Source organism: Planococcus salinarum (genome assembly GCF_007004625.1).
GTDB lineage: Bacteria > Bacillota > Bacilli > Bacillales_A > Planococcaceae > Planococcus > Planococcus salinarum.
On sequence record NZ_VIFV01000009.1, the window covers coordinates 1 to 56,940 of the forward strand.

Below are 56,940 nucleotides of genomic sequence, written 5' to 3' on the forward strand. Positions count from 1 at the left end.
GGGCTCAAAAGTCTGGTAGCACGTTATGAAACTTTGCGTTATGCATCTTAATTGAACCGCCGTATACCGAACGGTACGTACGGTGGTGTGAGAGGTCGGGAGTTAATCGCTCCCTCCTACTCGATTTCGGAGAAGTGTACTTTTACAAACGGTTTTATTGTTAGTATAAGAGGTGCTTAAGTGATGGGAATTAATGTTAATATAAGTATATGAAATTTTTGAAGATTTAAATGTAAGAAAAGTGCAGTTAAATTAAATCCATAAACTTGAATTTATTTAATAAACGTACTTATCACTGAAAAGAGAGAAGGGAAAAGCCCAATGGCGAGAGAAACAGAGATTGTCTTAGTGGGAACATATCACTTTGCTTACCAAGAGGACGTCCTACAGGATAAGCAGGCTGAAATTTTAGAACTGGTTGATTTTCTCGCAGGTTTTGAACCGAGCAAAGTTGCTGTGGAGTGGGAAAGAAGTGAGCAGGAAGAGTTAAACAAGGGGTACACCAAGAGCGAAGAAAATTATGTAATGAATGAAATCGAACAAGTAGGATTCAGACTAGCAACTAAACTGGATCATAAAAAAGTTTTTGCGGTCAATTGGGCTGGGCCATTAACTCAAGAGGAAATGATGGCACTTAATCAATCGATTCAAGAAAATTATCCTGGTGTTTTACAAGGTGTAGAGGCATTCAGCGAAAAAAGTGCTGCACTTAGTCCTGAAAAGACGTTACTTGAATCTTATCGCAACCTCAATAACCAAGAATTGACCAAGGAATTGGAACAAATGTATCTTTCCTTTTCAGCTGTTGAAAAAAACGGTCTGAATATCGGTGTATCTTTCTTAAGCAAGTGGATTGAAAGGGAATTGGTCATTGTAAAAAACATTAGTGAGATTTTAGAAAAACCAAAAGAACGGATTTTATTGGTAGTGGGTGGAGATCATCTTTGGATGCTAAAAAAACTATTTGAAGGAAAAGGATGGAGAGTAATCAATCCATTTGAGAAATGAATTTAGTATCAGTTGAAAGTAACTTATTGGTAAGTAAGTTACATTCAGAATACTAATTACAACGAACTTTGAAGAGCGACGAGAGAAAGGGGATTTTCTAGAAAAAATTATACATTCAATAGGCTATTCCGTATGGTTTTAAACTGAGATTTTGAATGGATAGTCTAAAGGTAAGGGGGCAAATCTTATGATGTGGGAAAGAAACCTGATTACCACTGTTCGTGGAGAATTTGAAGTGTTTGCAAAAGGGGAGGGAACTCCCTTGTGCGTCACTCATCATTATTCGGAGTTCAATGAAACAGGGGATTACTTTGCAGAGTCTTTTACCCAGAGAAACCGAGTATATCTAGTCAATTTAAGAGAAGCTGGAAGTTCTGAGAAGGCGGTTCATCCTTATCAATTAAGCATGCTGGAGACCATTCTGGACTTGGAAGCGATTCGTGAATCCTTAGCCCTGGATCAATGGGGATTTGCTGGACATTCAACCGGCGGCATGCTGGGGGTTATTTATGGCATTTATTTTTCAGACAAGCTTAGCTTCAACGTGATCGTTGGCGCAGCAGCACGGGAATATATGACTTTTTCGAATGATTGCATCTACAATCCGGAACATCCCCACTTTTCTAGAATGCAGGAACTGATGGACAGCTTAAAACACCCCAATTTGTCGGTAGAGAAAAAAAGAGACTTGAAGGTGCAAAGGACCAAACTGTCTTTATACTACCCAGACAAGTATGAAGAGTACTTTTCACTGGATATCAGTAAAGGGATGTCGGCTATCCGGCTAAATTTCTTCAGCAGAGAAGTACATATTTTTGACGTAACCAAGAAACTGCCGATGATCACCACCCCTACCCTGGTTATTTGCGGAAGGCACGATGTGCAATGCCCTATCGAATATTCGAAAGAAATGGGAGAATCGATTCCCAATGCAACGTTGGCCATCTTTGATCGAAGCAATCATTATCCTTTTTTAGAGGAAGCTGACCAATTTTATGCGACCTATCTTTCATTTGTAGAAGGTTTAGCAAAATGAAAGCAGTTAGTTTACATATCATGATGTTAACAGTAGCTGGCACAAATCTTGCACATAATAATAAGAACCCAGAAATCCTAGTATAAAAGGTTGCTGGATTCTTAAAAGTTATGCGTAAAATAAAGCTCGAAATTGATGCAAGTTTTTTTAAAAAGTAACACGCTTTTACACGGACGAAAAAACCAAGGTAGATTGGTAAAATTGGACTTCTAATCAGACAGCAAAGAAAAGCCGAAGCGATAGTATCGCCTCGGCTTTTCTTATGCGCCTGTACTCCGGTCGCCTACAATAATCGTAGAATCTTGTTTTATTTTTACCTCCTGCTTACTTAAAAGCAAGGCTGAAATCAATGCAGTAATCGGAATGGCAAGAACGAGACCAATGCTCCCGGCAAGTGTCCTCAGTATCTCAACCCCAAAGAACTCCATCTGGATCAATTCTCCGTAAGGATATTCATAGGCATACATTAATAAAAGAATTGGGAGGGAAGCACCCACATAAGCTAAAATCAGGGTATTCGCCATTGTGCCCATTATGTCCCCGCCTATGTTCATTCCGGATTTAAACAGCTCTTTAAATGACGCCTTTTTGTGATTACGTTTTACTTCCTCAAGCGATGAAGCGATCGAAATAGCAACATCCATTACAGCGCCCAGTGCTCCGATAATAATCCCGGCAAGCAGCAGGCCGGAAAGGTCAATCGGACTTTCCTGCTCCAACATACTAAGCATCACCTCTTCTTCACCATGAAAACCGGACAGGTTCATCAGCATCATGAAAACAACGGAAATAAGAGCTGCCGAGCCCAATCCGCCCACCGTTCCGATAATAGCAGCAAGCGTTTTACGGGAAAAACCGCTAACAATCAAAAAGGTTAAAGCCGTTACAATCGCTCCGGTAACGAGTGCAAGCAAAACAGGATTATGTCCTTCCAGTAAATAAGGAATCATAAATTTAAAGAGAATGAATATGGTCAGTCCTAAAGTTATAACGGATTTGACACCTTTCATCTTTCCGAAGAGGATTAAAAGTGCAATGAAAAGCCCGACAAGGATATAGGACGGATAATCCCGGGCGTAATCTACGGGAGAGGCAAAGGCTATTTCCCCATTTTCAACCTGAAACCGGACGGTAATCCTGTCACCTTCTTCAAACCAGAAGTTGCTGGTTGCGTAGTAGGTGTCTGCGTAATTGTAGCCTGTGACTTCTATCTCCCGGCCTTTAAATTCTCCTGATAAAATCTCTACATTTAAATGTTGAAATTCTCTTTCCGCTTGAGTCATTTCATCCAGTTCTGTTCCTTCTTCTATGATTTCAAGGACACGGGCGGTTGTGCTGACCGAATCCGGAATGTTTTCCTGCATCATTTCCTCATCGCCAGGGTTCGCCGGCGGGGGCGTAACGGTTGCAAGAGCAGTAGAAGGGATTGTAAGAAAGGTGAATAAAATGAGCGTGAGTAGTCTAAGCATTAGGTCTATGCGCTCCTTTGTGCGTGTTAGTCGTTTGGTGCGCTCTTATTATAGCAAAGGATTGGGGGCACTAGTCCAGTAAATTTAAAAGGGGATATAAGGAAGAGGTATTTGTTATCTTCTTCCTTTATTAATCTGATAAAATGTATGGTTTATAGTTGGATAACTACAAGTATAGTGAAGTGAAAAAAGAGAATATGAATATCAGAAAAGGATTGCACCTATCTTCTTGAACATTTCAGGAATAGACACTTATGGTTGCCTATATATTTACTGACGGGTGCGAGTGTTCATTCAAAGCAATTTTCTCTTTTATTCCTCATATTCTTTCTATAGAATTAGAAATTAATCGGAGGGTATACTTAATGTTTTTGGCTCTATTGGGAATAAGTATCGGGATTGGTTTAGCTATGCAGACAGCTGTCAACTCCCAGTTAAGAAAGTTTGTTGAATCACCATTTGAAGCATCCATGATTTCATTCATCGTTGGAACGGCATTCTTGGCCGTTGCCATGGTGTTCAGCAGTACGCCACTCGGGATTCCGCTGGATACTATTGCCGATCTGCCGGTGTGGATTTGGTTTGGAGGGGTTTTTGGGGTCATTGGCTTAACAACCAGTATTTTATTGTTCGCCAAAATAGGAAGTATACAAGCATCCGTCATGCCTATACTGGGTATGATTGTGATGGGGATGCTGATAGATAATTTTGGATGGTTTAACTCATTGGAACAGCCGTTTACACCCAATCGATTGATCGGCGTTATTTTACTTGTAATCGGAATTTTTCTAACTGTTGCGCTACCAGCAATAATTTCCAGACGGCATAATAACGTGACTGAACAGGTGTTGGCTAAAGAACGCAGTGAAGGACAATGGCATTGGCGTTTGCTCGGAGTTGGAGCGGGAATGCTTATGGCCACTCAGGCAGCGGTCAATGGACAGTTGGGGACTGTACTGGGCTCACCGATTCATGCAGCGTTTGTTTCATTTTTTACGGGCGCTTCAATATTAATCCTCATTGTCGGATTTAAATATCGATCATTTTCAAGCATTAAAAAACCAGTTGAGCAAAAAGCGCCCTGGTGGATTTGGTCCGGTGGTTTGCTCGGAGGAACATACATATTGATGAATGTTTATCTCGTTGGCCAAATAGGTACCGGTCCAACGGTTATATTGGCCTTGTTCGGGCAACTGACCGGCAGTCTTTTAGTGGAACGTTTTGGTCTGCTGGGGTCTAACAGAGGCGAGATTACGACGCTTCATGTTTTGGGTTTAGTCATTATGCTGGCCGGGATCATTTTTATACAGCTGTTATAAGAAATGAAAAAACGGACGCTCCCGCTAAAGGGGCGTCCGTTGACGTTATTTTCCGGCTTTTTCCGGTTCCCAAACTGCATTCAGAAACTCATCTCTTCCGGAATTGGCGCGGTCTTCTTCGTAATGATCCGCGCTTTTTTTATAATAATCCTGGTGGTAATCTTCTGCCGCATAAAACGGAGTGGCGTCAAGAATTTCCGTATTCACCGGTTTTGTATAGCGTCCGCTGGCATCCAGCGCCTCCTTTGACTGCTCAGCCAGTGTGCGCTGCTGCTCATTATGAACGAAAATTGCCGGTTTGTACTGCTCACCGCGGTCCTGGAATTGCCCTTCATTGTCTGTCGGATCGATTTGCTGCCAGTAAATATCCAGCAGCTGTTCATATGGAAAAAGCGCTGGGTCAAACGTAATTTCCACCACTTCCAAATGTCCGGTTGTGCCGGTTTTTACCTGTTCATAGCTCGGATTTTCCACATGGCCGCCTGTGTAACCGGAAACCACTCCTTCGATTCCTTCAAACTGATCGAAAGGCTTTACCATGCACCAGAAGCAGCCGCCTGCGAATGTCGCTTTCTCCATCATACTATCTCCTCCTGTCACTCATAAAAGAAATAGTACCACTGCAACTGTTTACAGACAATAAAATTGTTTATACTGTAAGAAGATAAGTAATATTTCTTCTTTCATCGATATTCCGCAAAACAGCTTGCTTGCCAAAACCCGTGCTCCTGCATCGCTGCGCTAGCTTCGTCGCAAAGAGCCGGCCTTGCAGGCTACGGCCAACTCTTGGCTCGCGCCGAGCTAACTCGGTCTCGTTTCACTTCGCCCGAGTGGATCTCGCCCTTCGTCGGCATCCGCCTGCTCCCCATGGCGTCTGCGCTGTTTTACTCCATATCTAAGATACTCTCTTAATCAAAGCTACTTTCTCAGCGCCGGCGCGTTCCAGGACTGGGCGAAGCAATAAGACGAGTGCTCTTCTCGGCTTATTGCGGGAGCCTTGTCCAGAGCGCCGAAGCGATTTATAAATCTAAATCTAAGAATACCACCAGAAACTTCTGCAAAGTCCATGCGTCTTCTTTTTGCATGGTCAATAGAAAGGAATGTGTCAAAAATGGAAGAAGAACGACAACTTAGAGGAAAGCGCCGCAAAAAAAGACGGTTCAGAAAAAGGGGGATTCTGCTTCTGCTGCTGATCGTGATGCTTGCCATCGGCGCGTATTTTTTCGTGCAATACCAGAGTGGCAAGAAATTGGCTGAAGAGTCGGATCTGCCGGAAGTGGAATTCAATAATGACGAAGCAAATGAAGGCTATGAAAATATCCTGGTGCTGGGTGTCGATTCGCGCGGTGAAGAAAAGTCACGTACGGATACGATGATGCTCGTTGCGCACAACAAGGAAACAAACGATGTAAAAGTTGTATCGTTCATGCGGGATATCTATGCAGATATACCGGGTTACCAATCCTATAAACTGAATACCGCCTTTTATCTTGGGGGCGCCGATCTGCTTGCGGACACGCTGCGCAATATGTTCGGGGTGGAAATTCATCATTACGCATTAGTCGATTTTTCAAGCTTTGAAAAACTGGTCGATATTGCCGCACCAAACGGCGTGGAAATCGATGTTGAAAAGGACATGTCCGAACTGATCGGTGTTTCACTTACGCAGGGCCAACAGCGCCTGAACGGCAAGGAATTACTGGGCTATGCGCGCTTCCGGGCTGACAGCGAAGGGGATTTTGGCCGTGTTCGCAGGCAGCAGCAAGTAATCGCAGCGCTGAAGGATGAACTGGTCAGCGTTTCCACCATCCCGAAATTCCCGAAATTGGCCGGTGCAGCACAGGGCTATGTCCAAACGGATATGCCGCTGCTCGATCAGGTGAAATTGGCGACGAATATGGCCAGCGGTGGAACGGAAGGAATTGAGAGGCTTACGATTCCTGTGGAGAACAGTTACAGTAATGCCAGCTATCCGCAGGCCGGCTCGGTGCTGGAAATTGATATCGAGCAGAACCGCCAGGCGTTAAGTGAATTTCTGGAACAGCCTTTACAATAAAAAATTCTGAAAATATGATAAAATAGAGTGGAATAGCCTAAAGGGAAAGTAGGTCGCGCCATGGAACCAGAACAAAAGCCATCCTTTTTTGAAACGAATTATATAAGGTTTCTTGGGGGCAGAAATACATTATTCACCTTAATCGCTTTAGTGTTGATCGGCGCAGTCATCTTTTTATTCAGGGAAGTTTCCTTCATATTCAATCCGCTGAGCGTATTCATGAAGACAGTCGTGCTTCCCGTCACTTTGGCGATGATCTTTTATTATCTGCTAAGGCCTGTTCTGCGGCTGCTTGAACGATTTCGCATCAAGAGAATATGGGGCATCCTCATCATTTTCCTGGGTGTCATCGGATTAATTACGCTGGTCACATTTCTGATCCTGCCTTTTTTAAGGGAGCAGTTCCAAATGTTGATCGACGAATTTCCGCAGTATTTCAACCAATTATTGATGGACGTCGATGTATTTCTCCGTTCCTCATTTTTGGGCAGTTATTATACGGGTTCCAACTTTGATATCGATCAATTGATGGATACCCTGCCAGCCAATTTGGCCGGCATTCTGCAGGACACGATCACCAGCATCGTTACCGGTATTACAGGATTCCTGTCGACGATTACGAGTTTTATCCTGTCGATCGTCATCGTTCCATTCATTCTGTTTTATTTGCTGAAGGATGGGGAAAAGCTTCCTGAATATATACTGAAGCTGTTGCCGCCCCGTTTCCGTGATGAAACAAGGGAGGTATTCGGGGAAGCGGACCAGCAACTGAGCGCATACATCCAAGGACAGTTGATTGTCGCGTTTCTGATTGGGGTAATGGTATATATCGGCTTCCTGATTATCGGAATGGACTATGCGCTGCTTCTGGGCGTACTGGCGATGTTCACCAGCGTGGTGCCGTACATCGGCCCTGCAATCGCCATTACTCCAGCCGTCATCATTGCACTGGTCACTTCACCGTTCATGCTGGTGAAGCTGGCGATTGTCTGGACGGTGGTCCAGGTGGTGGAAGGAAACGTCATTTCTCCGCAGGTCATGGGGAAAACGCTGTATATCCATCCAGTCACCATCATTTTTGTGCTCCTGACCGCCGGTTCGTTATTCGGTGTGGCGGGGGTTATCCTCGGGATTCCGGCGTACGCCATCCTGCGTGTTCTGGTGACCCATATATTCAAATTGTTCAAACGGAGATACAATCGACATGAACCAACACTCGACAATCATTATGATTATACGGAATTGCATTAATCGTTTATAGTAAAGTAATAAGAGTGAATATTTTAATATAAATTTTGGAGGTTTCCGAGTTATGAAATTCAAAGACTTTTTATCATCAATCGGCTTTGGTTCAATGAAAGTCGAAACAGTTGTGGAGCGACCGCATCTTGAAGAAGGAGAAACCTTGAATGGCACCATTTATTTCGAAGGGGGAGACTCTGATCAGGAAGTAGACTATGTGGAATTGCATGTCATCAAATTGATCGATGATTACCGGGAAGACAGTGACTTCGACATTATCGAAACTGTCATTTCAAAACAGTCGCTGGAATTTGCCGGATCCGTTAAATCGAAGGACACGGTCATGCAGCAATTTGAGATTGTGCCGGATGAGCGCTGGCTGGTGGAAAACGAAAATGCACGCCTGATTTTGCGTACGATTGTTCATATCCGTGAGGGTGTGGATGTAAGGGATGAAGACGAGATTACATATGGGAAACTTGAGAGCTGATTTTTCAGCTCTTTTTTTTTCTGTTTAAAATCATTATTTAAGTTGAACTAATAAACTGTAGTAGCCGATATTCCGCAAAGCAGCTAAGCTTGCCGCGGGCTTGCGTCGAGCTAACTCGGGCTATTCGCCCGAGTGGATCTCGCCACTTCGCTGGTCCCGCAGGCGTCTACGCTGTTTTGCTCCATATCTCTAGAGAGTTCTCTTAGCGCCGGCGCGGCTTAGAAGCAGACGAAGGCCGATGGAGCAAAAGACGAGTGCTCTTCTCGGCTTATTGCGGGAACATATTCTTTGCCTTGCCAATAGTGCCGAAGAGATATCTAGAGAGAAGATCTTTAGTACAACTTATACAGTGTTCTGTTTTAGGTTTAAAAAAAGGGGGAATAAGGAATAAATCTAGCAAACGTTAAAATTGCTGGTTGTTAGGAGAACCATCTCCTTCAATTCCACCGGCAACGAGAAACGCAGGCTCTGCGACAAAGCTTTAAGCTATTACCCTTCAGGAATCGCTAATTCTCCAGTGAATTAGCGGTTTTTTAGATTTTCCCACGCCATATGTGAGGATGTGATGCTTCGTGGTTGAATGGTTTATCAGCGTATCTCCTGTCATGCAGGCTCTGCTCGCATCGCTTTTTACGTGGGGCGTTACTGCGATTGGAGCTGCAACAGTTTTTCTCGTGAAAACCATCAATTTGAAAATTATGGATGCCATGCTGGGCTTTGCCGGAGGGGTCATGATCGCCGCCAGCTTCTGGTCACTTCTGTCTCCGGCGATTGCAATGGCGGAAAATTCGCATTCCCAGCCTGCATGGCTCATCAGTGCTGCCGGTTTCATGGCGGGTGGATTATTCATATTCCTGTTAAACAGGTACATTCCGCATCAACATCCGTCCGATAAAAATATCACACCAAGAGCGAATCGCAGCCGGCTTTTAGTGCTCGCAATAACACTGCATAACATTCCGGAAGGGCTCGCTGTAGGCGTCGCCTTCGGGGCGGTAGCGGCTGGCTATGAAGAAGCTTCACTGGCGGGCGCCGTCGCTTTGGCAATCGGCATCGGATTACAGAACTTTCCTGAAGGGGTTGCAGTTGCGATGCCAATTCGCCTTGAAGGAAAATCCCGCCAGAAAAGCTTTCTGTACGGACAGTCTTCGGCGCTCGTCGAGCCGGTTGCAGCGGTGGTGGGCGCTGCAGCCGTCGGCATGACGGAGCCGTTGCTTCCTTATGCCTTAAGTTTCGCTGCCGGGGCAATGATTTTCGTGGTCGCAGAAGAAGTGATTCCAGGTTCACGGGAAAATGGCAACCATGGACTTGCGGCCAATAGTCTGCTGATCGGCTTTACGATCATGATGATTCTAGATGTCGCATTGAGCTGAAAACATGTTTTTATTTCCGGGGAGTGGCGTAATTCACAAAATTTTGCATGCAAAAAGACAGATCGGATAATTCATATCCGGTCTGTCTTTTGTCGGGCCATAAAACCCATACTGCTTTAATTATCTTTATCTTTGTCTTTTTTCGCTTTGCGCTCTTCTTCTGCATCGGCTTTATCCTGCTCGCGCTGAGCTTCGGCGGCCGCTTTTTCAGCTGCACGCTTGGCTTCAGCCTCGGCTTTGTCCTGTTCGCGCTGAGCTTCAGCGGCGGCCTTTTCAGCTGCACGCTTGGCTTCTGCATTCGCTTTGTCCTGTTCACGCTGCGCTTCAGCAGCAGCTTTCTCAGCATTGTGCTGTGCTTTCGCAGCAGCTTTTTCTTCGGCTTTCACAGCTTTTACCGCTGCTTTTCCTCCGCTTTCACTGCTTTCGCAGCAGCCTGCTGTTCGTCAGTTACTTCATCTGCAGAATCGGTTTCCTCAGAAGTGGGGGAAACAGTGCTTGCTTCTTCCGTATCTTCTTCTGGAAGTTCGGCAGGTTCTGCAGGTTCTTCAATGTCCTCTTCGGCGCTCTCTTCAGGGGATTCCGGTTCTTCAACAGAATTTTCCTCAACAGCATCCTCTTCGGCAGCAGTTTCTTCTTCGATCGGCTCTTCAGCTTCTTCGTCGGATTCCTCTAATTTGGCGAGTTCCTTTTCCATCTTGCGTTCCAGGCGCTCCATCGCTTTGGCGACATTTTTAGCCAGCGATTCTTTTGCCTGTGGATTCGTCACTTTTTCCATTGCTGCCTGCAGCGCCAGAAGGCTTGAGCTGAATTTGGCTTCCAATGCAGCGCGCGCATCTTCTTCCGTTAACTCTTCATCCGTTTCCGAAACTTCTTCGGCAGGGGCTTCTTCTTCAATTTCTTCCTCTGGAAGCTCTTCGCCGTCTGTGTCTTCATCAGGCGTTTCTACGTTTTCTTCAGGTTCTTCAGTTTCTCCAGGTTCTTCAATTTCTCCAGGTTCTTCCGTTCCTTCAGTTACTTCAGGTTCTTCCACGTCCCCATCAATCAACTGTTCAAGACCTTGTTCGAACATCGCCAATGCTTTTTCAAGCGTTTCAACTGCCAGTTCTTCGTCGCCGGTTGCCATCAATGCTTCCGCTTCAAGAATGCGTTGTTCTGCATAGTCAGCAAATAGTTCCGCTTCAGCTGCCTAGTCAAACGTAAAGGCCAATTGAACCTGTTCCTGCAATTGCTTCAGGAAATAAAAGAAATCGCCCGGCACAAGTGCAGGTTCTTCCGCTTCTTCAAGTTCTTCAGCCGCTTCCGGCGTGCCAATTGCTTCCTGCTCTTCAGCCGGTGAATTTTCATCTGCGAGAACAGCCACGGCATTCAATGACAGCATACCCGCTGAGGCAATTACCCCAACTGCAAAATAGCGTTTGATCTGTTTGGAAACTTGTTCTTTTTTGTTGTTTGACAACATCTCATTACCTCCGAGTTCATTTTTAAATCGAAGGAATATTGAACTCTACTATTATAGAGAAGTATCATTCGCCATTCCCGGCAGCCCAGCCGCCATAGCCGAAGCCACAGGCCTGAAACTTTGCGTCGCAGCCTTTCAACTGCTTTGCCTTTATCAAGACGCGAATAAACATTCTGCTTAGCTTTTGGTAAGAAGGCAGAATATTACTGCTAGTTCAGTTTAAATGAAGGAAATATAAGTAGATAGGGTATTTAGGACTTATTAATTGTATTAATTTACAAAAATAGGTTTTGTGAATTTTCGAATTGTTGCAAGATCTAATTATGCTGACAACATAGCGCCGGCGATGGAAGACGCAATAACCAGTGTCAATATTGCAGATGCCAGCCCAAAATCTTTTAATTTTAACGAAACGGGCTGGTAATATTCCTTTCGCGGCTCGCCGGTAAACCCGCGGGCTTCCATCGCAAACGCGGCGCGTTCCGCTTTGCGGACAGCACCGGCAAGCATCGGGATGATGATCCGCCGAACGCCAAGCAGGCGCTGCCACCAATACTTTTCGACAGCGGCACCGCGCAGACGGTGGGCCTGCTGGATCTGGAAAAATTCATCTTTCAACACGGGCAGGAACTGATAGCCGACAAGGACGCCGTAGGCAAGCTTTGGCGACAGCTTCAGCTGCTGCATGAGGCTCATGACAAAACGGACCGGGTCCGTCGTCAAGGCGAACAGAAGCGACAGGGATGAAAATGCCAGCACGCGGAACGACAGCGACAAGGCCAGCGCCCATTGCTCATCGGTCACATCGAAACCGAATGCGGACCATATAACGGTGCCGCCGGTTTCCGCAGCGAAGACAATTGTCGTCCACAGGTAGCCGAACGCGCCAAACGCAAACGGCAGCATGAACAGCGACCAGATTTTCCAGTCCATCCGGCTGCAGCACAATTGGAGGACGATGATGCTGAAAAAGAACAGCAGGGGCGTCCAGGGATTGAAGAAAAAGGCCAATCCCAGCATTGCGATGGTCACCGTGATGAATTTGATGGAAGGGTTCATATCATGCAGGAGATTCCGCATGCTGCATCGCTCCTTTCGGAGGGAGCAGATGATGGACCGCGAGCAACGCTGGGTCTTCCCAGACCCGTTTGGCCGGGAACATGCCCGTCATTCGTCCATCCTTCAGCAACAGCACTCCATCCGCAATGGCTGCGGCAAATTCCATGTCATGGGTGACAATAAAAACGGTATCACCCTTTTCCAACCGGCTGTCGATCAGATCGAACAGTTCCAGCAGGGCTCCCCGGTCCTGGCCCGAAGTCGGTTCGTCGAGAAACAGCACATGCCGTTTGTCCGCCAGCATGGCGCCAATCGCGACCCGCCGCTTTTGGCCGTGGCTGACCGCGAACGGGTTGTGTGCGGCAATGTGCGTTAACCGCAGAGAATCCATCAACTCCTGAAGCTGAAGCAGGGAAGACGTGCCGGAAAAAGCGAGCTCGTTCCGCACTGTCGGGGTCAGAAACAGAAATTCCGGTGATTGCGGCACATAGCCGCAGGGATTCGATGTGACAGTGCCCGAACTTTTTTTATGGATTCCGCACAGGGCTTTCACCAGTGTGGATTTGCCGCTGCCGTTCGGTCCGGCGATGACGATGCATTCGCCCCTCCTGGCCTGGAGAGACAGGGGATGGAGCAGAGTCTTTCCGCCCATTTTCACGGACAGGCCAGTCGCTGAGATGGCCGGCTCATCCAACACCTCATTCAGCCGGAGCGGGTAGTGGAACGGTTGGTGCGGGATGAATTTCCGGTCCGCTTCAATCGCTCCGTCGGCATCGATTAAAATTTCACGATCAAAAAAAGATCCCCAGCTGTCCAGCCGGTGTTCAACGGCAATGACCGTAATGCCGAATGTTTTCTGCAGCCGGTCCAGCCAACCGATGAACTCTTTCGCGGTTTTGGGGTCAAGATGCGAAATCGGTTCATCGAGCAGCAGCACTTCCGGATCCATCACCAGGGCACAGGCAGTGGCGACGCGTTGTTTCATGCCGCCGGAAAGCGTTTGGATCTTGGCGTTCCGCAGATGGGCAAGCCCGGTGGATTCCAGAACACGCCGGATCTGTTCCGTCATTTCGGCGGCAGGGGTATTCAAATTCTCAAGCGTGAACGCGAGTTCTTCCTCAACCGTCGGCATGCAGAACTGCGAATCGGGGTCCTGGAACACGGTGGCAACGCGGTGGTTGATCTCACCGGGTGCATACGATTCTGCCCGTTTGCCGAACAAATGGATGTCACCTTCCACAATGCCGTCGCAATTCATGGGATAGAGCCGGTTCAGTAAATACAATAGGGTCGATTTTCCCGAGCCGCTCGGTCCGGAAATGGCGACCCGTTCGCCGGTAACGATGGAAAAGGACAGGGACGAGAGGGTGTTGCGAACATCATCCGGGAAGCGAAAGCTGACGTCTTTCATTGAAAAGATGCTGTCAGGCATTGGCATCACGCGCCGCGGGTTTGGCAATGGCGTAACCGCGCAGCGATCCTGTCGCAAGGAGCGCATCGCCGATGTATTTGCCGCCGATGCCCGCAATGATGGCGCCGCTCAGTACGCGCAGCGTAAACATCAGCGCAACGAAGGACGGGTCAAGTGCCGCATAGCCGGATACAAAATAGCCGTAGATGAAACTGAATACAGCCGCACCGATGCCTGCCAGCATAAAGACAAAAATATTGAAATGGCGGTAGCGTGTCACGGCAAAGGCGGCTTCCGCACCAAGTCCCTGGATGACGCCGGACAGGATGAGACGGGGACCGACGGCATTGCCGAGCATCACTTCGATGATTGCCGCCAGTGTTTCGGGCAGGAACGCGGCACCCGGCTTGCGGATGATATGCATGCAGATGATCGACACGATAAACCAGATGCCGAACATCCATTCATAGGCAATGGGGCCGATCAGACCGGCCCAGATATTGCCGAGGTGGATGAACAGTAAATAGATGATGCCGAACACGACACCGAACAGCGACATCAGGACGATTTCCTTCAGTTTCCATGAGTTAAGCATTCACGTTACCTCCATCAGTTTTTTTGTGAGACGGACTGTTGATGCTCATCGATACCGTCATGACGAGATGGCGATGCTCCTCCGAGCGGGCATGGGTGAAAGATTCCTCATAGAAGTTGGAGACATCGTGGATATCGCCGTGGATGCCGCTGGCGTAATGCATCGAATCGTTCCAGACGCCGTGTTCTTTGGCACGGTCAACTTCACGGTAGATGACGCTCATATAATCCGGATTATTCATCGGATACAGCGCGAACTGGGAAGAAACGTATTGCGGCGTGTCATCCGTATTCAACAACACATCGTCTTTATCAAGATAGACATCCCCCGATGTGTCTCCCGGACAGCCGATCGAGAAGGTGCCGTTCAATGCCACATGCTCGCCGGTTTTAGCTGCATGCAACGTCAATGCTTTCGCCACGTTGAAGACGTGATTCTGCTTGCCGCGGATGACGGTAGAGACGTCATCCGTGTGCATCCAGACGTTCGAGGTGTCGGTTTCGTTCAACGCCCCCTTGATGATAGGGATGAAGTCGCCGGACATCGGATTGAGCGTAAAGCGAAATCCGACGATCGGGCTTGTGCCGCATTGCAATGGTTCCATAACAATATTCCTCCTTAAAAATGTACACAAAAAGGGCCGCATCCGTGAAGATGCAGCCACTGTTCCATGCAAGTTAAAAGGAGTATTAAGCTCCTGAAAAGTTCGTTTTGCGGAAAGTCACCGCACTTCCTCACGCAGGTCCTAACCTGTTCGAGTCATAAGGGATCGGAGCTTTCGCTCGCATCTCAGCTAAAATAAGCACCCCCAGTGCAGAAAACGGTATGCGGTTTTTGTGTTCGGGTTGTCCCGATGGCTTCAGTGTAAATGAAGGGAGGGGGGAAGTAAAGGATATTTTAGAAACATGATATTCCGCAAAACAGCTACGAAGACATTAGCCGAAGCTGGCGAGGCTAATGTCTTTGCGACGAAGTGCGCAGCACTGCAGGAGCACGGTTTTTTTAAAGCTACACTAATAAAGGATCACATTCCTTCGCTGTTTTGCTTCATATCATTTAGCAAACGCTTACTCAGGTAAAGATATTTAAATAGAAGAAAACTGAGGTATTTATCTCGAAGTCAGAGCATATTTATTGTAAAAATGAATAAATCTGCGTAAAATTCTCAATAGTCACCAAAATTATTGGGGCTTTATTGAAAGTGATATGCAGATGACAATCGATTGATTTTAACTATATAACGATCCGGGAAGTTGAAAGGATGGTTTTTGATATGACAGTAAAAGTGAAAGTATATTCGGATTATGTTTGTCCATTTTGTTTCCTGGCAGAACAGCCTTTGGAGGAAGCGATTAAAGGAAAAGATGTGGAAGTTGAGTGGATGCCTTTCGAATTGCGTCCAGCTCCAAATCCGGCATTGCGCCCGGAAGATGAGTATCTTCAAACAACCTGGTCACAATCGGTTTACCCGATGGCGGAACAAATGGGAATCGAGATAGTCCTGCCGGATGTATCGCCGCAGCCACATACCCATTTGGCATTTGAAGGATTTCAATATGCCAAGGAAAAAGGGAAAGGCACTGCCTATAATGAACGCATGCTGAAAGCCTTTTTCCAGGAGAGCCAGGATATCGGCGATGTCGAAGTGTTGACGAAACTGGCAGGGGAAGTCGGCTTGGATGAAAAAGAATACCGTGAAGCACTCCTTTCCCGCAAATACAAGGAAGCTCACCAACAGGCACTTGAGCACTCATATGAAGAGGCTGAAATAACTGCTGTACCGACATTCGTGATCGGCGAAACCAAAATCGCCGGCATCCATACGAAAGAGACACTCGAACAGCTGATCAACGAAGAACTGCAGAAACAAAAGCCTAAAGTCCTGTTTGAAGGAAAAGCTTGTGGACCGGATGGTTTCTGTTAAGACTAATATAAACAGAAGAGGTGTAAACCTATGATGAATAATGATAAAGCGATTTTAAAGAACAACGACTGGGTAAAAGGCATTTCCCGCAATGGCGAAATGATCATCGGTTTTGTGGATTCGATGAGTCTGGAACAAAAGGCAGTTCATGTATTGGTCGCGGAAAGCGACAACGAAGCGCTTATCGGCAAAACGATTCCGATGCATTTCACTCAACTGGAAGTCATTCCGATGGCCGAAACCAAATATGCCGGCGAGCTGGAGTTTTTGATCGATCTTGCTTTGGCGACTGGCGATAAAGAATGGTTTGAGGAGCTTTCTGCTGAGTTGAATCTAAAGAAACAGGAAGTTTGATAAACAAATAAAAATTAATATTTACTAAAAAAGAGCAATGGCTATTTCATTCCATTGCTCTTTTTGATTATGATTTCCTCCCCTTTCGAAGCATCTGTATTAAATGAAGTTTAGTGATCAAAAATTTATGGTAAAATAAAGAGGACACAGTTCAATCCTGTTCTTGACTTGAAAATAATACAAAAAATACCTGTATCCTCTATAGTTCCATAAAAAGTATAATAGTTTTCAGAAATTCTATATTTCCCTTTTTACTAACGATTGAATCAATTTCATAAATCGCCCTTTTAAAAAGTGCAGACGATTTTTCGGATCATTTTTTCCGTTTTTTAAATTTAGGCAGCTGCTAAAGCGGCGTGCTTGGCGGCTTTCAATCGGTCACTCGCCAAACGGCATGCGTTGTAAATTAAGGTCACGAATTGAAAATGGACTTTCGCTTTCTTGCCCGTCCGGTGCCGAACGTTATTCAAATCGAAAGACTCCTTCAAGTAAGCGTTGACACGTTCCACTGCGGCGCGCTGTTTATAGTACAGCGTCCACTTCAAGGAACCTCTGGCAGGCGATGTATATTTTCGAAGGTCTACTGACCTTTTGATTTTAAAGATTTTTTGGCAAAGGGAATCGTCTTTCAACGGACACGACGCACACTCTTTGGGACGGGAATATTTCAAGGTTTCGTATTTAGCGTCATAACTGTCGTAGCGATACGAGTGTTCCCGTACACACGTCGGCGCGAAATGCTCATCAAACCCGATGACTTCGCCTTCTCGGCGCGGGTTGTACGCGATAACGGCGTGAAGGTTCATCTCCTGCAGTTGTTGATAAATGGGTTTGTAATCGTAGCCCTTGTCCAGGATGCCCGCTTGAAAAAGATCCGGCATCGTTTGCTGGATTTGCTTCAGGAGGGGAATGGCGGCTTTTCCATCATTCAAGCTGCCGGAACTCATGAGTCCTCGGATAATGTACTGGCTGTTCGTACTGACAGCCAAATGAGCTTTGTAGCCGAACCAAAAGGTGTTTTTTCCATCACTATTTTTCTTGATGCCCCATTTCGGGGCCAGCGGCATCTCGTTTACCAGTGCCTCGGTGGAGGCATCCAATTGATGAACAATCTCTTTTTCATAGAGCGTCTTTTCGTCTTCCTGCTTTTGTTTGGCGGCTTGCCATTCGGCTTGTTCGTCTTTCGGCTTCCGTCCTCGTTTTTTCGGAGCTGGTTTTTCTTTTTTCTCAGACACTGCCGGTTTGTCGCGTGCTTCAAAATGCGTGGCGTCAATGGCCAGAGATTCTTCTGTGATGAAACCTTCCTGGATCGCTAGAGCCACAAGTACGTCTTGCACTTTCGACAGCGCGTCAGTTTCACTGATCGCCGCAATCATGCGGGAATAAGAAGCTTCAGATGGGACGTCGTCCGATAACAGAAATCCACAGTCAAAACGAAAAAAAGGGTCTTGTTTTAAGCGCTTCACCAATAACTTTATCGTCGGAATACGCTCCACCACACGAGCGATCAACGAATAAATCATGGCACCGTAATTGAGTTCTCTCGGCGCGCCTCGATGTGTCTTCTTGTCGAAGATATGAAGAAGCGGACCCAGTTCCAGCGTCGAGAAAATAGCGTTAAATCGATGGGTAGGTTCCATCTCAAATAATTCATGCATGTCAAATAGGTTATCTTGTCTTATAATAGGCATAGAGCGCTTTCCCTCCTGTTTGTGTGTTGTTGTGGTGACTACCATTATACAGGATTTGGGGAGGTGCTCTATTTTCATGCCGTTACACACCTAGAGCCGCAAGGTCTCGGAATTATGAAATTTACTCGATTCATTAAATAAACCAATAACCGAGGAGGGATCTCAATGTCTCGAATGAAAAAAATTGTGTTTTATATCGGCAATATAATCATTGGAGTTATTTCCAATTATGCTTACTTATATTTATGGATTACCTTCAGTTGGGGAGAGCCGATCCGCTTTTTCTCTCTGGAGACACTGCTGGCCGCAGGTATCAGCACGTTGCTTTTTCTTGGGTTCAATTATTTGATGTTGAGGAAAGAAGAAGCTCCGAAAAAATACTGGGGGATTGCATTGGGAGTCGTATTATTGTCCGTTGCAGTTATTTTGGCAATCATTGAGTTTTCATGAAAAGCCTGCTAACTCACAATCATGACCGGTACAGGAATATCTTGTAGCTGTTCTTGGTGTTATGATTATCTGCATCTCACTCAAGTGGAAGGCATTCCGCTGACCAAAACCAAAAAAGCCGGCAAGCTTGAATTTTTGGCTGAGTTGAATGAGAGGGTTCAGACATTATTTTAGATAAGCAGAACTGAAAAGATAGTGATCCAGGAAAGAGCAGAGGCATAAGGGAGCCACTGCTCTTTTTGACTAGTGTGGAGAAATAAGGCCTGTTTGGCCGGTTGCTCTATAAGCCTCGAAATCGGAGCATATTTATTGAGTTCTGATTGAGGAAATAGTAGTATTCGGTTTACCCCCTTAAATGAGTAGGAGTTGCTCGAGAGGGTATTGATAATTGTAGTGCATGAATTACGTTCAAATTATTATAAAAATATATGAAAAAGCAGGTGTTCAAATATGAATGAAGATAAAACAATACTGAAGACTAGTGATTGGGTTAAGGGAACATCGCTCGATGGTGAAATAATTATTGGGTTTATAGATTCGATGAGCATGGTGCAGGGCGCTGTGAATGTCACTGTTGCCGAAAGCGATAATGAAAGCATTATCGGGATGACGATTCCATTAGGGGTAAAACAGGTAGAGAGCTTGCCGGAATCGGCTCCGAAAGACACTGCCCAGTTGGAGTATCTGATTGATCTGGCTTTGCAGACTGGGGATAAAGCTTGGTTTGAAGAGCTTACCGGTGAGTTGAATGAAAAGGCGCTAACGGTGAAGCAGGAATCATAAGAATTGAATACATGGTAGAGCAGAGGCTGATAAAAAGCCTGCTGCTCTTTTTTATTAGATTAGTTACGCATTTGACAAATAAAATTCAATATTGACAGTAAAATTTGTGCGTTTATCGGAAACAACAGCCAGTCATAAATCGGACTAACACTTAAAAGAAGCTTATCGAATTATCCAAAACCATTTTGGATTCAGCGAATGGCAAAGAGGGATGAAGAGCGTTTGTATAGAAAGTAACAAAGATGATTATAAAAAGCTAAAGGATGATCAGCCATGCGCTATAACCAGATGACCCTCGAAGAACTGGAAGAACAGGACCGCCAGCTTCATCTGCAAACCCCTGATCTTGAAGAATCCTTATTGTATCAGCGGAAGATCGAGCTTTATAAGGCGATGCACCACAAAGTTAAGCAAAGGGTTCACAGAAAGCAGGAAGACCAGAGCTATTTGGACGACATAACTGAACGGCTCGTTTTCAATCTGGTGCATTACGGCACATACCTGAAAAAGGCGGACCAAAAGGTTGACCAGGTGGCGATACCGAACTTGAAACGGGCATTAAGCTATGATCCGTACAATCCGGCTGCCGCCTACCGATTAGGGTTCATCTACTATCGCAACGGCAGCTTTATAAACGCTGCGAACTATTTTCAGAAGGCCATTCTTTCCGAGCGTTTCAATACGAATAAAAAAATGGCACTGACGGACCGGCAAAAAGTGAACGCGCAATTGTATCTGACAAACAGCGCGTTGCATATTGCGAAAGAGTCGCAGGAGGATCTTGCGAAGTTTCCGGCAGACGAAGTCGAAAAATTGCCCGGCTATGAATTTTCCAGCCTGTACGACAGCATAACTGAAAACGATGCTTATTTAAGCTCCCATGCCTTTTATCAGGAAACGGCATTGGGCAGAACGACTTGCTCGAAACGGCATTGCGACGAGCTGGCAATGGACAATCCCAAGGACACGATTGTGCTGTATTTTGGCGACGTCGAAACAAGCGTTAGTTTTAACGGCAAGAGTGAAGACTTGACCAAGAGGACGAGTGATGTGCTGCGGCATTTATTGACGAGCAGTTCGGCTGGCGCTCCTGCCAATACCCATGCTGTAAAGGAATGCTTTGGAGATCTTAGTCACGATGATGATGTACCGTGGTCAACTTATAGGCAAGCTGTGCGTAGGGTAAGGGAAGCTTTAGAAGCTTGTGCTATTCCGGCAGTCATTGAAACATCTTCAGGAAATCGGGCGTATTATTATAACGGTTCATTTCCGTATCTAATTTTTTACCGAGTCGACGATGAAATTGAATAACCCCTACCTCCCTGGAGCTGTGACATTCGTGTCACAGCTCTTATTTTATAATAAGGGCAATACCAGAAAGGGAGAGGATGCACATGCAGAACTTGAACCGATTATTTATTCGCCACGGATTTCTGATAGAGGAAATTGGGGAAGGAAGATTTGATTGCCTGAAAGAAACCGAAGAGAATATGAAGTTTCTTAAGGAAACCCTGGATGAACTTTTTGTGGCTTACTCAAGTGTTCATGGCTTATTGAAAATTGAAGAAAGGGAACTTGATGAAGAACTGTGGCTGCGTGCGGTGGATTTCAAATTTAGAGGGCGGACCGAGATGCTACAGTTTGGACCCGGCGTGGACATTCCCGGCATCAAAAATTTCGACACCTATATGGCAGGTGTCATCCGCCAATTGAATCGGCTGGGCCTGTCGACAACCAGTTGCTGCGATGGCCACGAAAAGAAGCTTCCTGGCATTTCATTTACCAGAGAGACGGATATGGCAACCGTTGTTAAAGTGCTGACGGTCATTGGACTGCCGAACATCCATATTCGCAATCACTCCGTCAGTATACGAGTGCCGCGAATCCAATTGCTCGATGCGGCTGAAGCATTAAACACATTTTCTCCGGAAGACCTGGAGAAGGGTATGGAGGAATTGAAAAAGCGGTCATTCCTCATGGAGCTTGAAAGCTGCCTGTCAATCGACGGTGAAAGTGGAGACGAAGATGACATTCGCGACTGGGTCCGAAGCAAACTCGTGAATCATGCAGACTCCTTGGAAATGGACCACAAGGGCAATATACTGGCTGTTAAGGTTTATGGGAGAGGAAAAGGACCGGTGATTTTATTGAATGCGCATCTGGATACCGTATACAGTTTTGATGAAGGGCGCGAGATCATAAAAGACGGCAACATCTGGACCAGCAGCAGCGGTATTTTGGGCGCAGATGACCGGGCGGGTGTCGCCATCCTATTGGAAACACTGAAACGTCTGGATGCAACGAACTTCAATGGGACCGTGAAATACATTTTCACCGTCGAAGAAGAAATCGGTCTCCTGGGAGCGAAGGCAGTCGATGCGAATTTCCTGCATGATGTTGATGCGGCCTTTGTCATCGACCGAAAAGGCAAGGGTGATATTGTGACTTCCTGTGGCGGGTATGAGCAATTCTGTGACGAGTCATTCGGTAAATTCATCGAAGAAACTGCCAGCAACTACGGACTAGCGGGTTGGAAATGCACAGCCGGCGGCAACAGTGATACGCGCATCTGGGCTTCGCACAGCATTCAAAGTGTGAACTTGTCAGCCGGTTATTATCATGAACATAGCGCTGATGAGTATTTGGATGTTGAAGGGTGTTTAGGGACGGTTGAGTTGTTACTGGCGTTATTCAAAGAAGCTGGGACGATGAGGCGGATAGTCAGGAAAGTGGAAAGGGGTTATAAGGTGTAAAGGACTTAGAAAAAACCGTGTTCCTTTGACAAACACCGTCTTTCAATCACAAAAGAGATAAAAGCGAAGGCCGCTGCATTAAATAGTACCTAAAAACACAGTATGTTATAATTTAGATATAAAAAAGACCGAGTGCGTTAACACCCGGTCGATGCATTACATCCCGTATAAGAGCGGCTGGCCAAAATAGTGAATGTTTATCTTAAATAGTAATCGCCCACAATCCTGCCAGGGAGGGGGCGGTTACTTTTTTTGTTTATGGCAATTGCGATGATTGCGACTCCAGCCGTTAAGGCTGAAACGAGGATTATACCGAATTGAAACAGCATATTCATAGCATCGTAAGTTACCATATTTAAACACCCCCTTTCTCAAGGGAGTGCCAACCGCCCGTCCACTTTATGTAGCTGCATTCCTTAGTTTATCATGTAAATAAGGAGTTTACTATTCCCATTCAGGTGCCTTGAAATTGGGCTGGGATCCGTAGAAAATTAATGTAAGTATAACTTTTCAAAACAATTGGATTAAAACCTAATTTGCCACTCTATCACGATATATGATTATAGTACTCACATTTAAAATGATTGTAACGAAGAGAAGAACTGCTGAAACAAGAGCGACAGCTCCCATCGTGTCCATAAGAGAAGGCCAATCTTCAATCTTTACTAGGTAATAACTATAAAATATCTGAAAACTCAGCGAAATAGCACAAGCACTAAGACTTATAATTGAACGAGTGATCCAATGGTTTTGCTTTTCATAGCGTCCGAAATTTACAACAGGAAGTACCCAAGCAATTAGTCCAAGCACGAGGCTGCCAAGATTAAGCCAACCAAAATCCAATTCTAATCTCCCCTTCATTGTTCTTATTCTTTTTCAGCCATTCTGCCCCTTAGATGAATAAGAAGTATGATTATTTCATCAACTTAGACGTCCTATATGTGCCAAAAGTTTCCTTAGTTAGTATCAAATCCTCGGATGAAATCATTCATAAGCAATACGCTTTTTTAAACCCAATTAACAACTCCCGTAAATTTTTAAATAGAGGAAACCATATTATCAATACCAGAACCTAAAAACACAGTATGCTATAATTTAGACATAAAAAAGACCGAGTGCGTTAACACCCGGTCGATGCAGTACATGGCGTATAAGATCGGCTGGCCAAATTGAAGATGTTTTTTAAGCAAAAGAGTAACCACCTACAATCCTGGCAGGGAGAAGGCGGTTACTTCTTTTTGTTGATGGCAGTTGCGATGATCGCCACTCCAGCGCTTGAAGGTGAGCACTGAACAGAAACCGATACAAAAAAACACATCTTTATGGGTTATAATAATTATACATAAGCAACTATATTAGTTGAAGTAAAGAATTATATTTTCATTTATGGACAAGGGCAAAGATTATGCTCCTGCACAAGCTAGTCGCAAAGGAGGTGCCATCTTCGTGTGGCACATCTTGATTTTGGCTCCTGAGATAAGTCGAGAAGAGCACTCCTCTTTTTCTCCGGCGGCATCCGTCTGCGCTTAGGGAACTCTCTAGAGATATGGAGCAAAACAGCGAAGACGCCCAGGGGGCCAAGCGAAGTGCTGAGATCCACTCGGGCGAAGTGCAACGAGACCGAGTTAGCTCAGCGCAAGCCAAGAGTTGGCCGTAGCCTGCAAGGCCGGCTCTTTGCGACGAAGCAGCGCAGCGATGCAGGAGCACGGGTTTTGGCAAGCGCAGCTGTTTTGCGGAATATCGGCTACTATAGATTATTAGTTCAACTTATATAGAAAAAACCGAAAGGGGACTGGCACATGCCACTGCAAATCGTACGCCACGATATCACGGAAATTAAAACCGACGCAATCGTCAATGCGGCAAATTCCAGCCTGAAAATGGGCGGGGGTGTCTGCGGTGCGATATTCAATGCCGCAGGACCTCGAGAATTGCAGCAGGCATGCGACCGCATCGGCCACTGTGCTGTGGGAGAAGCGGTGCATACGGATGCTTTTGGTCTGGACGCCAAGTTCATCATTCACACCGTTGGACCCGTCTGGGAAGGCGGATTCAATAACGAAGAAGACTTGCTGCGGAACTGTTACCGCAATTCACTGGAACTTGCCCATGAGCTCGGCTGTGAATCGATCGCGTTTCCGCTCATCTCCACCGGAATCTTCGGCTACCCGAAAGAACCCGCTCTGCGGATTGCCATTTCCGAAATCGAAGCCTTTCTGTTAAAGCGTGAAATGCAGGTCTATCTGGTGGTATTCGACCGGCAATCTTTCGGAATCAGTGAAAAACTCTTCCAATCGATTGAAGCTTTTATTGACGAAAATGAAGTAAGGACGCTTGAGAAAAAGGATACGCGTTACCGGAAGAAAATCGATACAGATACCATTGTTGATGTTCAGGAACAGGAAATTCGACTGGAATCCCAACTGGAAATCAGTCTGGAGGATATTCTTGAAGGCGTGGACGAATCATTTTCAGAGCGCCTGCTCCGTTTCATTGACGAAAAAGGCATGACGGATACTGAAACGTATAAGAAGGCGAATATCGACAGGAAGCTTTTTTCCAAGATCCGCAATTCCCCTGGCTACACGCCCTTGAAAAAGACGATTGTTGCGTTTGCCGTGGCACTCCAACTGGATCTTTACGAGACCGAAGAGCTGCTTGGAACAGCGGGCTACCGATTGTCACGCAGCCATAAATTCGATCTGATTATTCTCTATTTCATTGAGCGGAAGAATTACAATATCCACGAGATCAATGAGGCATTGTTCGCGTTTGATCAAATGCTGCTTGGTGCTTGAAAATAAATTATTGAAGTGAGTATCATTTTAAGGAATAAATTGCTGTTGATTTGGAGGATTTGCTGGATTTTAATATTTGGTGATATCAACATTATGTAAATAAAACTTTAAATATGAAGCGGCCGAAGAAATATCTTCAGCCGCTTTTTTAATTTCGTTTTTAATTGATGGTTGACAAAAATTAGAATTATTAGAATAATTAAAATAATGCATTTTGAAAAAAAATCCATTCAAAAGGGGGATGTTCATCAGACAGGGAAGGCCAAATGAACTAAAAAGCAGCAATGACAGCACTTGCAGAAGGAGGTTTATATGATTTGGGTTATAGCTTTCGGACTGGTGACAGTTGCATCAGTGATATTGGGGTTGAGAAAGAAAAAAGCGATTTACTTGCTCGTGCCTTTGGCTTCCATCTTTGCATTCATTTTAGTGAAAATCATCATGGTGCCTCTTCCTTTCACAGACACGGTCCGTTTCATTTTTAGTTTGAGTGGATGAGCAAAATTTAATTTTTCCGGTCTGTATAAGTTGAACTAAAGAATTCACTTTCCATACCGCTTCGGCGCTATGGACAAGGTCCAGGATTATGCTCCTGCGCAAGCTCGTCGCAAAGGAGGTGCCATCTTCGTATGGCACACCTTGGCTCCCGCAATAAGCCGAGAAGAGCACTCGTCTTTTACTTCGTCGGCATTCGCCTGCTCCTAAGCCGCGCCGGCGCTGAGAGAACTCTCTAGAGATATGGAGCAAAACAGCGTAGACTCCTGCGGGAGCAGAAACGGAGTTGGCTTTCCAACTTCGTTTCGACGAAGTGGCGAGATCCACTCGGGCGAATAGCCAAGTGTTGGCCGAAGGTAGTTCGGCCGACGCTTTGCGACGAAGCTAGCGAAGCGATGCAGGAGCACGGGTTTTAGTTAGCTCGACGCAAGACCGCGGCAAGCTTAGCTGTTTTGCGGAATATCAGCTACTATAGTTTATTAGTTCAACATATATAATTTGGATCTTATCAAAAATAATGAGGTGAAGAATTTGAGGAAGATAGATAAAAAAGAAGCAGATGCTTATTATCGCATTCGTACTACTTTAATTATTATTTATTTGGCAATTGGATTTGTCGTCTCTTTTGGTGTCGTGTTTTTCGCGGAGGAGTTGTCAGGTTTTAGCGTCAACGGATTTCCTTTCCATTATTTCATGGGTGCTCAAGGAGCGATTCTTACTTTCATCATTCTATTGTTCATCAATGCTATTGTAAGTGATCGAATTGATAAAAAGTTTGGCCTTGACCAGGTTAAAAAGAAATAACAACCGGTTTCACATAAACAATACAGCATTCTAAAAAAGGGAGCATCCAAAAAATTGAAGATCTTGGATGTACTTTTAAAAAGGGGGAGAACTGGTGGATGCACAATTTATAGTATCACTGAGCCTGATTTTAGGGACTTTTGGTTTGTATATTGGGATAGCCTTTTACAATATGGCACGGGTGACTTCCGATTTCTATGTGGCAGGACGGAATGTACCGGCAGTCTTTAACGGAATGGCGATAGGCGCCGACTGGATGAGTGCCGCTTCTTTTATCGGTCTGGCGGGAACGGTCATGCTTTTAGGCTACGACGGCCTTGCTTATATTATGGGATGGACGGGCGGTTATCTTCTATTAACCTTCTTATTGGCTCCGCAGCTTAGAAAGTCCGGACGTTATACGGTTCCCGAATTCATCGGAGACCGTTATAACAGCGGCACAGCACGCTTAATAGCCGCTGTTGCAACAATCATCATCAGCTTTACATATTCAATCGGACAACTTTCAGGATCAGGAGTTGTGATTGGCCGTCTGCTGGAAGTTGATACGGCCATCGGAACTATGATTGGTGTGGCTCTAATCGCCTTTTACTCTGCGGTCGGGGGGATGAAAGGGATTACCTGGACACAAGTTGCTCAATATATCGTGTTGATCACAGCTTATCTTATACCGGTCATCTTTATGTCACTTCAATTGACCAATAATCCGTTGCCATGGCTTTCTTACGGCCAGATCGTCAGCGAACTGCAAGTATTGGATGCTCAGCTTGGCATATCGGAATACGTAGTACCATTTACAGAGGCGACGAGATGGCAGTTTCTGGCTCTGATGTTTACGCTGATGGCGGGCACAGCTGGCCTGCCACACGTCATCGTTCGTTTTTACACGGTTCCGACAATGAAAGCGGCTCGCTGGAGCGGGGCTTGGGCATTGCTTTTCATCGGCTTGCTTTATTTGTCAGCACCTGCTTACGCGGCGTTTTCGCGTTTTATCTTAATGACTCAAGTAGCAGGTTCATCAATTGCTGATTTACCTGCCTGGACAACTTCGTGGGTCAATACCGGATCGCTTTCGCTGGCAGATGATAATGGCGATGGCATTTTACAATGGGAGGAACTCGTGATCAGCAATGATATCGTGGTCATGGCAACTCCGGAAATCGCCAATCTTGGTGTGTTCGTCATCGGTTTAATGGCAGCAGGGGCAATGGCCGCTGCACTTTCAACAGCCGGCGGATTAATGATCGCGATTTCTGCAGCGCTGTCCCAGGATATTTACTACCGTTCCATCAACCCGCATGCGACCGAAAGAAAACGGTTATTGGTTGGCCGCTGGTCGATCATCATTGCAACCGTGTCAGCAGGGATTGTGGCATTGGATCCGCCGGGAGCTATTACGCAAATTGTTGCGTGGGCCTTTGCACTGGCGTCAGGCACTTTCTTCCCGGCCCTTATTTTAGGCGTTTGGTGGAAACGGGCAAATGGACCGGGTGTTATTGCAGGGATGGTCACCGGTCTGGTGGTGACGCTCGGTTACATTTTTGCTTCCAGATTTGCAGGTTTGAGTATCCTGGGAATCATCGATACGGGTGCTGGAGTGTTTGGAGCAACGGCGGCAATCATTGCGATTATTGTTGTTTCACTGATCACAAAAGCGCCTTCGCAGGAAACTCAGGATGGAGTAATGGATCTCCGTTATCCGGAAGGGATGTATTACAAAAACGGTGAGGTCTGGATAGATGATTCGAAAAAAGAGTAAAGACACAGTGGAATTCTCTATGGTTGACTGAAAAAATCCAGGGGATCACTTGTTTCACAGTTTACAGAAGAAATATAGAAGGAAACATAGACGGGTGGTTTCACCTGGTTTATGTTTCCTTTTTAGATGCTGTAAATATGGAGATTCCTGAAGAGTAAGAGGGGGATGAGTGTAATGCGAAGTCCAGATAAGTTTTTTATTGCGGAAAAACAGGTTTACAATAGCCCTTCAAAAAAAATTCGGAATTATAAAATTAATAATTGCAAACATACGTTCCCGTTGTTATAATGAAAGCACTTAAAGATAGCTTGACGGATCTCTTTGCCGGTCATTCCGACGATGCCTCAACAGAAATGAACTATAAAATTGTTGAAGGAGGAATTGTATGTTTCAATCAGCAAAGGTCCTGGAAGAAATTTTCTCTGTAGAAGCCGCTTTCTACAAATTGAGAACAGGCGAACGGACGCATCTCTGCCGCAGCCTGGCTGCCATCCGCCGGAGGGGAACTCACGGAGATGGAGTTGACGCGCTTTTTGTGCTGCTGAATCCCGGGAAATGCCTTCCGGTGGACGGGGAAGATTCCATTCCCATGTTAACCGGAGAAGCAGACAAGTTGCCGCTATTAGCAGCTGCACCTGATAACACGATGCTTCAGCTGATGCGGTTGATGGAGCGGATGAATTGGAATGGGATAGAGGTCATCAATCTGACGGATATCAGAACAGGGAAATTTGCTGACTATCATGAAGGCCAGAAGTACATGGAGCGATATTGGGACAGCCGCCACACGATTTTTTCGATCGATCGCTATCCCGAACTTTTGGATATTGTGGAAAGAGCGGATTCGGTTATCGCCGGGTGGGGGACTAAGGCGGCGATCAGAAATGCTGCTGAAGAAGCCCATATCATTCTATCGGAATTGGCACCGGTGAATGGTGTGGCTTATGAAAACCACCCGCTGTATTATCACCCGTTTCCCTGGCTCCAGACAAAATGCATCAAATGGCTGGACCATATGGAAAAGGCGTTGAAAAGATCGGAGCAAGTGGCTGAGTAATAGACGCCAATTACGGGGAATATGAGCTTAAGAAATTCGAGTTTCTTCTATTATAAAAAGATAATCAGAAACATAACTCGCCAATACAGAAAAAGTATAGAAAATCATCCGCCGAAGAACGCTTCGGACGACAAAAAGCCATCCGGAAATCAATTGATTTCCGGATGGCTTTTGGCATTTCCAATAACGGTGAATGTACTTTAATCGCTGTGTCCCATGCCTTTCATCTTCCTGCCTTGCCCTTTGTCTTTGCAGCGATTGCCACCCCGCATGCCGCGCCTTTTTTGATGATCCATACGGCGGTTTTGCTTTTCCTGGCTTCGCACCATCAAAAATATTAGCCCGGTCATCATGAGCGGGAGAAGGACAATGAGTTCAAATGGCACAATTGGGCGGTAAACGGTTTTTTCGGCTGTGACATCGTAAATGCCCACTGGCTTGATGAGGAAAGAGCCGCCAGCCCCTTCGCCTTGGCCTCCTTCAACTTCCTCGTAGCCGGGAGACGCCGGATCTTTGTCTTCATGTTCAAAACCGCTGCCGGAACCTGCACCGACACTGTATTTGACTTTGGCTACCGGAATGATGGTCCGGCCGTGCATCTCGACTGGATCACCGTAGATCAGCGAAACATCGCGGGCTTTCGAAAATTTTTCAAATATCGGCAGCACTGGAGAGGATTTGAGGGGTGTAACTTCTTTTTCATCCGTATTCTTCACTCCTTTTAATTGGGTTGTATGACTGGCCGTGCAAAGCTCTTTTGCGCCTTGGCTGAAGTGGCTGGGATAACGTTGTTTCACCCCCTGAACTGATAGTATATACATTCGCTTCATCCGGCGTTATCCCTCTATTTTATTTTGGGGATTGTTGAAATTCGCCTTCAAGCGCATACTAATACAAAAGAAGGATACAGAAAGAGGGAAGTTTCATGGCTGGGAAAGAAGAAAAACACAATTCGGGGCAGGGGAATTCCGAATTGATGAGGCAATATACGGAGTCGCCGGAAATGCAGCAGCAATTGTACCGGAAAACGCTGTGGGTTGTGGTCTTTTCGCAGATTTTGGGCGGGGCAGGACTAGCCGCAGGCGTTACAGTCGGCGCATTGCTGGCACAGGATATGTTCGGAGACGCGAGCTTTGCCGGAATTCCAACTGCTCTTTTCACTCTGGGGTCTGCGGGCGGCGCATATCTAGTCGGTAAACTGTCCCAGAAATTCGGCAGGCGTCCGGGGCTCGCTGCAGGGTTTTTCATCGGCGGTGCAGGGGCTGTCGGCGTCATCTTGTCGGCGGTTGCGGACAATATCGTGATGCTCCTCATTTCACTCCTGTTTTACGGAGCGGGAACAGCGACCAATTTGCTGTCCCGCTATGCCGGTACGGATCTGGCAAGCTCGAAGCAGCGAGGAAAGGCGATCAGTATCGCCATGGTTGCAACGACCTTTGGTGCGTTCGCCGGACCGAACCTTGTCGGCGTCATGGGCCGCTTCGCCGAGTCCATCAGCATTCCGGCGCTCGCGGGGCCATTCATCCTGGCTGCGGCAGCCTATTTTACAGCAGCTCTTGTATTGTTCTTATTCCTGCGACCGGATCCTTTGCTTGTGGCACAGGCGGTTGCAAATAAAAAAGAGTTGGATGACAAGGTGCTGAATAAATCAGCTGCCGACATACCTGCAATCAACAGCCGGGGCGTGTTTCTTGGCGCAACGGTGATGGTCATCACACAGATTGTCATGGTGGCGATCATGACAATGACGCCAGTTCATATGGGCAATCATGGACATAGCCTCAGCGCAGTGGGCATGGTCATCAGCATCCATATCACGGCAATGTATTTGCCATCATTGCTGACCGGGGTATTGGTGGATAAAATCGGCCGGACTGCGATGGTCATCGCGGCAGGCGCTACACTTCTATCCGCAGGCACCGTTGCAGCATTAGCACCAGGCGGCTCGCTTCCTATGCTGGTACTCGCACTTGCTCTCCTTGGTCTGGGCTGGAATTTCGGCTTGATCAGCGGGACGGCACTGATCGTCGATTCCACTTTGCCGGAGGCCAGGGCCAAAACACAAGGGACGGTCGATGTGCTTGTGGCGCTGTCCGGTGCGGCGGGCGGCATGCTGTCCGGGATGGTGGTCGCCGGCTACAGCTTTTCTACCTTGTCGTTCGGCGGCGGTTTCCTTGCGCTCCTGCTTATACCGGTTGTCGTCTGGTCGCTTGGTCACAGCAATGCGAAGACTGCTAGATCAAGCTGAAATTGACAAATTGTTTCTTCGGGACAGATGAAAAAGGCGGTTCCTGTTTGTACAGGAACCGCCTTTTCAGGCTGTCGAGAAACCATCAACTTCTATAATCTTCTATAATCATTACGTTCTAGACGGATGCTTTCTTATGCGCAGTCAAGTGTTTTTCACATGTTTTATCTCAAGAGTTGACAAAATAAGGCGATGGAACGGTTGCTTTCTGTTCCGGTGCGCGCTTTCCGCGGGCTCACGCCCAAGCCTCCTCAGTAGCTGCGCTCCCTGCGGGGTCTCAGGACTCGCTTTGCGACGAAGCAACGGAGCGATGCAGGAGCACCTCTTTGCCCTTCACCGCCTGACGCTTCATTTTTGTTCTATGTAGAATGAGAGTGTCTGCTTCTTGAGCTAGACTTAAAAGGATATTCTTTTATAGAAAGCGATTCGAGATATGGAGCAAAACAGCGCAGACGCCCAGGGGACCAAGCGAAGTGCTGAGATCCACTCGGGCGAAGTGCAACGAGACCGAGTTAGCTCAGCGCGAGCCCCCAGGCAAGCGAAGCTGTTTTGCGGAATATCGATTACATACTTTTCTTTCTCAACAAACTGAAAAGGCGATTCCTTTTTGTACAGGAATCGCCTTTATTCTTCTTATCTTTATCTCTCGTCAACCGGCACGTATGTCTGCATGCCCGGCCCGATATATTCCGCACGCGGACGGATCAAACGGTTGTTCGAGTACTGCTCAAGAATATGAGCCAGCCAGCCGGATGTTCGGGAGACCGCAAAGATCGGCGTGAACAGGTCATGCTCGATGTTCAGGCTGTGATAGACAGAGGCCGAATAGAAATCCACGTTCGGTGGGAGATCCTTTTGGCCCGTGACGATTTTGTCGATTTTCACCGACATGTCGTACCATTTCTCTTCGCCCCGGATTTTCGTCAATTTCTGGGACATCTCACGCAAATGCTTCGCTCGCGGGTCACCCTTGCGGTAAACGCGGTGGCCGAAGCCCATGATTTTTTCTTTGTTTGCAAGTTTTTCATTGATGGCGGCTTCGACGTTTTCCACAGAGCCGATTTCCGTCAGCATCTTCATCACCTGCTCGTTGGCTCCGCCGTGCAACGGGCCTTTCAATGCGCCAATGGCTGCCGTTACACCGGAATAGACGTCGGAAAGAGTTGCAACGGCAACGCGTGCCGTGAATGTCGACGCGTTCAATTCGTGGTCGGCGTGAAGCACGAGTGATTTGTTGAATGCTTCTTCCTCGATGTCGGCTGGAACATTTCCGGAAAGCATGTAGAGAAAGTTGGCGGCAAAACTTAAATCGGCTTTCGGTGAGATCGGCTCCTGTCCGCTGCGGACGCGTGCGAACGCAGTCACCAATGTGGCGATTTTGGCCTGGATGCGGATCGCCTTGCGGTAGTTCGCTTCCGGTTCCATTACTTCGGCTTCTTCATCGAAGAGGCCCAACAGGGAAACGGCTGTACGCAAAGCCGCCATCGGATGAACGTTTTTGATGTCGTATGTTTTGAAATGGTCCAAAACTGCCTGCGGCACTGACATATCAGTTGTCAATTGCTGCTTCAGTTCCGCCAATTCGCCTGCTTTCGGCAGACGCTGGTGCCACAGCAGGTAAATCACTTCTTCAAAGCTTGCGTTTGCCGCTAAGTCATCGATATCGTAGCCGACGTAGGTAAGTGTGTCATCGATGATGGAACTGATGGCGGATTGGGTTGCGACAATACCTTCTAAACCTTTTGTTGTTGTCAATTGAATCTCTCCTTGTAATGTATTCTGGAGCACAAATCTTGCAGGTTCACTTATGGATACATCAATATATTCGGTAAGCGCTTACATCGAGGCTATGGAAGACGATCCGAAAATATCAAAACAGTAGTTTCGGATAATTGTGACTATTTTGTGCTGTTTCTTTACTGTAACTCTTTTTCGGTGAATACCTTGTGTAAAATGATTGCATTCGTTTAAACAATGGTTAAGCCAGCAGATTCGGCATCTGAACTAGAGAGTTTTGAAATTCCCGCAAAACAGCGAATTGAAAAGGGAGTGCAGGCAGGGAATTTCATATTCTTTGTTAACCACTTAACCGGTCAAAAGAAAAATTTTTAAAGTGGCTTTCCTGCACTGCCGCCTGGCTTTCTCATGTTTTTTATGTGCTTTAAAAATTATTTTTTTCAAAAAAGTATTTGTTTTATTTTGGATTAAGATGTATTGTCTGTAGAATCGCTTCAAAAGTGATGAGGTGGAAATTTCACTATAAAAGGGGGATATTTGATGAAAAAAACAAAAAACAGGTGGCTGATCGCTTTAGCGGCGATTGCCATCCAGCTGTCAATCGGGGCAGCATATGCCTATAGTGTCTATACGACGCCAATCAGCAGTGAAATGGGGTGGGAAGCTAAAGAAATCACCTATGCCTTCACGATCATGATGGCACTTGGCGGTATCTCGGCCGCTTTCTTTGGTGGATTTGTCGAGAAGAAGGGACCCCGGAAGTCAGCGATTCTGGCAGCATTCCTCTTCGGTTTCGGGCAGGCGGGTGCAGGCTTTGCCATTCACATCGAATCGCTGGGATTATTTCTTCTTACATACGGTCTGTTAAGCGGACTGGGACTGGGGGTAGGCTATATCGCGCCTATTTCGACTCTCGTCAAATGGTTCCCGGACCGCAGAGGATTGGCAACCGGTATGGCAGTTATGGGCTTCGGGGCCGGTGCGTTGATCACTGCACCGGTTGCGGCCAATCTGATCGGTTCATTTGGAGTCAGCACTACTTTCTATATTCTTGGCATAAGTTATTTTATCCTGATTGTTTTGGGCGCTTCATACATTGCGCCGCCACCGGCAGACTGGATGCCGCAGGGAATGCAGCAAGCCATTGATTCCGGCAAAAAAGTCATGAAAAAAGACTTGGCACAGTTGACTGCCAAAGAGGCAGTGAAAACGCGCCGTTTTTGGATGCTTTGGTCAATGATGCTGATCAACGTAAGTGCCGGCATCATGATCATCTCTGTTGCATCACCCATGTCACAGGAGTTAATCGGGCTTTCAGCAGCCGGCGCTGCTACATTGGTCGGACTCATGGGGATTTTCAATGGTGGAGGCAGACTCGGATGGGCTGCGATTTCTGATTATATCGGCCGTCCAACCGTCTACACAATTTTCTTTGGACTGCAGATTGTTGCGTTCGTAATGCTTCCGAATATCGGCAATGTATTGCTGTTCCAGGCATTGATCCTCGTCATCATCAGCTGCTATGGCGGCGGGTTTTCCAATCTTCCGGCATTTATCGGAGATCTTTTTGGCACCAGGCAATTGGGTGCGATCCACGGCTACCTTTTGACAACATGGTCGTTGGGGGGGATCATCGGACCGGCAATCGTTTCGCAGATCAGAGAGCGGACCGACAGCTATTTGCCGGTGTTTTACGTCTTCATTGTCCTGGTGTCCATCGCTTTCCTGATCTCGCTGTTGATTCGCCGGGACATCAAACGGATTGAAGGACAAGGGCAAGAACTAAAGGAAACAGCCCCTTCAAAAGAGCTGCATCTTCAAGAGAGCAACAGCTGATCATTAACAAAAACCTTAACGAAAAAAGTCGATTCCAGAAACCTTAGCGGTTTTTGGAATCGACTTTTTTGGTAAGTAATCGCAAGTATGCCCTGCATAATTAGCGCTGTTTTGAAAGATTCTTTTCTTACAGGGTTTTGTCCCCAAATTGTCTGCGAATCTTAACGACAATTCATAAAATCTTGCTCAGAGGCTATGGAGACAAAAGGTGACTGAAACAGCTATTGGGGCATTTCCTGGTACTTTTCCAGTTCCCTTTTGTGTACATGATTTTTCAGTCTCCCAGCCGTGCTACTGCACGCCAGCAATGATAAAGCACGCCATCGTACCACAGCAGGGCATCGACTTTTTTCAGCACGAGGTCCAGATCATCACCGGATTTCGCAGCTCGGACAAAATATTCATCGCGGCGTACTTTCCGGTGCTTCGCCATTGCCGCTGATGCGTCGCCCAGCTCCGCTGCCAGCGCAGGCATAGCTTTATCATCAAAAATGAGCTTCTCTGCTTTTCCCATCAATGGCAGCCAGCGTTCGGCAAGTCCTGGGTGGAGGCGGTCTGCGACATTTGCGGCGGGTTCACTCAACACCTGCAGCAGACGATCGATATGATCAAGTGCATGCAGAATCTGCACATGACGATTGAAGACATCAGGCGACATCGTTTCGATTTGTGTCAAAAACGTGCGCACCTGCATCGCTGCATTATGCAAGTGGGCAATCTCTTCAATACTGGTGGCCCCGCCAGCGAGTGCATTGCGTGCCAGACCGAAAAGCTTTGCAAGAATCAGCTGGATGGTGCGGTGGGCAGCTTCAAGTGCGACTTCCGGGATGACGGCCACTGACGCATCCAAATGATGCAGCAGTGGGTCGCCTTTATCCGGAAGCAACCATTCCAGCAGACGGACGAACCACGGCAGCACCGCTGCGAATGCCAGCACACCGAGTACATTGAATAGGGTATGGAAAATGGCGATGCCGACAGCCGCATCAAATGTGCCGAAGAAAGCCGTACTCAGGCCACGCGTCGTCCACAGCAAAAGCGGGGTGAGCAGCACCGCAAGAAACGCCGTCCCCAGATTGAACAGCACATGCGTCAAGCCCGCCCGTTTGGCCGCTGTCCCTGCGCCGATTGCTGCCAGCACCGCGGTAAATGTTGTACCGATGTTTTGCCCGATAACCAGATATGCGGCTTGTTCAAAGCCGATGACGCCAGAGAACAGCGCAGTCAATGTCGTTGCCACGGCAACCGACGAAGACTGCATGATTACTGTCATCACAGCCCCAACCGTCACCAGTAAAAAGATATTCGTCAGCCCTTCGAATGATACCGCCGTCTGCAGGTCCGCCATGCCTGCCTGCAGCACTCCGATGCCGAGAAACAGCATGCCGAAGCCGGCGAAAACCTCGCCATATGCGGCCTTGTTCTTGGGGAGGATCGTCTGCGCAAGCACCCCAAGGCCAATAACCGGCAATGCCCACGCCAGCAAATCGACTTTAAAGCCGATGAACGACACCAGCCAGCCCGTGCTTGTGCTGCCGATGTTGGCGCCCATAATTACGCCGATCGATTGCCGGAATGGCAGCAAGCCTGCACTGACAAATCCTATAGTCAATACCGTTACTGCAGTCGACGACTGAATGATCGCCGTGATCAGAGCGCCGGAAAAAATGGCGCGGCCGGTCCCGCCGGAAATGCGCTTCATCCAATCTTTGATGAACTCGCCTGCCAGCTCTTTCAACGCACCTGTCATCATCTGCATCCCGAGTATAAATAAACCAATTCCGCCGATGAGGGCCGCCGCCATTTCCATGATCTTCATCTCCTGTCGTTCTCTCCCCTCAAGTGTAAAGCAACTTGCAGAGAAATCCGCTCATTTTGACTGAATATTCTTCCTTTTGTCAAGGGAATATTGCTATGATATTGGAAACGGTCAATTCAAGTCTGACCCGACAGCAGAACCCCGGAATCAGGGGCTCCAAGTCAAAAGGGGGAGGAATCCATTATGGATAAAAAGAAGGAATACGATTATTCGAAAATACCGTTTACCGGTCTCGGTCTGATATTCGGAACGGCAATTGGTGCAGCTTTAAGTCTTATCATTACCGGAAATGTCATATGGGCCGGGATAGGGACAGGAGTTGGACTGATTGTTGGTGCGGCAATGGATGGTTTCAAGAAACGGAAGTAACGAATGGACATAAGACCTAACAGGAACTGTCACGCAAGTTGCATCTGAATATTCATATTCGGTGACTTCATTCAAATTGGGATTAAAAAAAACGCCCCGAAGGACGTTTTCCTGATTACCTGCTGCGCAGTTTTGACAACAGACGGAGAATTTCAAGATACAGCCATACCAATGTGACCAGAAGGCCGAAAGCTCCGTACCATTCAAAATATTTCGGAACGCGGCTGGACGCAGCATTTTCAATATAATCGAAATCCAGCACGAGGTTCAAAGCCGCGATGATGACAATCACAACACTGATGGCGATGCCGATCGGAGTCGCTTCGTGCAGGTGTGGGATGTTGAAGCCGAAAAAGCCGCCGATAAATGAAAAGACATAAACGAGGAAAATGGCACCGGTTGCAGCGACCACACCCATCCGGAAGTTTTGTGTGACTTTGATGAAACCGGATTTATAGGCGAATAACAAACTGAACAGTACGCCCATTGTCAGAAGAACGGCCTGGAAGACAATGCCGCCGTATTGTGCTTCGTATTGTGCCGAAATTGCACCGAGGAATAACCCTTCCAATAATGCGTAAAGCGGAGCCGTAAACGGCGATATCTTCGGGACAAAGATGGTAATCAGTGCTACAATCAGGCCGCCGATTGCGCCAATCAGAATAAGCGGCAGCACGCTGCCCGGATTGCTTACAAACTGGTTCCAGGAATAGACGAATGTGGCCAGCAGGAGGAGCATCAAAATCAATGTCTTGTTTACCGTTCCCTGGATGGTCATTGTCTGGCCGGAGCCGACAGTATCAAATTTTTCAAATGCTTCTTTTTTCAAACTTGGATTTCCACTTCTCAAAAGTTTCACCTCTTAATTTATTACGAGCAGATTTCATTATATCGCGTATGTAGTCAATGACCAAATTATAATGGAAATACATAAGACTGATTCAGATTTGGACGAGAGAATCGCAAATGGTTGGAGTTCCGGTACGATTGATGCGACTTACCCGGTCCTCATGAATGAACTGGCAATGAAAAAAGGGCCGGTGTTGCAAAAAATGCAACAACGGCCTTATGGAAATTAACTCCCCCGATCTCACTCAGCAAATTCCGTCGAATCATTTACGATATACCAGGCGCCACTAAAGCCCTGGCCGTTAACATCTCCCTCGACCGTATCGTTTATGAAATAGTAAAGAGGATATCCTTTGTAGGTCACTTGTTCTTCTCCAGTATCGTCCCGTGTAATCGTATCGAAATCGCTTTCCTCATAACCTTCCGGCACCTCCAAATCCGAGACTGTAAAAGCAGGCCAATTAGCGAGACAGTCATCGGCGCAATTGCTTGTTTCAGGCTCATCATTTGTGAAGTAGTAAAGAGCCATCCCGTCGGAATCAGCAAGATATTCCCCGGTTGCATCATTTTCCATCACCCGTAAAACCTGTTCGGACTCTTCTGTTCCGGCAGGTTCTTCAGTTTCCTCTGGAGGGGTAGGGTCTCCTCCCATGTAATTTGTCTGGTCATTGCCGCATGCCGCCATAAAAATGAATGTGAAAAGAATTGTGAAAAGGAACAAGCGTTTTTCCATTTTTCTGCACTCCTTTATCTGGTATTTGCAAACTCGACAAAGAGCGGATGGACAAAGGGTTGAGAAGGATGAAAGACGGAATCGATCGGTTTCAAAACTTGTTGCTGTATAGAATCGCTTCCAATTTATCGGAATATTCTCTATATTATAAGTAACGCATAAACCGGTGATCAGGTTTGAAAATCAACGCATTTATTTCCGCTTCGTGAAAAATCCTGGCTGCAAACAAGAAACTGCAGGGAGAAGGTGTGCACTGCAATGAACCGGAAAAGCGACAGGGAATTGATGGAGCTGGTCAATCAGAAACAACGCGCTGCATTGGAGGAAATTTACTGCCGTTACACGAAGCTGGTCCATCATTTTGTGTTTAAGCTTTGCAATGGCAACCCCGAGAAAACGAAGGAAATCAGTCAGTTGGTTTTTTTGAAGCTGTGGACAACAGACAGCAGGTACGATGAGGCCAAAGGGAGTTTTGTCAACTGGCTTTTGACAGTTGCAAGGAATGTCTGCATCGACTATTTCCGTCAGGAACATGCACACACACGATCGAAGCAGGCGGCGGGGGATGACCGGTTACTGGAACAGGCAACGGTATCCGATGAAATCGAGCGGCTGATTGATAAGAATGACATGATCCAGGCAAAGAAATGCTTAACCGCTGCACAGCTACGCACGATTAATCTTTTTTACTGGAAAGGGTATACACTGGCCGAAATTTCACTGATTGAAGAGGCACCTTTAGGTACCATCAAAAGCCGGCTTCATCAATCGCTGATTAAATTGCGCCGGCATATGGAAAAAAATGACCGATGAGCAGGCAGCTCCGTTTGGCCAAGTTCATCTATAATTCCAACAGCAGCAAATAAAGCCGATTTTTAATCTTGAGATCAGCTCTCCTTGTCATTGGGAGTTGGCGCTCTTTTGTTTGATGGACGTTTAACCGGACCTGTACAGGATATTTAGTGAGAAAAGGCTAGTTACCTCAAGGAGGTCGTCTGAGTGGGCACTCATCAATTGCTTCTCCTGTTATTTATCGGTTATATCGTCTACACGATTGATATCAAAAAGAACTTTTTTCCGGTGCCCGTGGTGTTGGTCCTGATTGGATTGGGCTTATCCTTTATGCCGTATTTTGAGGATTTCAAGATCTCAAAAGATATTATCTTTAACATTTTTCTTCCGGCCATACTTTTTACGTCCGCATACCAATTTCCTTTGAAACAATTGCGGGCAAATATTGGCATCATCGTCACATTGAGTTCGATCGGCATGATTGCCGTCGTCTTTTTGCTGGGACTTTCCATTTATCTGGCGGGAACGGTGTTTACCGCAGTATCATTTTCCGCATCCTTTCTGCTGGCAGCAATTCTGGCCCCTACTGACCCTGTCTCGGTCACCACTATACTGAAGGAAAGCAGCGGTGCCGAACAAATAGCGGATGTGGTGGAAGGGGAGTCCATGATCAATGATGGTACCAGCATCGTATTTTTCACCATTTTCCTGACAGTGTTTCAGACTGGGAATGGCTTCTCAGTCTGGAACTTCGTCACGGAACTTTTGGTGGTCTCATTCGGCGGCCTGCTGCTCGGCATTCTGATCGGTTGGCTGATGAGCAAGACAATCCGCTTCACGAAAGACAAAAAGTATCATGTCATGCTGAGTATAATAGGCGCTTACGGTGCATTTTATATCGGTGAAGCATTTGGGGTGTCGGGTGTACTGGCGACAGTGGCCGCCGGCATTTTCGTTTCGTATGAAATGAGGAAGGAAATCGAGGAAGACAACCTGCAGCAATCTCTCGACGGATTTTGGGATATCGTCACACCCGTGCTGCTTGCCGTCCTGTTTCTTTTGATCGGTATCCGGGGAGCTGACTATTTGGCATTTTCAGAATGGTGGTTTGCAGTTGCAATCTTTCTGTTTGCCATCATTATCCGTTTTATCGTTATAGCCGCCTTCATCTACGGGGTTCCGATTTGGCGTCAGGAATTCAAAAATGATTTCTCCACAATCACATTAACCGCCTGGTCTGGCATAAAAGGCGCGATGTCAGTCGCCTTATTGCTCTGGCTGGAAGAAACTGCCGGAGGTGATGACCAGATTCTGGTATCTCTTTCTTTTGCCGCCATCCTGCTGTCACTGGTCATTCAGAGTATCGGCATTTATCCATTATCCAAAATACTGAAAAATCTCCAATAATTCCCTTCAAATGGGAAGGAGTAGCAAAAAAGGTCCCGTCCGCATAGTCGCGGACGGGACCTTTTTTTCACTCAAAGCCGAATGCGTCGCTGCCGATTTGTGCAAGGACCTGCTGGCCCGCGGCAGTCGGATGGATATCACCGGAGATAACATATAATGCCTGGTCGTTGCCGAAGGCGCTATAGGCATCTGCAAGGTAGACATTTTCACTGGAAGCTGCCAAAGCGGCAAACATCTGATTGATGCCCGGCAAGACTGAATCGGCTACATTGTGTAGCGGATCATTCACCTGGAATGGATTGTAGACGTTGTAAAGCACAATGGGAGCATCCGTCAGTGAACGGGTTTCAAGGATAGTGGCTGAAATATTGGCGACCACATCACTGGCACCCAACTTTTGCATCAGCAATTGCTGGAACAGAACGAGGTCTCCCGCGCTTTCATTTCCTGCCTCACGCAGAATTTGCAGGAGGTCATTATTGCCGATTGTGATGGTGACATAATCAGCATGTTTAACAGCCTGGCGGTATTTCTGTTCAGCTTCCAGGGCATCAAGCAACTGATCGCTCTGCCAGCCTGATACGCCGAGGTTCCTGACACGCAGGTCGTCTTCAGCACCAATAAGAAACGGATAAGCCGCTTTCGAAGGGTTTTGATTGGTCTGGCCCAGGTTAAGGCCAAATGGGATGGAATCCCCGAGAGCCACCAGCGATTCTTTTGCCTGTTCACTCTCGGCAAAAGCGGCAGGCGAAGCAATCGATCCAGCAAGAACCACAACAGCCAGAGATTTGATGATTTTTTTCATGGACATTCTCCTTTCAATTTTATTACATTTTTAGTATAAACTTATTTAATTGAATTGTCTGTAAATATTCTGGGATTGGTATGCATTAATTTCCGCTGCAAATAAAACCGGCATATAGAGGGGTTTGAGTATGATAAGATTATTGCAACAGCAAGTCTTTTGAAACCGAAAGAGAAAGGGGTTAGAGCATGAATCCGCTAATTGATAAAGCAGCCCGTTTTGCCGCCATCAAGCATGATGGACAATACCGCAAAGGTTCGAATATCCCGTATATCACGCATCCATTCGGTGTGGCAATGATTCTGATGGAAGAAAAGCAGCCTGACAGCCTGATTGCAGCCGGCCTATTGCACGACACGCTAGAAGATACCGAGGTAACGGAGGAAGAGTTGTTCGAGCATTTTGGGGAGGAAATCCTGATGCTTGTCAAAGCCGCGTCCGAACCCGATAAAACTCTTTCCTGGGAATTACGGAAACAGCATACCATTGCCAATCTGCCGTCCCACTCCACAGAGGAACTTTACCTCATCCTGGCTGATAAGCTGCACAATCTCCGATCGGTACAGGCCGATGTCCTGAAGCAGGGGAACGCTGTATGGGGCCGCTTCAAAAGAGGGAAGCGTGAGCAAAGCTGGTATTATATGAGCATAGTCCATGAGCTTCGCGCGAGAAAAAGGGAGATTCCGCTGATCCGAAAACTGGAAGAAGAGGCGATGGAGCTTTTCACGGGTAAAAAGCGGCTGTCGGTCCATGATATCCAGCTGCTGTTTACGTGTTTCCGTTCAGTGGAACTGGCGGAGCGGGAAGAACTGGAGAGGTCCGGTCTTGCCGTTTTTGCCGGGGAGCTTTGGGAAAAGGCGGAATCCGATTCGGGTACGGAAACACAGGGTGCTTCAATTCCCTTTCGGCCAGAGTCCGAACAGACCGGTTCACAACAGCCCAAAGACCAGGCAGCCGATCCATATGAAGATGCCTGTCTTCAGGAGCTGAAATACCGCCTCGCTTGGGACGATGAACTCTTCCGGAAATATTTCAACGATTTCTATTCACCGGACTGAAACGGTTGGGCAGATCAGCAGACGGCGTAAGAGAATTGCTCCCCAGGGCAAAAAATGTCGCTTCTGAAGCGACCTGTCTGTCTCTATTAAATCGTATCCTTAAGTTGTTAAGAAAACTTGAGGAGGAATTGTATATGAAAAATGGAATGACGGAATTGGTTTTTATTCTCGATAAGAGCGGTTCGATGGCTGGTTTGGAACGGGACACCATCGGCGGTTTCAATGCATTGGTGGAAAAACAGCGGAAGCTTCCCGGTGATGTTCGTGTCACCACCGTGCTTTTCAATCAGGCATATGAATTGCTTCACGACCGAATCTCCCTGAAAGGGATTTCCCCGCTGACGGAAACGGATTACGAAGTCGGGGGCATGACGGCGTTGCTCGACGCCGTCGGATCGACTATCCAGAAAATAAGCAATGCCCAGCAGCGGACACTGGAACAGGAACGCGCGGACAAAGTGATGTTCGTCATCACGACAGATGGCATGGAAAATGCAAGCTGCGAATACGGGTACCGGAAAATTCACGAAATGATTGCGGCGCAAAAGGCTGATGCCAATTGGGAATTCGTCTTTCTGGGCGCGAATATCCATGCTGTCGCAACTGCACAAAAATTCGGGGTGGCAGAAGAATTCGCCGTCGAGTATCACGCGGATGCTGAAGGAACACAGCTGAATTATGATGTCCTCAGCAAAGCCGTGACATCGTTCCGGACAGGGAAATCACTCGACCGCAGCTGGAAAAAAGATATTGAAAGAGATTATAAAAACCGTGCGAAAAAGTAAGAAATTCCTTGAGTTGCCCTTCCTTTACCGGCGGGGCTTTTTGATTGTCCTAAACTTCGGATAGTTTTGATTGAAATGCCAGAGGGTAGTGAGTCTATATGGACAAAAGTATTCAAAATCGATTGTTGGAGGTATGGATACAATGGATAAAAAGGGCAATAAGCGTTTCGGTTTTTTTGGCGCACAAATGGAAGTTGATGAAAAAATTGAAGAATTGAAAAAAGAAGGCTATCCTTCGGACAATATGTATGTCATTGCCAAAGACAATGAGCAGATCAATGAATTGCGTTCCCATTCAGACATGCACTTCAGCACGGAGCAGGACGGGGAATGGATCGATAAATTCAAAGAACTTTTTTCAGAAAACAGCTCGTTGAAACATGTCTTTGAGGAAATGGGATTCAGCAGAAGTGAAGCCGAAGACTACAATCGCCGTATCGAGAACGGGGAAATTTTCCTGTTTGCGGATGATGAAATTTATCGGGACACCGAAGATGCGGCAGGCTCCAGCGCTTTCGAAAATTCACAGGATCCGGCCAATGAGTTTGAAGAGACGCCTAAAATGAGCCGGAAAGAGCGACGCAAGAAGCTTTCCGGAACGGGTGAGGAGAGCCTGTTGCTGCACGAGGAGCAGCTCGAAGTGAATAAAGAGCGGGTGAAGACCGGCGAGGTTAACGTAAACAAGCGGATTGTGGAAGAACAGCAGCATATGGATGTGCCAGTAGAAAGGGATGACGTAAGCGTGGAACGCAGACCGGTCACGGATACTGGCAATCCGGATGAAGAGTTGAAAAAGGAGCCCTATCAGGTTGGGGATGAACTCCATATCCCTATCGTCGAGGAAAGGCTTGTTGTTACGAAAATGGAAGTGGTCACAGAAGAGATTGTGGTGACCAAAAGAAAAGTCAGTGACACCGAACACATTTCAGAAACCATCCGCCGTGAAGAAGTCGACATCGACGAAAGTGGAGGCCCGGCAGGCGGTTATAAAAAGTAAATCCTCGCTGGAATTTTCCTGTTGGCCAGGCCTTCTCAAGCGTGAATGTTTAATATAGCACCTATCGGGTAGACAATTTATAGTTTCGTCGATAAAAAAATCACAATTTATTGGAGGTTTTAGAATGATGAAAAATAATAATAATAACAATGACAAATTGGTAGGTACTTTTGAATTGCAGGCACAGGTTTTCAAGAAAATAGAAGAACTGAAGGAACAGGGCTACCGGGAAGAGGATATGTACGTTGTCGCTAAAGATGGCGCCAATATTGATACTCTTCAGGACAAGACCAGAACGAACATCACATCCGGAGACAAAGACAGCAACTGGAAAGATAAGTTCACGAATCTTTTCTCAAGCGATGATACAGAAAGAAGTTCGTACCGTAACGTAAGTGACGACCCGTCATATGATTCGGATTACGGCAGGCATGTTGAAAACGGCCGCATCCTGTTGTATGTGGACCGGGACTTTTCAGGCACGTCCGGCTCATATGCCACCGGAAGCACGACAGGCGCAGGTGGGGACTTGAGCCGCGGCAGCAGCACCGATGCCGGATCTGAAGAAAGCATGAAGCTTCATGAAGAGCGTTTGAACGTCGACAAAGAGCGTGTACAAACGGGTGAGGTTAATGTCGGCAAGCACGTAGTTGAAGAAGAACAATCAATCGACGTGCCAGTGGAACGCGAAGAAGTATATGTGGAACGACGTCCGGTAAATGATGCGACCGATTCCGGCTTAATAGACCGCGGAGGAATTGGAAAAGATGACTCGATCCATGTTGATGTTAATGAGGAGCGCGTAAATGTTTCCAAAGACGATGTAGTCAACGAAGAATTGGTAGTCGGTAAACGCAAAGTCAAAGACACGGAACATGTCAGCGAAACGGTTCGCCGGGAAGAAGCCGACATTGATGAAGAAACAAAGAAAGACAAAGGCCCGTTCAAAGATGATGATCGAAATCGTGGACTATAAGATCACACCAGACTGACCAGTGGAACAAACAACATGCCGTACCGGGAACCTCCGGTGCGGTTTTTATATGCAATGAAATGCTGACCGGCACAATTCCAAAGTTTGGACTTCAAGATCATATTCCCGTTAGGGATGGTGGGAGTTGAAAATGTCGAATCTTTTGTGGAAAGGGGTTGGGAGTAACCCACAGCAAAAGAGGGTTATCCACAAAGCAGCAAAGTTATTAACTATTTGATGATACAAGTGTATGGAATAAAAATAGGTGAGTGGTTTTATTCCATACAGTCGTATTAAATATATTGAATAATAAAAGTATTCTGATAAAATAGAAGTATGCCAAAACTAATTGATCACGAAACCAAAAAACTGGATATTGCACATGCCGCATGGAGAATCATTTTAAAAGAGGGGGTAGCAGCAGCCTCCGTCAGGAATATTGCAAAGGAGGCAGGAATCACGCTTGGTGCGCTGCGTTATTATTTCGCATCACAGGAAGAGCTGCTGGCTTTTACCGAAGACCTCATTCATGCCATTCTTGCGGAAAGAACTTCGGAACTCTTCATGGTAGACCTGCAACCACAGCAAAAAATACTGCAGTTGCTGAACGGATTATTGCCCGGTGCCGACAGGGGGGAAGCGGCGGCTGAAGCCAGGCTGATTTTCAAACTGCAGTCCAAATATACCGGAAAATCTTATGATGCAGGCCGTGACAGCATTTATCAGGCAGTAAAATCCATTCTGTCGAACCTTGTTATGCTGAACCTGTTGAAGAAAGATACCGATCTGGGCCTGGAAACGGACAGATTATATGCATTGATGGACGGCTTGGCGATGGATGCCATGCTGCGCGGAACGGAGAATAGGGCTGAGAAGACGAAGAACATCCTCTCAGCACATATAAATTCCATATGCAAAGAACCAAACGGGAATCAGCTGTGATTCCTGTTTTTCTTTGGCCGTATTTAACTTTAAAGTTAAATACCTATACAAATAGTATATAATTTTTTTGTATGATTTTATGATTACATAATATTAATATGAAGGTGTAAATAAACAGGTTTATGAAGCGGGAAAACAAGGTATAAATCATTAAGCTTTCAATTATCTTCAAGTTGAAATAAAATATAGAGAAGCAATTCACCTTAAAAGAGGAGTTGAGACCGATGAGTTTAGAAACGATCAAAGGTTCAAGCATGATTGTCAAAATGACCCGTACATTGATGAACGAAGGCTGGTTATTTACTCCAAATGAGTTTGATGTAATCATTAAAGCGGAAAACAAAACAACCGGCGAATCCATCGATTTCCCCTCGATTGGACACCTGAAGACCTGGTTGTATCAAAAAGCGTTAACGTATTGAACCAAAAGAAAAGCCCGGACATCGGAAAATCGATGTCCGGGCTTTTCTGTGTCTGGAATCCTGCGCACAGCGCTACTGCTTTTCTACCCTATTTAAGCTGAGCATAGAATCGGCATAAATATGACGCGTCGGCACTATGTTGCTGATTCTCGGCTGCTGCAGTTATTATCTCAACCGGTATGCATCATTTTTTTCAACGCCATAACCGCTTCGTCGGCAGTCTTTTGATCGACGGAAATCCGGTTGATGACCCGTCCTTCCACCAATTCTTCCAACACCCAGGTCAAGTGGGGAAGGTCGATTCGGTTCATGGTCAGGCAAGGGCACATATACGGGTTGAGCGATACGATATCGCGGTCCGGATAATCTTTGATCAGCCGGTTCACCAGGTTCATTTCCGTGCCGATTGCCCATTTTGAGCCTGGTTCCGACGCTTCGATCATGTCGATGATGTACTTTGTCGAGCCGGCATAATCAGCAATGCTGACCACTTCATAGGTGCATTCCGGATGGACAAGGATGTTGCGGTCCGGTTCTTTGTCGCGCAGAATTTCCACATGCTTCGGCAGGAAATTCATGTGCACCGAACAATGTCCTTTCCAGAGAATCACTTTTACGTCGTCCAATTCACATTGAAGTTCCAATTTTTGTTTGATGGGATCCCATATCGCCATCTGTTCCAATGGGATGCCGAGCTTTATTGCGGTGTTTCTGCCAAGGTGCTGGTCGGGCAGGAACAGCATGCGCTCTTTTTGACTCAAAGCCCATTCCACCATTTCCACCGCATTTGATGAAGTCACGGTGCCCCCGCCGTTGCGGCCCACAAATGCTTTGATGGCCGCTGTTGAATTGACGTACGTCAGCGGGATGATCGTATCGCCGAACAGTTCCTGCAGTTGGAGCCAGGCCCGTTCCGTCTGGTCGATATTGGCCATATCGGCCATCGAACAGCCGGCGCGCATATCCGGAAGGATGACCGCTTGCTCAGAAGACGTTAAAATGTCGGCTGTTTCAGCCATGAAATGTACGCCGCAGAAAAGAATGTAGTCAGCGGTCTGGCTGCCGGCGATCTGCGAGAGCTGCAGAGAGTCGCCGGTCACGTCCGCATAGCGGATCACTTCGTCTTTCTGGTAGTGGTGGCCCAGTATATAAAGGCGTTCGCCCAAAAGTTCACGCGCGCGTGTTGCCCGCGCATGCAATTCTTCGGTTGGTGCTGACAGGTAATGGGCCGGCATTGCATCCGCCAGTTGAAGTTCATCAAGCAATGAAGTCATCGTGTAATTTCCTCCTTTTGTGAAACGCTTAAGTTCATGGTCATATCCAGATTGCTGACGCTATGCGTCAAGGCACCGATGGAAATGACATCGACTCCGGTATCGCGGTAATCTTCGAGGCAGGCCAAATCGATCCCGCCGGAAGCTTCTGTCCGTATCGGAGCGGGAACCAGCTTGACCCAGCGCCGCATTGTATCCGGTGTCTGATTGTCGAACATGATGGCGTCCGGTGCGGCCGTTATCGCTTCTGCCAATTGCTGCTCCGTTTCCACTTCCACTTCGACCATCATCATATGGCCGTGCGCTGCACGGACTTTTTTTACTGCTTCTGTGATCGATCCGGCAGCTGCAATATGATTGTCTTTCAGCATGACCGCATCATACAGGCCGTTCCGGTGATTGGAACCGCCGCCTGCCCTTACGGCGTATTTTTCGAACATCCGGAGCCCGGGGGTGGTTTTCCGGGTATCGACAATGCGGGTATGCCGGGAGTTGAGTGTATCCACGCAATGGCGCGTCAAAGTGGCAATGGCACTCATGCGCTGGACCAGGTTGAGGAAAACGCGCTCACCCGCCAGAATTTGGGCCACATCCCCGGTGATTCGTACCAGCGGCTCGCCAGGGGACACCTGATCGCCATCCTGTTTCAGTTTTTCAACGGCAATGGCGGGATCCAACAGGCGGTAGCCCCATTCGAAGATCTGCAATCCTGCAACAACCCCATCCGCTTTGGAGCGAACGATTGCCGTGCCGGTATCCCTTTCATTAAAAATGACCGAGGATGCGTCCCGTTCCCCGATATCTTCCAGTAAGAAATGTGTTAATGCTTTTTCTGCCAGTAATCTGTTCATCAGACTGTCTCCTTGCTGTGGATTTTGCGGTCAGTGAATGCGATTCCGTCCACCGACAGTTCAATGACTTTTCCCTGCCAATGAGCCGACAGGGAGGGGCGGTCCCGCCGAAAATGTGCGCCGCGGCTCTCATCGCGCAAATATGCCGCTGTTGCCAACAGCGTGCAGGCGGTCGACCTGTGGAAGCTGCTGATCTCTTTGTTGTTCAGGGTGAGTAAGTCGTCGACGCTCTGCAAAGGAAATTTGCGAATGAATTCTGCCAGCTCTTTTTTGTCTCGGACTATGCCGACGGACTTTGTCATATTCGTACCCAATAGATGGTGGGGCGGCAATAGAAAAGGAGGCGGTAGAGCAGCAACATTCCAGTCCTTTATATGGACATCGTCGGACCCGGCGATGAAAGTCTCTGAAAGTTTGCCGGCCAGCCTTTTTGCAAAAACAATCGATTCAAGCAGCGAATTGCTCGCCAGGCGATTGGCGCCGTGCACGCCGGTGGAGGCGACCTCGCCAATCGCATAAAGCCGCTGTACGTTGGTGCCGCCTTTGTCGTCGGTCTTCACGCCGCCCATATGGAAATGTGCGCCGGGCCGGACAGGCAGCAGCTCTGTTACCGGGTTGAGTTCCTGCGCCAGGCAATTTTTCAGGATGGCAGGAAATTTATCACCGAAATCACTTATATGTCTTGCGTCCAAAAACACAGGGCCCTGCAGTTGCCAATGCGATTCGATGGCGCGTGCGACGATATCCCGCGGAGCAAGTTCTTTCCACGGATGGATGCCTTCCATAATGGAGCGACCTTCTTTGTCGACCAGCAGGGCCCCTTCGCCACGGACCGCTTCTGAAATGAGGCCTTTGGATTTTCCGCCGATGGTCAGAATCGTGGGGTGGAATTGGACAAATTCCAGGTCTTCCAGAATGGCACCGGCGCGGTAGGCAAGCGAAAGGCCTTCACCTTCCGCGACAGGCGAGTTGGAAGTGTTGCTGTATAAACCACCGACACCGCCTGTCGCCAGTACGGTGTGGCGAGCTTTGAATACATGCCGTTGACCGTTCTTGTCAGCAGCAATGACACCAAGGCATTCCCCTTTTTTTACCAACAGTTCGAGTGCCTGGTGATGGGAAAATAACTGGATGCGATTTTCGGTTTTCTTCATTAAATACGCCATCAGTATTTTGCCGGTCTGGTCACCGCTTGAATGGAGGATGCGGCGGATGCTGTGTGCACCCTCCATACCGAGCAAGGGCTGTCCGGCATCGTCTTTGTCATAGGGCAGTCCGTCTGCCATCAGCTCGCGGATTGCCGATGCGCCTTCCCGGGTCAGGATTTCCACCCGCTCAGGGGCTGAATGACCGGCTGTGGCCTGCAGCGTGTCCTGCGCATGCGCTTCTGGTGAATCAAGAAAATCGAGGCTTGCGGCGATGCCTCCCTGCGCAAGGGTGGAGTTCGCGTTTGCCGGCGCACCTTTCGTCAAAACAGCAATCTTAAAATGAGGCGGCAGGGAATGGGCAAGCATCAGCCCGGCAACACCGCCGCCGATTATGCAAACATCAAACAAACTTTACACCTTCTTTACAAGTGTCTTGACACTATTAATGACATAAAGCTACAGTGATTACAAGGAAAAATGCATTTTGAAGGGATTTTGATAGAGTGATGAAAAGTTATTTGGACGCAGCGGCAACCGTGCCAATGAGAAAAGAAGCGCTCCAGGCGTATCTGGAAACGGCTGAAAGTGCTTTCGGCAATACCCAAAGCCTTCACGATGCGGGTACAGAAGCTTCGAATTACCTGGATGCCTGCCGTCGCATCTGGGGCCGGTTATTGAATGTGCGGGCGGACGGATTTTATTTCACGGGCAGTGCTTCGGAAGGCAATCAATTGGCAATCCGCTCTCTGTTGAAGGGCCGGCCCGACCATTGCAAAACCATACTCACGACGAAACTCGAACATGCATCTGTATTGGGTGTATTGCATGAACTCGAAAAGGAAGGGTATAAGATCCGCTATTTGCCTGTTGATGAAACGGGAATTTTGGAAATGGAAACATATGAGCAAGCAGTGAGTGAAGAAACAGCCCTGGTCGTCATGCAGCTCGTCAATTCGGAAATGGGCGCAATACAGGACGTTGCCGGCTGTGCCAAATTTGCCAAACGATACGGCGTGCCGCTCCATTCCGACATGGTACAGGGGCTCGGCAAACTTCCGGTCGACCTGGAAGAAAGTGGAGTCGCTTCCGCCGTTTTTTCAGCACATAAAGTGGGAGGACCCAAAAGCGTCGGCATCGTTTATCTGGATCCCGGCCTCCACTGGCAGCCGGTTATCGACGGGACGGTACATCAAAATGGCTTTCGGGCTGGCACCCTCGACGTTCCGGGCATCGTAGCTGCGACGATTGCCGCAAAGCATGCAGTAGCGGAACAGCCGGAAAATCTGCGCAATGCAGAAAAACTCCAAGCATTACTTTTCGGTATTTTACCGGCAAGCATCTTGTCGGCAGGCGATCGATCAACAAAGTCGCCATTTATACAGGGTCTCCTTTTGCCGCATGTCGAAGGGCAGTGGATGATGCTGGAATGCAACCGCCATCAGGTTGCCATTTCGACGGGGACCGCCTGTAAAATCGGTGCCGGGGAAGCGATGTCCGCGATGCTCGCAATGGGTGTGGAAAGTGATGCGGCAAGAAAGTTCATCCGGATATCGTTTTTCAGGGAGACGCGGGAAGCGGAAATCAGGAGGTTTGTGGATGTGGTGGAGACAACGCTTCTGGAGACAGGCAAGAAAATATAATTTGCCGAAGAAAGGGATGCCTGCTACGCTCCTATTAATCGAAAGCAAACGGGAGGCTCGTTATGAAAATCTTGATAGCACCGGATTCGTTCAAAGGATCTCTCACCAGTGTTGAGGCGTCCCGAGTTATAAACCAGGCGATTTTGGATATGGATCCAACGATTGAGACTGTACAAATTCCGATGGCCGATGGCGGGGAAGGTACCGTTGCAGCGGTTCTTTGGAACCAGGACGGTAAACAGGTTAGCTGCCGTGTGCACGATCCACTTGGCAGGGAAATCGAAGCCATGTACGGCTGGATGGAGCATGAAAAAACCGCCATCATTGAAATGGCGGCCGCATCCGGTCTGCCGTTGCTGGATCCGGCGGAATTGGACCCGCAAAAAGCATCCAGTTATGGCACGGGTGAGTTGATAAAAGACGCGCTGGACAAAGGGGCGGAAACGATTATTCTCGGCCTTGGCGGCAGTGCGACCGTAGATGCCGGGAGCGGATTGTTTCAGGCGCTTGGCGTCAGGTTTCTTGGGGCGGACCTTAACGAAATCTCCTGGATCGGTGGGCTGCTGGACAGGATTTCGGCAATGGACCTTTCCGGTCTGGATCGGAGGCTGACAGCAGTCAGATTCATAGTCGCCGGTGATGTCACCAATCCGCTTCTTGGTAAAGAAGGGGCCATCGCTGTGTTCGGTCCCCAAAAAGGGGTAGGAAAAGACAAACTTGCATTTTTCGAACAGGGCATGCGTCATTTTTCGGAACTGGCAGCGCAGGAAACCGGCAGGGCGATGGCTGATGCCCCGGGAAGCGGAGCTGCGGGAGGAGCGGGCTTTTTGCTCCGGACAATTTTGGAAGTTGACTTTCGAAGCGGGTTGGAATTGATGGTCGAACTGGCCGGACTGGAAGAGCAATTGGAGGCAACAGACCTTATTCTCACGGCAGAAGGCCGGATCGATGGCCAAACTTTTTTCGGGAAAGTGCCGGTGGGCATAGGTCGGATTGCGAAAAAACAGGGTGTCCCGGTAATCGCTTTTGCAGGTTCACTCGGCCCGGGCACAGAGAAACTCGAAGAGGCAGGCATTGGGGCCGTCATGCCCATTGCGGAAGGCCCCTTAAGCCTGTCGGATGCCATGAAAAACAGTGGGGATCTGCTGTACAATGCCACAACCCGCCTTATGAAAATCCTGGAGATCGGGAGAGGCATCTAATTTAAACTTTGATCGGATTTTTCCCGCTCCCACGTGAGCGGGTTTTTTCTGCATTCATAAATTCTTAACAAACTTTCTGGTTCTTTTTATCGGAATTAGGACTATAATAGGGAGTAAATCTAACAGAAAATTACATAAATATGAAACTTTGAACTGTTTCAATCGTTTATACATGTAGACATAAATGTCCTGATATTTTCTGAACCTGGGGTCTCAATTGGATCTGAACTGGCGAAGGATGCGGGTTTTTAAAGAGAAAGATAAACTTTGCTGTATGGAATATCGAATGTTTCGGACTGTGTGCCAGGGAGATGAAATGATGGAAATTTACATCGTGTTCACCGATACAAAAACAAATTTGTCAAAAATGATAAAGAATTATACAAGATATCCATTCACCCACGTCTCGCTTTCCTTTTCAAAGGATTTAAGCCAAATGTACAGCTTTGGCCGGAAGGAAGCAGGGAATGCGTTTATCGGGGGATTTGTGAAAGAAGATGTCAGGGACCATCTTTTTCAGCGGGCTGATTGTGCTGTCTGCAAAATGGAACTGGATGAAGAAAGTTACCGCCAAATCTGGGCTTATGTGCAAAAAATGGAGCGGGAACAGCATCTGTTCAAATACAATTTCACCGGCTTGTTCGCTGTGGCACTGAATTATAACTTCAACCGCAAAGGTGCTTACTTCTGCTCGCAATTCGTTGCCGAAGCCCTGGCTGCCGGTGAAATCCGAATAGCGGATAAACCGCCGGCTCTTATGACGCCGCGGGACCTGTTCGCATCTGAGAATCTGGCCATGATTCATCGGGGCGATATGCAGAACTATCCTTTTCTCAGCCCTGTCATTGACTACGGGCAATCTGCGGTAGCGCTGGAGGTGGTGCAATGAAGAAAATACTTTTTTTCCCTTTGCTGAAAAGCATGCCATCAGGGCATCATCAGGTGGCTGATGCCATTTGTGACAGCATCGATTTGAATTCCGGAGAAATCGAATACAAAAAAGTGGATATCCTCAGCGAATGGAACAGTGGGGTCGAAAATGGGATTGTGAAAGCATATCTGCAATGGATTCGGCATTATCCGGAAACCTATGCCTGGACATACCGGAAATTCGCATATCGCAGCAAGAGCGAACGCCCTCATAAAGCCTATGAATTACTGTTTATGAAAACAGTGAAAGAGATCCTCGCGCGGGAAAAGCCGGATCTGATTGTCTCGACACACGGTTTTCCGTCCCTGTTCATCAACCGCTTAAAAGAGGCAGGCCATTGTGATGTCCCGGCACTTAATATTTACACCGATTTTTTCATAAATGATGTATGGGGGTGCAGCCATATTGAGTATCATTTTGTACCAAGCCAGGCGATGAAAAATGAACTTTCCTCCAAGTACAGCATTGACAAAAGCAACATATTCATCACCGGGATTCCCGTCAGCAGAGAATTTGAGTCCGGGAGCGGGGGCAACGAGAAAAACGCCGCGCCACCTTACCGGATTTTGATGACGGGAGGCAGCTTCGGACTGGGCAATATTTCAGAGCTGCTTGATAGCGGGCAAGAAAACCTGAATTGCCGGGTCAGGGTATTGTGTGGAGCCAACAAAGAATTGTACGATGATATCCAACAGCTGGCAGGGGATTTTGCCGAAGCCTTTCCCTATATTTCTTCCAAGGAAGAAATGAATGAGCTGTACGAATGGACAGATGCAATCATCAGCAAACCCGGCGGGGTCACGGTCTCGGAAGCGTTGCGCAAAAAAACTCCCATTTTCATTTCCAGTGCATTGCCCGGACAGGAACAGGTGAACCTGCAGGTGCTGAACGGAATGGGTTTGGTATTCGTTGTCCCGGACGGGGCCGATGCACTGGAATTTACCTGCCGGACACTGGACGATAAAGAACAGCTGCAGCGTTACAATAATGAAGTGAGCCGGTATACGGAATCATTCCAATTGAAGAATTCGGACGAACAGTACCGGGCAATCGAAATGATGCTGGAGCGGGGCTGAGCGCGATGGATATCCAATTGATCATCGAACAGACATTAGGCTTTCTCGAAGACTTGGGAGTGGCCGGTTTACTGGCGGCAATTTTCCTCGAAGGCTCTTCTATTCCTTTCCTCGGCATAATCGTCGTCCTGGCGTACGGCGGGATTCTCGATATGTCGCTTGGCGGCATGGGGGGATTGCAGCCGTGATGGCGCTGGTTTATAGTGCAGCGAGCCTGATTTCATACTTCATCGGCAATAAAATGGAGCATCTTCTCTGGAAAAAAATCCGCAGAGGGTTGGACAAAGCGAGAGGCCTCTTTAATCGATACGGCATCTGGAGCATCGCTTTATCGCGGCCGTTCGGAATCGGGAATTACATTTCCTATCTGGCAGGCATCAGCGAGGTCGGGTTGCTGAAATACCTGCTGCTTACCTTTGTCGGCATTTTCCCGTGGTGCTTTGCGATGTTGTATTTCGGTGATTATCTGAATGGCAATTATGACCGTTTTGCGCAGCTTTTTGATGCTTACAAAATGGAGTTTTACGGAACGGGCCTGCTGCTGGCGGTCCTGTTTACTGCCTATTCGATATGGAAACGCCGCAGAAAAGGGAATACATGAAAAAGCCTCTTCATCATTGAAGAGGCTTTTCTCAGCTTGTTGAGAAAGAAACATTAAAATCGATATTCCGCAAAACAGCTTCGCTTGCCTGGGGGCTTGCGCTGAGCTAACTCGGTCTCGTTTCACTTCGTCCGAGTGGATCTTGCACTTCGTCGGCATTCGCCTGCTCCCCTGGGCGTCTTCGCTGTTTTGCTCCATATCTCAGATCACTTTCTATAAAGGAATACACTTTATGTATGTTGCAAGCTAGAAAGTGGATACTTCCATTCTGCACAAAACAGAATGAAGCGTCCGCCTAGAGCGAAATGATTGGAGAAGTTGTCGGTTTCTCGACAGCCTGGAAAAAGCCTCTTCATCATTGAAGAGGCTTTTCTGTCGGCAGGACGATTCCGAATTCGCTTTCCAGCACGGCTGTTTTTTCTGATTCCGTCAATTGCTGTTTTTCCTTCTTCCCATCTACAGTTCGGGTAAGGGTGGTCCCGGTAAGGGTCATGCGTCCCTCCGGGGTGGCTCTGGTCACGATGTCGTCATGCGTAAAAGGTGATTTCTCCGACACCTGATTGAAAACGCAGCCCTCATGAAAATCCTGGAGCTGTTTTTCTTCCAGTGAAAAGAGGTACAGTATTTTTTCTTCCCCCTCATGCTCTCGTGTCAATTTATATAAACCATGTTCAGTTTCTTCTATCTTATAGGTGCCGCTGTTATCTGTTTGGCGTTCGCCTCCAAGCGGTATCGGACTGATGGTTGAATCGCCGAATCCCACATCCACCAGGTAAGGAGTGTCAAGGTGTACGATGATGGCAGCATGAGTGTCCGATTTTGCATAGCTGCCATCCGGTTTCACTACGGTGGCAGAAATCAGTTTGGCGTCGAAACCAAGCTCTTTCAAAAGGTGACAGAACAAACCATTCAGTTCGTAGCAGAATCCTCCCCGCTGTTGGCGGACCACTTTCTCATAAATGCTTTCCAGATTGAGGTAAATAGGCACTTTGCGGATTACATCCAGGTTTTCGAAAGGCACATGCTGCATATGAAGGGATTGCAGCCTTGCCAAATCCTG

The 56,940-nt window shown here is 47.3% G+C and carries 57 protein-coding genes and 2 riboswitches (1 of these 59 only partly in view); of the genes, 35 read left to right on the forward strand and 22 right to left on the reverse strand.

The genetic code is table 11. The features are described from left to right. Positions 1–321 precede the first annotated feature (321 nt). Both DIJ65_RS07000 and DIJ65_RS07005 read left to right on the forward strand, forming a co-directional pair. On the forward strand, positions 322–1,008 hold the full coding sequence (locus DIJ65_RS07000) for a DUF5694 domain-containing protein (protein ID WP_117300632.1): 687 nt from the start codon (positions 322–324) through the stop codon (positions 1,006–1,008). Positions 1,009–1,198: 190 nt separating this feature from the next. Then, positions 1,199–2,044 (forward strand): alpha/beta fold hydrolase, encoded by an 846-nt coding sequence (locus DIJ65_RS07005; RefSeq protein WP_117300657.1) that lies wholly within the window; start codon positions 1,199–1,201, stop codon positions 2,042–2,044. A gap of 260 nt (positions 2,045–2,304) precedes the next feature. On the opposite strand, the gene DIJ65_RS07010 is transcribed toward DIJ65_RS07005, so the two are convergent. Further along, complete coding sequence (locus DIJ65_RS07010; RefSeq protein WP_185959515.1) at positions 2,305–3,411, reverse strand: YibE/F family protein; 1,107 nt, start codon at positions 3,409–3,411, stop codon at positions 2,305–2,307. A 356-nt stretch (positions 3,412–3,767) separates the two neighbouring features. Between DIJ65_RS07010 and DIJ65_RS07015 the strand changes: the two genes are divergently transcribed. Then, the gene (locus DIJ65_RS07015; protein WP_313903013.1) at positions 3,768–4,832 is read left to right on the forward strand and encodes a DMT family transporter; all 1,065 of its coding nucleotides are present in this window, start codon (positions 3,768–3,770) and stop codon (positions 4,830–4,832) included. Between the two features lie 45 nt (positions 4,833–4,877). Here the strand turns inward: DIJ65_RS07015 and msrA are convergent, their stop codons facing one another. Further along, on the reverse strand, positions 4,878–5,411 hold the full coding sequence (gene msrA / locus DIJ65_RS07020; protein WP_117300655.1) for a peptide-methionine (S)-S-oxide reductase MsrA: 534 nt from the start codon (positions 5,409–5,411) through the stop codon (positions 4,878–4,880). A gap of 532 nt (positions 5,412–5,943) precedes the next feature. Between msrA and DIJ65_RS07025 the strand changes: the two genes are divergently transcribed. The 4 genes from DIJ65_RS07025 to DIJ65_RS07040 all read left to right on the forward strand — a co-directional run bounded on the left by DIJ65_RS07025 (position 5,944) and on the right by DIJ65_RS07040 (position 9,993). After that, on the forward strand, positions 5,944–6,888 hold the full coding sequence (locus tag DIJ65_RS07025; protein ID WP_117300626.1) for an LCP family protein: 945 nt from the start codon (positions 5,944–5,946) through the stop codon (positions 6,886–6,888). A gap of 60 nt (positions 6,889–6,948) precedes the next feature. Continuing rightward, entirely contained in the window at positions 6,949–8,139 is a 1,191-nt protein-coding gene (locus tag DIJ65_RS07030; RefSeq protein ID WP_117300624.1) for an AI-2E family transporter, read from the forward strand. 61 nt (positions 8,140–8,200) lie between these two features. Next, the gene (locus DIJ65_RS07035; RefSeq protein WP_117300622.1) at positions 8,201–8,620 is read left to right on the forward strand and encodes a sporulation protein; all 420 of its coding nucleotides are present in this window, start codon (positions 8,201–8,203) and stop codon (positions 8,618–8,620) included. A gap of 572 nt (positions 8,621–9,192) precedes the next feature. Beyond that, positions 9,193–9,993: a ZIP family metal transporter gene (locus tag DIJ65_RS07040; protein ID WP_221930615.1), complete on the forward strand. Its 801-nt coding sequence runs from the start codon at positions 9,193–9,195 to the stop codon at positions 9,991–9,993. Between the two features lie 116 nt (positions 9,994–10,109). Here the strand turns inward: DIJ65_RS07040 and DIJ65_RS07045 are convergent, their stop codons facing one another. The 7 genes from DIJ65_RS07045 to DIJ65_RS07075 all read right to left on the reverse strand — a co-directional run bounded on the left by DIJ65_RS07045 (position 10,110) and on the right by DIJ65_RS07075 (position 15,121). After that, positions 10,110–10,379 (reverse strand): hypothetical protein, encoded by a 270-nt coding sequence (locus tag DIJ65_RS07045; RefSeq protein ID WP_117300620.1) that lies wholly within the window; start codon positions 10,377–10,379, stop codon positions 10,110–10,112. Positions 10,380–10,384: 5 nt separating this feature from the next. Then, positions 10,385–11,116, reverse strand: a complete 732-nt coding sequence (locus DIJ65_RS07050) for a hypothetical protein (protein WP_071152473.1) — start codon at positions 11,114–11,116, stop codon at positions 10,385–10,387. Between the two features lie 63 nt (positions 11,117–11,179). Next, positions 11,180–11,452 carry a hypothetical protein gene (locus tag DIJ65_RS07055; RefSeq protein ID WP_071152474.1) on the reverse strand — a complete coding sequence of 91 codons (273 nt, stop codon included), beginning with the start codon at positions 11,450–11,452 and terminating at the stop codon, positions 11,180–11,182. 76 nt (positions 11,453–11,528) lie between these two features. Beyond that, positions 11,529–11,611: riboswitch (cyclic di-GMP riboswitch) on the reverse strand. 162 nt (positions 11,612–11,773) lie between these two features. Beyond that, complete coding sequence (locus tag DIJ65_RS07060) at positions 11,774–12,532, reverse strand: energy-coupling factor transporter transmembrane component T family protein (protein WP_117300618.1); 759 nt, start codon at positions 12,530–12,532, stop codon at positions 11,774–11,776. Beyond that, positions 12,513–13,943 (reverse strand): ABC transporter ATP-binding protein, encoded by a 1,431-nt coding sequence (locus DIJ65_RS07065; RefSeq protein WP_117300616.1) that lies wholly within the window; start codon positions 13,941–13,943, stop codon positions 12,513–12,515. Before DIJ65_RS07065 ends, DIJ65_RS07060 begins: the two co-directional genes overlap by 20 nt. Continuing rightward, the gene (locus DIJ65_RS07070; RefSeq protein ID WP_117300614.1) at positions 13,936–14,517 is read right to left on the reverse strand and encodes an ECF transporter S component; all 582 of its coding nucleotides are present in this window, start codon (positions 14,515–14,517) and stop codon (positions 13,936–13,938) included. Before DIJ65_RS07070 ends, DIJ65_RS07065 begins: the two co-directional genes overlap by 8 nt. Then, a complete protein-coding gene (locus DIJ65_RS07075; protein ID WP_117300612.1) occupies positions 14,510–15,121 on the reverse strand; it encodes a YkoF family thiamine/hydroxymethylpyrimidine-binding protein in 612 nt (203 codons plus the stop codon). Before DIJ65_RS07075 ends, DIJ65_RS07070 begins: the two co-directional genes overlap by 8 nt. A 110-nt stretch (positions 15,122–15,231) precedes the next feature. Then, a riboswitch (TPP riboswitch) is annotated at positions 15,232–15,337 on the reverse strand. A 453-nt stretch (positions 15,338–15,790) separates the two neighbouring features. Here DIJ65_RS07075 and DIJ65_RS07080 point away from each other — a divergent pair. Then, a complete protein-coding gene (locus DIJ65_RS07080) occupies positions 15,791–16,441 on the forward strand; it encodes a DsbA family oxidoreductase (protein WP_117300651.1) in 651 nt (216 codons plus the stop codon). Between the two features lie 30 nt (positions 16,442–16,471). Next, entirely contained in the window at positions 16,472–16,795 is a 324-nt protein-coding gene (locus DIJ65_RS07085) for an IDEAL domain-containing protein (RefSeq protein ID WP_230321305.1), read from the forward strand. Positions 16,796–17,130: 335 nt separating this feature from the next. Here the strand turns inward: DIJ65_RS07085 and DIJ65_RS07090 are convergent, their stop codons facing one another. After that, complete coding sequence (locus DIJ65_RS07090) at positions 17,131–18,486, reverse strand: transposase (RefSeq protein WP_117300610.1); 1,356 nt, start codon at positions 18,484–18,486, stop codon at positions 17,131–17,133. 165 nt (positions 18,487–18,651) lie between these two features. Here DIJ65_RS07090 and DIJ65_RS07095 point away from each other — a divergent pair, with 165 nt between their 5' ends. The 4 genes from DIJ65_RS07095 to DIJ65_RS07110 all read left to right on the forward strand — a co-directional run bounded on the left by DIJ65_RS07095 (position 18,652) and on the right by DIJ65_RS07110 (position 22,472). Then, positions 18,652–18,936, forward strand: coding sequence for a hypothetical protein (locus tag DIJ65_RS07095; protein ID WP_117300608.1), 285 nt, complete (start codon positions 18,652–18,654; stop codon positions 18,934–18,936). A gap of 450 nt (positions 18,937–19,386) precedes the next feature. Then, positions 19,387–19,719 carry an IDEAL domain-containing protein gene (locus DIJ65_RS07100; protein ID WP_117300606.1) on the forward strand — a complete coding sequence of 111 codons (333 nt, stop codon included), beginning with the start codon at positions 19,387–19,389 and terminating at the stop codon, positions 19,717–19,719. Positions 19,720–19,992: 273 nt separating this feature from the next. After that, positions 19,993–21,030, forward strand: a complete 1,038-nt coding sequence (locus DIJ65_RS07105; protein ID WP_117300604.1) for a tetratricopeptide repeat protein — start codon at positions 19,993–19,995, stop codon at positions 21,028–21,030. A gap of 83 nt (positions 21,031–21,113) precedes the next feature. Next, on the forward strand, positions 21,114–22,472 hold the full coding sequence (locus DIJ65_RS07110; RefSeq protein WP_117300602.1) for a M20/M25/M40 family metallo-hydrolase: 1,359 nt from the start codon (positions 21,114–21,116) through the stop codon (positions 22,470–22,472). Between the two features lie 197 nt (positions 22,473–22,669). Here DIJ65_RS07110 and DIJ65_RS16300 read toward each other — a convergent pair whose 3' ends face one another. Both DIJ65_RS16300 and DIJ65_RS07115 read right to left on the reverse strand, forming a co-directional pair. Next, positions 22,670–22,825, reverse strand: a complete 156-nt coding sequence (locus DIJ65_RS16300; protein ID WP_185959516.1) for a putative holin-like toxin — start codon at positions 22,823–22,825, stop codon at positions 22,670–22,672. Positions 22,826–23,003: 178 nt separating this feature from the next. Next, a complete protein-coding gene (locus DIJ65_RS07115; protein ID WP_230321304.1) occupies positions 23,004–23,315 on the reverse strand; it encodes a hypothetical protein in 312 nt (103 codons plus the stop codon). A gap of 956 nt (positions 23,316–24,271) precedes the next feature. Between DIJ65_RS07115 and DIJ65_RS07120 the strand changes: the two genes are divergently transcribed. The 5 genes from DIJ65_RS07120 (at position 24,272) to DIJ65_RS07140 (ending at position 29,385) form a co-directional block, all read left to right on the forward strand. Next, positions 24,272–25,270, forward strand: a complete 999-nt coding sequence (locus DIJ65_RS07120; protein WP_117300596.1) for a macro domain-containing protein — start codon at positions 24,272–24,274, stop codon at positions 25,268–25,270. Positions 25,271–25,582: 312 nt separating this feature from the next. Beyond that, positions 25,583–25,768, forward strand: a complete 186-nt coding sequence (locus tag DIJ65_RS07125) for a hypothetical protein (RefSeq protein ID WP_117300594.1) — start codon at positions 25,583–25,585, stop codon at positions 25,766–25,768. Positions 25,769–26,296: 528 nt separating this feature from the next. Continuing rightward, positions 26,297–26,569, forward strand: coding sequence for a DUF4212 domain-containing protein (locus DIJ65_RS07130; RefSeq protein WP_117300593.1), 273 nt, complete (start codon positions 26,297–26,299; stop codon positions 26,567–26,569). A gap of 94 nt (positions 26,570–26,663) precedes the next feature. Then, on the forward strand, positions 26,664–28,328 hold the full coding sequence (locus DIJ65_RS07135; RefSeq protein WP_117300591.1) for a sodium:solute symporter family protein: 1,665 nt from the start codon (positions 26,664–26,666) through the stop codon (positions 28,326–28,328). Between the two features lie 385 nt (positions 28,329–28,713). Then, positions 28,714–29,385: a DUF1643 domain-containing protein gene (locus DIJ65_RS07140; RefSeq protein WP_117300589.1), complete on the forward strand. Its 672-nt coding sequence runs from the start codon at positions 28,714–28,716 to the stop codon at positions 29,383–29,385. A gap of 200 nt (positions 29,386–29,585) precedes the next feature. Here DIJ65_RS07140 and DIJ65_RS07145 read toward each other — a convergent pair whose 3' ends face one another. After that, positions 29,586–30,206 (reverse strand): spore germination protein GerW family protein, encoded by a 621-nt coding sequence (locus DIJ65_RS07145; protein WP_185959517.1) that lies wholly within the window; start codon positions 30,204–30,206, stop codon positions 29,586–29,588. Positions 30,207–30,310: 104 nt separating this feature from the next. Here DIJ65_RS07145 and DIJ65_RS07150 point away from each other — a divergent pair, with 104 nt between their 5' ends. Next, positions 30,311–31,633 carry an MFS transporter gene (locus DIJ65_RS07150; protein WP_117300586.1) on the forward strand — a complete coding sequence of 441 codons (1,323 nt, stop codon included), beginning with the start codon at positions 30,311–30,313 and terminating at the stop codon, positions 31,631–31,633. Positions 31,634–32,272: 639 nt separating this feature from the next. Here the strand turns inward: DIJ65_RS07150 and citZ are convergent. Then, positions 32,273–33,388, reverse strand: coding sequence for a citrate synthase (citZ, locus tag DIJ65_RS07155; protein ID WP_117300585.1), 1,116 nt, complete (start codon positions 33,386–33,388; stop codon positions 32,273–32,275). 522 nt (positions 33,389–33,910) lie between these two features. On the opposite strand from citZ, the gene DIJ65_RS07160 reads away from it, so the two are divergent. Beyond that, positions 33,911–35,206 (forward strand): L-lactate MFS transporter, encoded by a 1,296-nt coding sequence (locus DIJ65_RS07160; protein WP_117300583.1) that lies wholly within the window; start codon positions 33,911–33,913, stop codon positions 35,204–35,206. A 274-nt stretch (positions 35,207–35,480) separates the two neighbouring features. On the opposite strand, the gene DIJ65_RS07165 is transcribed toward DIJ65_RS07160, so the two are convergent. Next, positions 35,481–37,025, reverse strand: a complete 1,545-nt coding sequence (locus DIJ65_RS07165) for a Na/Pi cotransporter family protein (RefSeq protein WP_117300582.1) — start codon at positions 37,023–37,025, stop codon at positions 35,481–35,483. 183 nt (positions 37,026–37,208) lie between these two features. Between DIJ65_RS07165 and DIJ65_RS07170 the strand changes: the two genes are divergently transcribed. Then, a complete protein-coding gene (locus DIJ65_RS07170) occupies positions 37,209–37,394 on the forward strand; it encodes a hypothetical protein (RefSeq protein ID WP_117300580.1) in 186 nt (61 codons plus the stop codon). 115 nt (positions 37,395–37,509) lie between these two features. On the opposite strand, the gene DIJ65_RS07175 is transcribed toward DIJ65_RS07170, so the two are convergent. Together DIJ65_RS07175 and DIJ65_RS07180 are read right to left on the reverse strand one after the other, a co-directional pair. After that, positions 37,510–38,244 (reverse strand): Bax inhibitor-1/YccA family protein, encoded by a 735-nt coding sequence (locus DIJ65_RS07175; protein WP_117300579.1) that lies wholly within the window; start codon positions 38,242–38,244, stop codon positions 37,510–37,512. 240 nt (positions 38,245–38,484) lie between these two features. Continuing rightward, positions 38,485–38,976: a COG4315 family predicted lipoprotein gene (locus DIJ65_RS07180; RefSeq protein ID WP_117300577.1), complete on the reverse strand. Its 492-nt coding sequence runs from the start codon at positions 38,974–38,976 to the stop codon at positions 38,485–38,487. A 258-nt stretch (positions 38,977–39,234) separates the two neighbouring features. On the opposite strand from DIJ65_RS07180, the gene DIJ65_RS07185 reads away from it, so the two are divergent. Beyond that, positions 39,235–39,789, forward strand: coding sequence for an RNA polymerase sigma factor (locus tag DIJ65_RS07185; protein WP_117300575.1), 555 nt, complete (start codon positions 39,235–39,237; stop codon positions 39,787–39,789). A gap of 186 nt (positions 39,790–39,975) precedes the next feature. After that, positions 39,976–41,175, forward strand: coding sequence for a cation:proton antiporter (locus DIJ65_RS07190; protein WP_117300573.1), 1,200 nt, complete (start codon positions 39,976–39,978; stop codon positions 41,173–41,175). 67 nt (positions 41,176–41,242) lie between these two features. Here the strand turns inward: DIJ65_RS07190 and DIJ65_RS07195 are convergent, their stop codons facing one another. Continuing rightward, positions 41,243–41,980, reverse strand: a complete 738-nt coding sequence (locus DIJ65_RS07195; protein ID WP_117300571.1) for a GDSL-type esterase/lipase family protein — start codon at positions 41,978–41,980, stop codon at positions 41,243–41,245. A gap of 188 nt (positions 41,981–42,168) precedes the next feature. On the opposite strand from DIJ65_RS07195, the gene DIJ65_RS07200 reads away from it, so the two are divergent. From DIJ65_RS07200 to DIJ65_RS07225, 6 genes are all read left to right on the forward strand, one after another. Beyond that, on the forward strand, positions 42,169–43,038 hold the full coding sequence (locus DIJ65_RS07200) for an HD domain-containing protein (protein ID WP_117300569.1): 870 nt from the start codon (positions 42,169–42,171) through the stop codon (positions 43,036–43,038). A 134-nt stretch (positions 43,039–43,172) separates the two neighbouring features. Next, positions 43,173–43,823 carry a vWA domain-containing protein gene (locus DIJ65_RS07205; RefSeq protein ID WP_117300567.1) on the forward strand — a complete coding sequence of 217 codons (651 nt, stop codon included), beginning with the start codon at positions 43,173–43,175 and terminating at the stop codon, positions 43,821–43,823. A 142-nt stretch (positions 43,824–43,965) separates the two neighbouring features. Further along, positions 43,966–44,820 (forward strand): YsnF/AvaK domain-containing protein, encoded by an 855-nt coding sequence (locus DIJ65_RS07210; protein WP_185959518.1) that lies wholly within the window; start codon positions 43,966–43,968, stop codon positions 44,818–44,820. A gap of 124 nt (positions 44,821–44,944) precedes the next feature. Continuing rightward, positions 44,945–45,796, forward strand: a complete 852-nt coding sequence (locus DIJ65_RS07215; RefSeq protein ID WP_230321303.1) for a YsnF/AvaK domain-containing protein — start codon at positions 44,945–44,947, stop codon at positions 45,794–45,796. Positions 45,797–46,129: 333 nt separating this feature from the next. Continuing rightward, a complete protein-coding gene (locus DIJ65_RS07220; protein ID WP_117300563.1) occupies positions 46,130–46,735 on the forward strand; it encodes a TetR/AcrR family transcriptional regulator in 606 nt (201 codons plus the stop codon). Between the two features lie 224 nt (positions 46,736–46,959). Beyond that, positions 46,960–47,157: a hypothetical protein gene (locus tag DIJ65_RS07225; protein WP_117300561.1), complete on the forward strand. Its 198-nt coding sequence runs from the start codon at positions 46,960–46,962 to the stop codon at positions 47,155–47,157. Positions 47,158–47,327: 170 nt separating this feature from the next. Here the strand turns inward: DIJ65_RS07225 and nadA are convergent, their stop codons facing one another. Genes nadA through nadB form a run of 3 tightly spaced genes read right to left on the reverse strand, consistent with a single transcriptional unit; the run spans position 47,328 to position 50,838 of the window. Next, positions 47,328–48,431: a quinolinate synthase NadA gene (gene nadA, locus DIJ65_RS07230; protein WP_117300559.1), complete on the reverse strand. Its 1,104-nt coding sequence runs from the start codon at positions 48,429–48,431 to the stop codon at positions 47,328–47,330. Next, positions 48,428–49,282, reverse strand: a complete 855-nt coding sequence (gene nadC / locus DIJ65_RS07235) for a carboxylating nicotinate-nucleotide diphosphorylase (RefSeq protein ID WP_117300557.1) — start codon at positions 49,280–49,282, stop codon at positions 48,428–48,430. The genes nadA and nadC overlap by 4 nt, the downstream gene beginning before the upstream one ends. Continuing rightward, positions 49,282–50,838 carry an L-aspartate oxidase gene (gene nadB / locus DIJ65_RS07240; RefSeq protein WP_117300555.1) on the reverse strand — a complete coding sequence of 519 codons (1,557 nt, stop codon included), beginning with the start codon at positions 50,836–50,838 and terminating at the stop codon, positions 49,282–49,284. The genes nadC and nadB overlap by 1 nt, the downstream gene beginning before the upstream one ends. Positions 50,839–50,936: 98 nt before the next feature. Between nadB and DIJ65_RS07245 the strand changes: the two genes are divergently transcribed. The 6 genes from DIJ65_RS07245 to DIJ65_RS07270 all read left to right on the forward strand — a co-directional run bounded on the left by DIJ65_RS07245 (position 50,937) and on the right by DIJ65_RS07270 (position 55,880). After that, positions 50,937–52,070, forward strand: a complete 1,134-nt coding sequence (locus DIJ65_RS07245) for an IscS subfamily cysteine desulfurase (RefSeq protein WP_117300645.1) — start codon at positions 50,937–50,939, stop codon at positions 52,068–52,070. A 62-nt stretch (positions 52,071–52,132) separates the two neighbouring features. Beyond that, entirely contained in the window at positions 52,133–53,272 is a 1,140-nt protein-coding gene (locus DIJ65_RS07250; protein ID WP_117300553.1) for a glycerate kinase, read from the forward strand. Positions 53,273–53,591: 319 nt separating this feature from the next. Further along, positions 53,592–54,161, forward strand: coding sequence for a C40 family peptidase (locus DIJ65_RS07255; protein ID WP_117300551.1), 570 nt, complete (start codon positions 53,592–53,594; stop codon positions 54,159–54,161). Next, positions 54,158–55,279 (forward strand): MGDG synthase family glycosyltransferase, encoded by a 1,122-nt coding sequence (locus DIJ65_RS07260; RefSeq protein ID WP_117300549.1) that lies wholly within the window; start codon positions 54,158–54,160, stop codon positions 55,277–55,279. The genes DIJ65_RS07255 and DIJ65_RS07260 overlap by 4 nt, the downstream gene beginning before the upstream one ends. A 5-nt stretch (positions 55,280–55,284) precedes the next feature. Then, entirely contained in the window at positions 55,285–55,467 is a 183-nt protein-coding gene (locus tag DIJ65_RS07265) for a hypothetical protein (RefSeq protein WP_117300547.1), read from the forward strand. Further along, the gene (locus DIJ65_RS07270; RefSeq protein WP_117300545.1) at positions 55,467–55,880 is read left to right on the forward strand and encodes a DedA family protein; all 414 of its coding nucleotides are present in this window, start codon (positions 55,467–55,469) and stop codon (positions 55,878–55,880) included. Before DIJ65_RS07265 ends, DIJ65_RS07270 begins: the two co-directional genes overlap by 1 nt. A 355-nt stretch (positions 55,881–56,235) precedes the next feature. On the opposite strand, the gene DIJ65_RS07275 is transcribed toward DIJ65_RS07270, so the two are convergent. Continuing rightward, on the reverse strand, positions 56,236–56,940 hold the 3' portion of the coding sequence (locus DIJ65_RS07275) for an arylamine N-acetyltransferase family protein (protein ID WP_117300543.1). Its footprint extends 60 nt past the window's final position; the window shows 705 of its 765 coding nt (coding positions 61–765); its start codon lies beyond the right edge, outside the window — the gene reads right to left on this strand; its stop codon occupies positions 56,236–56,238.

Excerpts from the sequence above, each read along its gene's own strand:
- DIJ65_RS07000 (WP_117300632.1), top strand. The coding sequence starts at position 322 with ATGGCGAGAGAAACAGAGATTGTCTTAGTGGGAACATATCACTTTGCT.
- DIJ65_RS07005 (WP_117300657.1), top strand. The coding sequence starts at position 1,199 with ATGTGGGAAAGAAACCTGATTACCACTGTTCGTGGAGAATTTGAAGTG.
- DIJ65_RS07010 (WP_185959515.1), bottom strand. The coding sequence starts at position 3,411 with ATGATGCAGGAAAACATTCCGGATTCGGTCAGCACAACCGCCCGTGTC.
- DIJ65_RS07015 (WP_313903013.1), top strand. The coding sequence starts at position 3,768 with ATGGTTGCCTATATATTTACTGACGGGTGCGAGTGTTCATTCAAAGCA.
- msrA (WP_117300655.1), bottom strand. The coding sequence starts at position 5,411 with ATGGAGAAAGCGACATTCGCAGGCGGCTGCTTCTGGTGCATGGTAAAG.
- DIJ65_RS07025 (WP_117300626.1), top strand. The coding sequence starts at position 5,944 with ATGGAAGAAGAACGACAACTTAGAGGAAAGCGCCGCAAAAAAAGACGG.
- DIJ65_RS07030 (WP_117300624.1), top strand. The coding sequence starts at position 6,949 with ATGGAACCAGAACAAAAGCCATCCTTTTTTGAAACGAATTATATAAGG.
- DIJ65_RS07035 (WP_117300622.1), top strand. The coding sequence starts at position 8,201 with ATGAAATTCAAAGACTTTTTATCATCAATCGGCTTTGGTTCAATGAAA.
- DIJ65_RS07050 (WP_071152473.1), bottom strand. The coding sequence starts at position 11,116 with ATGGCAACCGGCGACGAAGAACTGGCAGTTGAAACGCTTGAAAAAGCA.
- DIJ65_RS07055 (WP_071152474.1), bottom strand. The coding sequence starts at position 11,452 with ATGTTGTCAAACAACAAAAAAGAACAAGTTTCCAAACAGATCAAACGC.
- DIJ65_RS07060 (WP_117300618.1), bottom strand. The coding sequence starts at position 12,532 with ATGCGGAATCTCCTGCATGATATGAACCCTTCCATCAAATTCATCACG.
- DIJ65_RS07065 (WP_117300616.1), bottom strand. The coding sequence starts at position 13,943 with ATGCCTGACAGCATCTTTTCAATGAAAGACGTCAGCTTTCGCTTCCCG.
- DIJ65_RS07070 (WP_117300614.1), bottom strand. The coding sequence starts at position 14,517 with ATGCTTAACTCATGGAAACTGAAGGAAATCGTCCTGATGTCGCTGTTC.
- DIJ65_RS07075 (WP_117300612.1), bottom strand. The coding sequence starts at position 15,121 with ATGGAACCATTGCAATGCGGCACAAGCCCGATCGTCGGATTTCGCTTT.
- DIJ65_RS07080 (WP_117300651.1), top strand. The coding sequence starts at position 15,791 with ATGACAGTAAAAGTGAAAGTATATTCGGATTATGTTTGTCCATTTTGT.
- DIJ65_RS07085 (WP_230321305.1), top strand. The coding sequence starts at position 16,472 with ATGATGAATAATGATAAAGCGATTTTAAAGAACAACGACTGGGTAAAA.
- DIJ65_RS07090 (WP_117300610.1), bottom strand. The coding sequence starts at position 18,486 with ATGCCTATTATAAGACAAGATAACCTATTTGACATGCATGAATTATTT.
- DIJ65_RS07095 (WP_117300608.1), top strand. The coding sequence starts at position 18,652 with ATGTCTCGAATGAAAAAAATTGTGTTTTATATCGGCAATATAATCATT.
- DIJ65_RS07100 (WP_117300606.1), top strand. The coding sequence starts at position 19,387 with ATGAATGAAGATAAAACAATACTGAAGACTAGTGATTGGGTTAAGGGA.
- DIJ65_RS07105 (WP_117300604.1), top strand. The coding sequence starts at position 19,993 with ATGCGCTATAACCAGATGACCCTCGAAGAACTGGAAGAACAGGACCGC.
- DIJ65_RS07110 (WP_117300602.1), top strand. The coding sequence starts at position 21,114 with ATGCAGAACTTGAACCGATTATTTATTCGCCACGGATTTCTGATAGAG.
- DIJ65_RS16300 (WP_185959516.1), bottom strand. The coding sequence starts at position 22,825 with ATGGTAACTTACGATGCTATGAATATGCTGTTTCAATTCGGTATAATC.
- DIJ65_RS07120 (WP_117300596.1), top strand. The coding sequence starts at position 24,272 with ATGCCACTGCAAATCGTACGCCACGATATCACGGAAATTAAAACCGAC.
- DIJ65_RS07125 (WP_117300594.1), top strand. The coding sequence starts at position 25,583 with ATGATTTGGGTTATAGCTTTCGGACTGGTGACAGTTGCATCAGTGATA.
- DIJ65_RS07140 (WP_117300589.1), top strand. The coding sequence starts at position 28,714 with ATGTTTCAATCAGCAAAGGTCCTGGAAGAAATTTTCTCTGTAGAAGCC.
- DIJ65_RS07145 (WP_185959517.1), bottom strand. The coding sequence starts at position 30,206 with ATGTATATACTATCAGTTCAGGGGGTGAAACAACGTTATCCCAGCCAC.
- DIJ65_RS07150 (WP_117300586.1), top strand. The coding sequence starts at position 30,311 with ATGGCTGGGAAAGAAGAAAAACACAATTCGGGGCAGGGGAATTCCGAA.
- DIJ65_RS07160 (WP_117300583.1), top strand. The coding sequence starts at position 33,911 with ATGAAAAAAACAAAAAACAGGTGGCTGATCGCTTTAGCGGCGATTGCC.
- DIJ65_RS07165 (WP_117300582.1), bottom strand. The coding sequence starts at position 37,025 with ATGAAGATCATGGAAATGGCGGCGGCCCTCATCGGCGGAATTGGTTTA.
- DIJ65_RS07170 (WP_117300580.1), top strand. The coding sequence starts at position 37,209 with ATGGATAAAAAGAAGGAATACGATTATTCGAAAATACCGTTTACCGGT.
- DIJ65_RS07180 (WP_117300577.1), bottom strand. The coding sequence starts at position 38,976 with ATGGAAAAACGCTTGTTCCTTTTCACAATTCTTTTCACATTCATTTTT.
- DIJ65_RS07185 (WP_117300575.1), top strand. The coding sequence starts at position 39,235 with ATGAACCGGAAAAGCGACAGGGAATTGATGGAGCTGGTCAATCAGAAA.
- DIJ65_RS07195 (WP_117300571.1), bottom strand. The coding sequence starts at position 41,980 with ATGAAAAAAATCATCAAATCTCTGGCTGTTGTGGTTCTTGCTGGATCG.
- DIJ65_RS07200 (WP_117300569.1), top strand. The coding sequence starts at position 42,169 with ATGAATCCGCTAATTGATAAAGCAGCCCGTTTTGCCGCCATCAAGCAT.
- DIJ65_RS07205 (WP_117300567.1), top strand. The coding sequence starts at position 43,173 with ATGAAAAATGGAATGACGGAATTGGTTTTTATTCTCGATAAGAGCGGT.
- DIJ65_RS07210 (WP_185959518.1), top strand. The coding sequence starts at position 43,966 with ATGGATAAAAAGGGCAATAAGCGTTTCGGTTTTTTTGGCGCACAAATG.
- DIJ65_RS07215 (WP_230321303.1), top strand. The coding sequence starts at position 44,945 with ATGATGAAAAATAATAATAATAACAATGACAAATTGGTAGGTACTTTT.
- DIJ65_RS07220 (WP_117300563.1), top strand. The coding sequence starts at position 46,130 with ATGCCAAAACTAATTGATCACGAAACCAAAAAACTGGATATTGCACAT.
- DIJ65_RS07225 (WP_117300561.1), top strand. The coding sequence starts at position 46,960 with ATGAGTTTAGAAACGATCAAAGGTTCAAGCATGATTGTCAAAATGACC.
- nadA (WP_117300559.1), bottom strand. The coding sequence starts at position 48,431 with ATGACTTCATTGCTTGATGAACTTCAACTGGCGGATGCAATGCCGGCC.
- nadC (WP_117300557.1), bottom strand. The coding sequence starts at position 49,282 with ATGAACAGATTACTGGCAGAAAAAGCATTAACACATTTCTTACTGGAA.
- DIJ65_RS07245 (WP_117300645.1), top strand. The coding sequence starts at position 50,937 with ATGAAAAGTTATTTGGACGCAGCGGCAACCGTGCCAATGAGAAAAGAA.
- DIJ65_RS07250 (WP_117300553.1), top strand. The coding sequence starts at position 52,133 with ATGAAAATCTTGATAGCACCGGATTCGTTCAAAGGATCTCTCACCAGT.
- DIJ65_RS07255 (WP_117300551.1), top strand. The coding sequence starts at position 53,592 with ATGGAAATTTACATCGTGTTCACCGATACAAAAACAAATTTGTCAAAA.
- DIJ65_RS07260 (WP_117300549.1), top strand. The coding sequence starts at position 54,158 with ATGAAGAAAATACTTTTTTTCCCTTTGCTGAAAAGCATGCCATCAGGG.
- DIJ65_RS07265 (WP_117300547.1), top strand. The coding sequence starts at position 55,285 with ATGGATATCCAATTGATCATCGAACAGACATTAGGCTTTCTCGAAGAC.
- DIJ65_RS07270 (WP_117300545.1), top strand. The coding sequence starts at position 55,467 with ATGGCGCTGGTTTATAGTGCAGCGAGCCTGATTTCATACTTCATCGGC.